Genomic DNA, 57102 nt, shown 5'->3' on the forward strand with positions numbered 1-57102 from the left:
AGCGTGCACGGCTGCTCAATGCCGTGCTGGCCGATCTCTATGGCCCGCAGCGCCTGATCAAGGAAGGCTTGCTGCCGGCCGAACTGGTGTTTGGGCACAACAACTTCCTGTGGCCGTGCCAGGGCATCCAGCCGCCGGACGGTGCTTTCCTGCACCTGTACGCCGTGGACCTGGCGCGCACCCCGGATGGCCGCTGGTGGGTCACCGCCGACCGCACACAGGCGCCGTCGGGTGCTGGTTACGCGCTGGAGAACCGCACCATCGTGTCCCGCGCGTTCCCGGAGCTGTACCGTGATCTGCAGGTGCAGCACCTCACGGGGTTCTTCCGTACGCTCCAGGAAACATTGGTCCGACAGGCGCCCGGGAATGATCAACAGCCACTGATCGTTCTGCTCACGCCGGGCCGATTCAACGAAAGTTACTTTGAACACCTCTACCTCGCCCGCCAACTCGGCTACCCGCTGGTGGAAGGCGGCGACCTCACCGTGCGTGACAGCACGGTGTTCCTGAAAACCCTCAGCGGCCTGCGCCGGGTGCACGCAATCATGCGTCGTCTCGACGACGACTTTTGCGACCCACTGGAGCTGCGCACCGATTCAGCCCTCGGCGTCCCCGGCCTGCTCGATGCGGTGCGCCAAGGCAATGTGTTGGTGGCCAATGCCTTGGGCAGCGGTGTGCTGGAGTCGCCCGGCTTGCTCGGCTTTCTGCCGAAGATCAACGAGTTTCTGTTCGGTGAAGCACTGATCCTGCCGTCCATTGCCACGTGGTGGTGCGGTGAAGCGCCGGTGCTGGCCGAAGCTCTGGAAAAGTTGCCGGAGCTGCTGATAAAGCCGGCTTTCCCGTCGCAAAGTTTCTCGCCGGTGTTCGGCCGTGACCTGAGCGACGAAGAGCGCCAAGCCCTGGCCGAACGCATGCGCGCGCGGCCGTACGCCTACGTCGCCCAGGAACTGGCGCAATTGTCCCAGGCACCGGTGTGGCACACCGTGGATGACCACCTGCAACATCGCGCCATCGGCATGCGTGTTTATGCCGTGGCCAGCGCCGACGGTTATCGTGTGCTTCCCGGCGGCCTGACCCGCGTGGCCGCCGAGGCCGATGCCGAAGTGGTGTCGATGCAACGCGGAGGCGCCAGCAAAGACACCTGGGTGCTCGGCGAACGCGCAGCCGGTAGCGAACACTGGCGTGCGCAACGCGCCATTGGTGCCCATGATCTAGTGCGCCGCGATCCATATCTGCCGTCGCGGGTAGTGGAAAACCTGTTCTGGTTTGGTCGTTACTGCGAGCGCTGTGATGACAGCGCTCGCTGGTTGCGCGTTGTGCTGGCGCGGTATGTCGATGGCGATGACGCGCTGGCCTTGCAGGCGGCCGTCGAGTTGGGCGAAAACCTGCGCCTTCTGCCAGAAGAGGGCGAATTGCCGGAGCGCCTGCTCGCGGCCTTGCTCGGTGATGACTGGCCCTCGAGCCTGCGCGCCAACCTGCAACGCTTGCAGTGGGCGGCGTCCCAGGTGCGCGGCAAGCTATCCCGGGAAAACTGGCAGGCCCTGGTGGAGCTGCAGCGCGAAGCCCTGGAACTGGAAAGCGAGACGCCGGACTTTGGCGAATTGCTGGATTTCCTCAACCGCCTGGTGATGTCCCTGGCGGCGCTGTCCGGGTTTGCCCTGGACGACATGACACGCGATGAAGGCTGGCGCTTTTTGATGATGGGCCGGCGCATCGAGCGCCTGCAATTTCTTAGCAGCAGCCTTGCCGCATTCCTGCGGGGTGTGGCGGTGTTCGATCAGGCCGGGCTGGAGTGGTTGTTGGAGCTGGGCAACAGCAGCATCACCTATCGCTCGCGCTACCTGGCGGTGCCGCAGTTGATCCCTGTGCTCGACCTGTTGCTGCTGGACGAGCAGAACCCGCATGCGGTGTTGTTCCAGCTCAAACTGGTGAGCCGTACCCTGCGGCGTCTCAACGACGATTTCGGCGTACCCCGGGAAACCGGTCTCGCGCCGTTGGTGGAGCGCCTGTCGCGTTTCGACCTGGGCTGCCTGGAGAACCCGCTGTTTGGCGAATCCAGCGTGCGTGCCGCGTTGGACGGCCTGGCCGACCTGCTGCAAGCGGTGGCCGATGAAAGTGGGCAAGTGTCGGATCGCCTGGCCTTGCGCCACTTTGCCCATGTGGATGATGTCAGCCAACAAACGGTGTCGGTGTGATGAGTGCGCGCTACCAGATTTTTCACGATACCCATTACCACTACGACAGCACGGTGTCCCTGGCCCAGCAGTTGGCGCACCTGTGGCCACGGCCGTGCGCCTGGCAGCGTTGCAGCTCGCAGCAGTTGGATATCAGCCCGGAACCAACGTCGCGCCGTGATGAGCTGGATGTGTTCGGCAACCCGATCACCCGTCTTGCGTTCGAACGTCCCCATGACGAATTGCTGGTGAATGCCGGGCTGACCGTGGAAGTGCTGGCGCGACCGGTGCTGGATTTCCAACAATCGCCGGCCTGGGACCAGACCCGCGACAGCCTGACCTACAGCAGCCATCCCATGTCACCTGAGCTGATCGAAGCCTGCCGCTACCGCTTCGAATCGCCCTACGTGCACTTGAAGCAGACCTTCGTCGAGTTCTCCGAAAGCTGTTTCCCGCCTGGCCAGCCGTTACTGCTGGGCGTGCAGGCGCTGATGGAAAAGATCTTCAGCGAATTCACCTTCGATGCCGAAGCCACCCAGGTCGCGACGCCGTTGGTGGAAGTGCTGGAGCGCCGGCGCGGTGTGTGCCAGGACTTTGCTCACCTGATGTTGGCGTGCCTGCGCTCACGGGGCCTGGCGGCGCGCTATATCAGCGGCTACCTGCTTACTCAGCCACCACCCGGCCAGCCACGGCTGATCGGCGCCGATGCATCCCACGCGTGGGTCTCGGTGTATTGCCCGGTATCAGGTTGGGTGGATTTTGATCCGACAAACAATGTGCAGCCGGCTCTGGAGCACATCACCCTGGCCTGGGGCCGGGATTTTTCCGATGTGTCGCCGTTGCGAGGGGTGATTCTGGGGGGAGGGAGCCATGACCCGGAGGTTCGGGTGACGGTGATGCCGCTGGAGTAGAGGTGGATTGTGCCGAGCCGGTCGGGCCAGCTCAGCACAAAGGAAATTATTCAGCCGGATCTTTCGGTGTTTCCGTTTCGTCTACTGCCACTTCACCTTCCGCATCCGGGTTCAGTGCGCCCGCTTCTTCGTCAGCAGCGGCTTTCTTGCGTTGCAGTTTTTCCTCTTTCTTCTGTTCCTTGGCCAAGTCTCTCTGACGTTTGGCGAAGGAGTAATTAGGTTTGGCCATGGGCGATCCTCTAGGGTCGAAGGTGAGGGTGGGCGGCGGGCAGCTGCCTTGGGTCGCTATGGTAGCAGCTTAGCAGCGCGCTTGGGCCTCACTTACCGCAGGCGTAGGCAGCCAGCAGGCCGTTGAACAGTTGGTTGAGGTGCATGGCGTAGGCTCCAGGGGGAATGAGCCGATCATAAGCAGGTGCCGGTACTTTGGCTGGTAGATTCTGTTGATAGGTCTGATAGCCTAAAGTTGTATACAATCTGTTGATTCAGATCATAAGCATCTCGGCCTGCTTCAGGCACCCTAGTCGCAATACGCGTTTTTAAACCCTGCCTTGGAGATTCACATGTTTGCCAAACTCGTTGCTGTTTCCCTGCTCACTCTGGCGAGCGGCCAGTTGCTTGCTGCAGAGTGCAAGGTCACCGTCGACTCCACTGACCAAATGTCCTTCAACACCAAAGCCATCGAAATCGACAAGAGCTGCAAGACCTTCACCGTCGAGCTGACTCACTCCGGCAACCTGCCGAAAAACGTCATGGGCCACAACTGGGTGCTGACCAGCGCCGCCAACATGCAGCCAGTCGCCACTGACGGCATGGCCGCCGGCATCGACAAAGACTACCTCAAGCCAGGCGATGACCGCATCATCGCCCACACCAAGATCATCGGTGCTGGCGAGAAAGACTCGGTAACCTTCGACGTGTCGAAGCTGGCCGCCGGTACTGATTACGCGTTCTTCTGCTCGTTCCCAGGCCACATCTCGATGATGAAAGGTACTGTGACCGTTAAGTAAGCCGACTCCGGTCGAAAAAAAAGCGCCCCGAAGGGCGCTTTTTTGTGGGCGGTCAGTTGAACCGAGTCATCGTTCATCGCAGGCAAGCCAGCTCCCACATTCAACCGCATTTTCATGCTGGAACCCGGTCAACTGTGGGAGCTGGCTTGCCTGCGATAGCGGTCTGACAGTCAACACAAGCCTATCTGGCTCACCTCACGGCGCAAACGGCATCACCCGTTTGTGCTCAGTCTTGCGATACGTCTCACAGATAATCCGAAATGCTTCCTCACGCACCGGCTCGCCGTGCAGGAACGCGTCGATCTCGGTGTAGGTCACGCCATGTGACGCCTCATCCGGCTTGCCCGGCGACAGGTCTTCCAGGTCCGCCGTCGGCACTTTCTCCACCAATGATTCCGGCGCACCAAAGTGCCGTGCAATTGCGCGCACCTGGTTCTTCACCAGCCCGCTCAATGGCGCCAGATCGCACGCGCCATCACCAAACTTGGTGAAAAAGCCCATCACCGCTTCTGCTGCATGGTCGGTGCCAATCACCAGCCCACCGGCCGCGCCGGCGATGGTGTACTGCGCCACCATGCGCATGCGCGCCTTGGTGTTGCCCAGCACGAAATCGCGGGATACGGCAGCCTTGCCTTCAAACGCCGCCACTTCATTGGCCAGGGCTTTCACTGCCGGGCCGATGTTCACGGTGTGGCGCTCGTCCGGTTCGATAAAGTCCACCGAGGCCTGGGCGTCGACTTCATCGAACTGGGTTTCGTAGGGCAGGCGCACGGCGATAAAACGGTAGGCGTCATCACCGGTGCTGGCGCGCAGTTCCTGCATCGCGCGTTGGGCCAACAGGCCGGCTGTCAGGGAGTCGACGCCACCGCTGATGCCCAGCACCAACGCTTTGAGCCCGGCATTGCGCAGGCAGTCCTGGATAAAGGTCACGCGCCGGGAGATTTCGGCCTCGAGGGCGGCCTGGTCTTTGAACGGCGCTTGGACCTTGAGCTGTTCAGCAATCTCACGCTGTACGGCTTGCATGATTCACTCCTTGCTAGAGATGGCAGGTACTTTGAAAACATGACGCAAGTAGGCGACAAAATTCGGGTCGGTGCAGTGGGTCTTGCCCGCTTCATCGGAGATCTTCGCGACGGGCTGGCCATTGCAGGCGGTCATTTTAAGCACGATGCTCATCGGCTCCACACCTGGAATATCGCAGGTCAGGTTGGTACCAATGCCAAAGCTCACATTGATCCGACCCCGCAGTGCGCGGAATATCTCCAGGGCCTTGGGCAGCGACAGGCTGTCGGAGAACACCAGTGTCTTGCTCATCGGCTCGATGCCCAGCTTATGGTAATGGGCGATGGCTTTTTCCGCCCATTGCACCGGGTCGCCGGAGTCATGGCGCAGGCCGTCGAACAACTTGGCGAAGTACAAATCGAAGTCGCCGAGGAACGCGTCGGTGGTGATGCAATCGGTCAGGGCAATGCCCAGCAGCCCACGGTATTCGCGGACCCAGCAATCCAGTGCGGCGATCTGGCTGTCGATCAGGCGTGGGCCGAGTTGCTGGTGCGCCATGATCCATTCGTGCGCCATGGTGCCCAGCGGCTTCATATCGAATTCGCGGGCCAGGTGCACGTTGCTGGTGCCGACAAAACGCCCGGGGAAATCGTGCTTGAGCACACTGACCACTTCCTCCTGCACGCGGTACGAGAAGCGCCGGCGCGTGCCGAAGTCGGCCACTTGCAGCTCCGACAGCTCATCGCTGCTGGCATTCGCCGTCAGCCAGTCGAATTTGCGATACAACTGCTCGCGGGCCTGTTCGATGATCACGGTCTGGTAGCGGTAGCGGTTACGCACTTCGCTGACGATGGCCAGCATTGGCACCTCAAACAGGATCACATGCAGCCACGGCCCGCGCAGGCGGATGAACAACTCGCCGTTCTCGATGCCGGTTTGCACGTAGCGCAGGTTGAAGCGGAACAGGCCGAGGAAGCGCAAAAAATCCGGCTTCATGAAGCTGATGCGTTCCAGGAAACCCAGCTGGTCCGGGCTCAGGCTCAGTTCGGCGAGGCGTTCGATCTGGTAGCGGATCTCCGCCAGGTACGGGCGCAGGTCTTCGCTGTTTCGGCAACGAAACTCCCATTCAACTTCCACGTTGGGGTAGTTGTGCAGCACCGCCTGCATCATGGTCAGCTTGTAGAAGTCGGTGTCGAGCAAGTTCTGCACGATGCGATCGGCAAACACACTCTCGCTCATAGCGGGAATCTCCAGACGGGTCGGCAATGGGCGCCGACCTTTACGCACAATTAGGGAAGAGGGCTAGTGGCGCATAGACCTGTGTTGTTTTGCCAGTGATTTTTTCGGTAAGGCCACTGGCGCCATCGCAGGCGCTACAGCACCTGCTCCATCATCCACTTCACAAACTCACGCACCTTGGGCACTTCCGCCGAATGTTCGGGGTAGGCCAAGTAATACGCATCCTGGCTCGGCAGCGCATGCTGCCAGGGGATCACCAGCTTGCCTTCGGCCAACTCTTCTTCCACCAGAAAGCGCGGCAACAACGCCACGCCACAGCCCACCTGCGCTGCACGAATACACATATAGAACGTGTCGAATCGTGGCCCGTGGTAACTGTGCTCTGTCTGATAGCCCTGGCTGGCGAACCAGTCATGCCAGCCCTGCGGCCGTGAGGCGTTTTGCAGCAGGACCAGATCGCTGAGTTGCGTGGGATCGGTGAACGGCTGCGCGGGCAGGCTTTCCGGTGCACAGACAGGTACAAGCTCTTCGCTGAACAGCTTCAGGCTCTCGGTGCCGGGGCGTGAGCCCTGGCCAAAGTAGAAGGCCATGTCGGCCTTGCCTTGCAAAAGCTCGTCCGGCGCCTGCTCATTACACAGGTCCAGATGGATCTGCGGGTGACGCAGCCGCCATCCCTTGAGGCGCGGTACCAGCCAGCGCGCGCCGAAGGTGTAGGGCGTAGACACCCGCAACACTTCGGTCTCGCCGCCGTAGGAACGCAGGTAGTGAGTGGACATCTCCACCTGCGTGAGGATCTTGCGCACTTCCACCAGGTACAGGTCGCCCGCTGGCGTCATCTGCAAGCGGCGGCGCACCCGGCGAAACAGCAGGTGTTGTAACAACTCTTCCAACTGCGCCACCTGCTTGCTCACCGCGCTCTGCGTGAGGTTCAGTTCCTCGGCGGCGCGGGTGAAACTCAGGTGGCGGGTGGCGGCTTCGAAGCACTGCAAGGCAGTGATCGAGGGCAAATGTCTTTTATTGAGCACGGCACGCCTCTTTTTATTCTTTGCATGAATAAACGGAATGATATCTCGCCTAATCGTCGTTTGTTGGCACGTCTTGGGCCAGCTACAAATAAGCTCTGGATCGCCGTGTCTGTCGGCGGCGCTATTTTCTGTTTTGAACATTGAAGGAGTGACCCATGGTTGCCGCATTGCTTGATCGTCTCGGGGTAAACCCGGCGCTGTACCAGTCGGGGAAACAACCCGTGCATTCGCCGATCGATGGCAGCCGTATCGGCAGCGTGAACTGGGAAGGCGCCGCCGAGGTAGAGCAACAGGTCAGTCGCGCTGAGCATGCATTCCAGGCCTGGCGCAACGTGCCCGCACCGCGCCGCGGCGAACTGGTGCGTCAGTTCGGTGATGTGTTGCGCGAGTACAAGGCCGATCTCGGCGAGCTGGTGTCCTGGGAAGCCGGCAAGATCACCCAGGAAGGCCTGGGCGAAGTGCAGGAAATGATCGACATCTGTGACTTCGCCGTCGGCCTGTCGCGCCAGCTGTACGGTTTGACGATCGCCTCCGAACGCCCGGGCCACCATATGCGTGAAACCTGGCACCCACTGGGCGTGGTCGGCGTGATCAGCGCCTTCAACTTCCCGGTCGCCGTGTGGGCGTGGAACACCACCCTGGCGCTGGTGTGCGGCAACGCGGTGATCTGGAAACCCTCGGAAAAGACCCCGCTTACCGCCTTGGCCTGCCAGGCGCTGTTCGAGCGCGTGCTGAAGAAATTCGACGGCGCTCCCGAGTACCTCAGCCAAGTGATCATCGGCGGCCGCGACGCCGGCGCCGCACTGGTGGATGACCCGCGCGTCGGGTTGATCAGCGCCACCGGCAGCACCCGCATGGGCCGCGAAGTGGCACCGAAAGTCGCCGCACGTTTTGCCCGTAGCATCCTGGAGCTGGGCGGCAACAACGCAATGATCCTCGGCCCAAGCGCCGACCTGGACATGGCCGTGCGCGCGATCCTGTTCAGCGCCGTCGGCACCGCCGGTCAGCGTTGCACCACGCTGCGCCGACTGATCGCTCACGAATCGGTGAAGCAGGAAATCGTCACCCGCCTCAAGGCCGCCTATTCCAAGGTGCGCATCGGCCACCCGCTGGAAGGCAACCTGATCGGCCCACTGATCGACAAACACGGCTTCGAGAACATGCAGGACGCCCTGGAGCAAGCCTTGAGCGAAGGCGGCAAGGTGTTCGGCGGCAAGCGCCAACTGCAAGACACATTCCCTAACGCCTACTACGTGTCGCCGGCCATCGTGGAAATGCCCGAGCAAAGCGACGTGGTGTGCACTGAAACGTTTGCGCCGATTCTTTACGTGATTGGCTACACCGATTTCGCCGAAGCCCTGCGTCTGAACAACGCCGTGCCGCAAGGTTTGTCGTCATGCATCTTCACTACCGATGTGCGCGAAGCCGAGCAGTTCATGTCGGCCGTGGGCAGTGACTGCGGCATCGCCAACGTCAACATCGGCCCGAGCGGCGCGGAAATCGGCGGTGCGTTTGGCGGTGAGAAAGAGACGGGCGGTGGGCGTGAATCGGGCTCGGATGCGTGGCGCGGGTATATGCGTCGGCAGACCAATACGGTGAATTACTCGCTGGAGCTGCCATTGGCCCAGGGTATTACCTTCGACTGATCTCTCAGTCGGAGTGAGGTCAAAATGTGGGAGGCCGGCTTGCCTGCTCCCACAGTTGATTGGGTTTACAAACCTGAAATGGTTGTTTGTTAGGTCTCATCGGAGTCTGGCAATGGCACTGCGCGAAACATGTTTGTGGGAACACCTCACCCCTGGCAGGCCGGATCGCGTCGCGCTCAAGGGCGAGGTCAACGTGGATGTGTGCGTGATCGGCGCCGGGATCACCGGGCTGTCGGCGGCCGTTCACTTGCTGGAGCAGGGTAAAAGCGTTGCCGTGCTGGAAGCCCATCGCACCGGCCATGGCGGCTCGGGGCGTAACGTCGGGCTGGTCAACGCCGGCCTGTGGATCCCGCCGGACGAGATCGAAGCCGGTTTCGGCGAGGCGGTGGGCAGCCAGCTTAACCGCATGCTGGGCGCGGCGCCGTCGCTGGTGTTCAGCCTGATCGACACATACAACATCGATTGCCAATTGCGCCGCGAGGGCACGTTGCACATGGCGCACAACGCCCGTGGCGAAGCGGATTTGCGCAGTCGTGAAGAACAATGGAAGCGCCGGGGCGCGCCTGTGGAATTGCTCACCGGCCAGGCATGCGAGCAAGCCACTGGCACTCAGAAAATCGCGGCAGCCTTGCTGGATCGGCGCGCCGGCACCTTGAATCCAATGGCTTACACCAGTGGTTTGGCGAATGCGGCTGTCGGCCTAGGCGGACAGTTGTTCGACCATTCCCCGGTCACCCAACTCGAGCGCCAAGGTGCGCGCTGGTCGGTGCAGACGGCCCAAGGCTCAGTGCAGGCTGGACAGGTGGTCATCGCCTCAAATGCCTATACCGAAGGCGAATGGACCGAACTGCGGCGCAATTTCTTCCCCGGTTACTACTACCAGGTCGCGTCGGCCCCGCTGACGGGGGACGCCGCCCAGCAAATCCTTCCCGGCGGCCAAGGCTCGTGGGATACGCGCCAAGTGCTGAGCAGCATTCGCCGCGATGCCGATGGCCGTCTGTTACTCGGTAGCCTGGGCAACGGAAACCAGAAACCGGCTTGGTTCCTCGAGGCGTGGGCCGATCGGGTGCAGCAGCATTACTTCCCGTACCTCAAATCGGTGCAGTGGGACTATACCTGGACCGGCTGCATTGCCTTCACCCCGGACCACTTGATGCGCCTATTCGAACCCGCCCCTGGCCTGGTGGCAGTAACGGGCTATAACGGACGCGGCGTGACCACCGCCAGCGTGGTCGGCAAGGCGTTCGCCGACTACTTGTGTCACCAGAATCCACAGGCATTGCCGATTCCCTTCGCGCCCATGCAACCGCTGGCCGGGGTCGGTCTGCGCAGCTGTCTTTATGAGGCCGGTTTTTCGCTGTATCACGCAGGCCAATGTCTGAGGATCGTGATCTGATCAGCGAAGTACCGCTCAAAAGCCTGCATTTTCTTAGTCGGCTACTAATCTGTATTGGTGCAAGTCGTAGCAGTCACGCACTGTAAATGTGCAGTTCCGTTACGTCGTTTGTTACAGCTGCAGGAACTGTCGTTTATGGGGTTGGTTGCAGGTGCGACCTGCCGAGGTTGTACTTTTTCGATCCGCTGGTTGCACCTTCTGATGCTAGACGGTTGCACGTCCTTGCGAATGGCGCTGAAACACCTGCAATAACAATGACACCGTGTCTTTTTGAAGAATAAAAACGTAGTGGCACGCGCCTTGCTCTGAGCTTTCAGTGAAAAGTTTGAACGCAAGTTGTCGTGCCAAAAATCAAAAATATCGGAGCACTACTCATGTCCCAGACGTTTTACAAGAAAGGTTTCCTGGCCCTCGCCGTTGCAGCGGCGCTGGGTGTTTCTGCGTTTGTTCAAGCTGATGTGAAGATTGGCGTTGCGGGGCCGATGACTGGCGCCAACGCCTCATTCGGTGAGCAGTACATGAAGGGTGCCCAAGCGGCAGCCGATGCGATCAACAAGGCCGGCGGCATTAACGGTGAACAGATCAAGCTGGTTGCCGGCGACGATGCCTGCGAACCCAAGCAGGCCGTAGCCGTCGCCAACCGGCTGGTCGACCAGGACAAAGTGATCGGCGTGGTCGGGCACTTCTGCTCGTCGAACACCATCCCGGCGTCCGAGGTGTATAACGACGCGGGCGTGATCGCCATCACCCCAGGTTCCACCAACCCACAAGTGACCGAGCGCGGCATGAGCGCAATGTTCCGTATGTGCGGGCGTGACGACCAGCAAGGCATCGTCGCCGGCGATTACATCGTCGACGTGCTCAAGGGCAAGAAAATTGCCGTGATCAATGACAAGGACACCTACGGCAAAGGCCTGGCTGACGCCACTGCTGCCCAGTTGACCAAGCGCGGCGTCAAGCCGGTGCTGGAAGAAGGCCTGACCCGTGGCGAGAAAGACTTCAGTGCGCTGGTCACCAAAATCCGCTCTACCGGCGCAGATGTCGTGTACTTCGGCGGCCTGCACCCGGAAGCCGGTCCGCTGGTTCGCCAACTGCGTGAAGCCGGCCTGAAAGATGTGAAGTTCATGTCCGATGACGGCGTAGTGACCGACGAATTGGTCACCACCGCAGGCGGCAAGCAATACGTGGACGGCGTCTACATGACCTTTGGCGCCGACCCGCGCCTGTTGCCCGAAAGCAAGGCCGTGGTGGAAGAGTTCCGCAAAGCCGGCTACGAGCCTGAAGGCTACACCCTGTACGCCTACGCTTCGCTCCAGGCCCTGGCCGCCGGCTTCAACGGCGCCAAGTCCGACAAAGGCGAAGACGCCGCCAAGTGGCTCAAGGCCAACCCTGTGAAAACCGTGATGGGCGAGAAGACCTGGGACGCCAAGGGCGACCTGAAAGTCTCCGACTATGTGGTTTACCAGTGGGACAAGGAAGGTAAATACCACCAGTTGGAAAAGCAGAAGTAAGGCTAGTCAGCACCTAACCGATGTGGGAGCGGGCTCGCTCGCGAAAGCGGTCTGTCAGGTAGCAAATGTGTTGACTGATACACCGCATTCGCGAGCAAGTCGAAGCGTCGAACCGCCGCTTCCACAGGGGAGTGGTGTCGTGATCGATATCTGTCTTTTCCTCCAGAAGCGCCGCACACCCACCGGTGTGCAGGTGCTCACCGCGTGAGATTGCGTTATGGATGGTATTTTCCTGCAGCAACTGGTCAATGGCCTGACCCTCGGGTCGGTCTATGGCCTGATCGCCATCGGCTACACAATGGTCTACGGCATCATTGGCATGATCAACTTCGCCCACGGCGAGGTTTATATGATTTCCGCTTACCTCGCGGCGATCAGTCTGGCACTGCTGGCTTACTTCGGCATCGAATCCTTTCCGCTGCTCATTCTTGGCACCTTGGTCTTCACCGTCGTCGTCACCGGCGTTTACGGTTGGGTCATCGAGCGTGTCGCCTACAAACCGCTGCGTAACTCCACCCGCCTGGCACCGCTGATCAGCGCCATCGGGATCTCCCTGATCCTGCAGAACTACGCGCAGATCGCCCAGGGCGCCAAGCAACAAGGTATTCCAACCTTGCTGGCAGGCGCCTGGCGTGTCGACATCGGCACCGGGTTCGTGCAGCTCACGTACACCAAGGTGTTCATTCTCGTGGCGGCGTTTGCCGGGATGGCGTTGCTGACCTACATCATCAAGTACACCAAGCTCGGCCGCATGTGCCGCGCGACCCAGCAAGACCGCAAGATGGCCTCGATCCTCGGCATCAACACCGACCGGGTGATCTCCTATGTGTTCGTCATCGGTGCCGCCATGGCGGCCCTGGCCGGCGTGCTGATCACCCTCAACTACGGCACCTTCGATTTCTATGCCGGCTTCATCATCGGCATCAAGGCGTTTACCGCAGCGGTACTCGGCGGCATCGGCTCCCTGCCAGGGGCGATGTTGGGCGGGATTATCCTGGGTATCTCCGAGTCGCTGTTCTCGGGGTTGATCAACTCTGACTACAAAGACGTGTTCAGTTTCTCGCTGCTGGTGGTGATTCTGATTTTCCGTCCTCAGGGCCTGCTTGGTCGCCCACTCGTGGCTAAGGTGTAAACATGTCTGCTGCCAAACCAATCGATATCAAGAAAAGTGTGGTCGATGCAGTCCTTGCCGGGCTGATTTCGCTGATCATCTTCGGGCCCATCGTCGGTGTTGTCCTCGATGGCTACAGCTTCAACCTGGAACCGGCCCGCGTCGGCGTGATGGTCGCGATTGTAATGCTCGGCCGGTTCGCCATGAGCCTGTTCCTGCAAACGCCCAAGGGTATAAGAATCCTGCAGGGATTAGAGAGCAGCGGCTCCGGCGTGCACGTGCAGAAACCGGACTATAAATCGCGGCTGCGCTGGATCATTCCGGCACTGATCGTGATCGCTATCGTGTTCCCGATCTTCGCCAACAAGTACCTGCTGACCGTGGTGATCCTCGGGCTGATCTACGTGTTGCTCGGGTTGGGCTTGAACATCGTGGTAGGCCTGGCTGGCTTGCTCGACTTGGGCTACGTGGCGTTCTACGCCATCGGTGCCTACGGCCTGGCGCTGGGTTATCAATACCTGGGCCTGGGTTTCTGGACGGTGCTGCCACTGGCGGCCATCGCGGCGGCGCTGGCGGGGTGCATCCTCGGGTTTCCGGTATTACGAATGCACGGTGACTACCTGGCTATCGTGACCCTGGGCTTCGGTGAGATCATCCGCTTGGTGCTTAACAACTGGCTGTCGTTTACCGGCGGTCCGAATGGCATGCCCGTGCCGTCACCGACCTTCATGGGGTTGGAGTTCGTGCGCAAGGCCAAGGATGGCGGGGTGCCCTTTCATGAGTTTTTCGGCATCGATTACAGCCCTAATTTCAAGTTCATTTTTATCTACATCGTGTTGTTCCTCGTGGTGATGCTGGTGCTGTACATCAAGCATCGTCTGACCCGCATGCCGGTCGGCCGTGCCTGGGAAGCGCTGCGCGAAGATGAAATCGCCTGCCGTTCCATGGGCCTGAACCACGTACTGGTCAAGCTCTCGGCGTTCACCATCGGCGCGTCTACCGCGGGCCTGGCCGGGGTGTTCTTTGCCAGCTACCAGGGCTTCGTCAACCCGTCGTCATTTACCTTCTTTGAGTCGGCGCTGATTTTGGCCATCGTGGTCTTGGGTGGCATGGGTTCGACGGTCGGCGTGGTGATTGCGGCCTTCGTATTGACCGTCGCGCCTGAACTGCTGCGCAGCTTCTCCGAATACCGCGTGCTGCTGTTTGGCGTGTTGATGGTGGTGATGATGATCTGGCGACCACGCGGCCTGATGCGGATCAGCCGTTCCGGTGTGACGCCACGTAAGGGGGTAGCGCCATGAGCAAGGAAGTCGTCCTCCAGGTGGAGCACCTGATGATGCACTTCGGTGGCATCAAGGCTTTGAGCGATGTGAGCCTCAAGGTCGAACGCAACTCGATCTTCGCCCTGATCGGCCCCAACGGCGCAGGCAAGACCACGGTGTTCAACTGCCTCACCGGCTTCTACAAAGCCAGCGGCGGCAAGATTGAACTCAATGTGCGTGGCAAGCAGACAAACGTGATCCAACTGCTCGGCGAGCGCTTCAAAGCCGTCGACTTTGTCTCGCCGAAGAGCTTCCTCAGTCGGGTCTACTACAAGATGTTCGGCGGCACCCACCTGGTGAACCGTGCTGGCCTGGCGCGAACCTTCCAGAACATTCGCCTTTTCAAGGAAATGTCGGTGGTGGAAAATCTGCTGGTCGCCCAGCACATGTGGGTCAACCGCAGCATGCTCGCCGGCATTCTCAACACCAAGGGCTACCGCAAAGCCGAAAGCGATGCCCTTGACCACGCCTTCTACTGGCTGGAGGTGGTGGACCTGGTGGACTGTGCCAATCGCCTGGCCGGCGAACTCTCCTACGGCCAGCAGCGCCGCCTGGAGATCGCACGTGCCATGTGCACGCGGCCGCAGATCATCTGCCTCGACGAACCGGCAGCTGGCCTCAACCCCCAGGAAACCGAAGCCCTCAGTGCGATGATTCGCCTGCTGCGCGACGAACACGACCTCACGGTAGTGCTGATCGAACACGACATGGGCATGGTGATGAGTATTTCCGACCACATCGTGGTGCTGGACCACGGCAACGTGATCGCCGAAGGCGGGCCGGAAGCGATCCGAAACGACCCGAAAGTGATTGCCGCCTACCTGGGCGCCGACGAAGAGGAGCTGGTATGAGCGGACCTATCCTCGAAATGAAGGACCTGGACGTGTACTACGGTCCGATCCAGGCCCTCAAAAAAGTCTCGCTGCATATCAACGAAGGCGAAACCGTCAGCCTGATCGGCTCCAACGGCGCGGGCAAGTCCACGCTGCTGATGTCGATCTTTGGCCAGCCACGGGCCGAGTCGGGGCAGATCCTCTACAACGGCGTCGACATTACCCACAAGTCATCGCACTACATCGCCTCCAACGGCATTGCGCAGTCGCCGGAAGGGCGGCGGGTGTTCCCCGACATGACCGTCGAGGAAAACCTGCTGATGGGCACCATCCCGATTGGCGACAAGTTCGCTCAGGAAGACATGCAGCGCATGTTCGAGCTGTTCCCACGTCTCAAGGAGCGGCGCAACCAGCGGGCTATGACCATGTCGGGTGGCGAACAGCAAATGCTCGCCATCGCCCGCGCGTTGATGAGCCGCCCAAAGTTGTTGCTGCTGGACGAGCCCAGCCTGGGGCTGGCGCCGATTGTGGTGAAGCAGATCTTCTCGACCCTGCGCGAGTTGGCGGCGACCGGGATGACTATTTTCCTGGTGGAGCAGAACGCCAACCATGCGCTGCGTCTGTCGGATCGGGCGTATGTGATGGTTAACGGTGAGATTCGCCTGACGGGTACTGGTAAGGAATTGTTGGAAAACGAGGAAGTGCGCAACGCCTACCTCGGCGGGCACTAATCTAAATAACGACGCAGCACCCACTGTGGGAGCCCACATAAAAGCGGCTCCCGCAGTCTTTTTAGTGCTATCCACAGACCGTTCTGGAAATTGTGGAAAACAAATCCAGCCGCCCTCTAAAGCGCGACATATAGCCGCCACAAATCCCTGTTTTGTCACACTTTTGACTTGTCCCCATCCACTGTGGAACCGGCTGTGGGTAACGTGGTAGTAGCTGGCTGAAAGCCTTTAAAACCGTGACTTGCAGCGAGTCGCTTGTTTTTTGATCAGCGGCTTTTTCGCAACCGCCCGAGGGCTTTGTCAACCTGTTTATAGACACAGGTATATGACCGAAATATGTCCCGCCAGCCTGTGGATAAGTCTGTGACTAAACTCTGGAAAGACGGCCGCAGAGGCCGGAATGACTGGCCTGGAGCCATCGTTCTACTTTCCGGCCTGTCGGTGGGTCTACATACGCCCCGTCTAAGGTCAAGCAAAAAACTTTCTAAACACCCTTGTAACCCTTGTGTATAGAGGCCTGGGGCTTTTTGCACTTGCCCCCAAAGACTGTGGGCCCAGTTGTGGATAACCTGCGCGTATATGGCTGCAAGCCACGGTTCATGAGGCTTTGCGCGCGATGGTTAAAAAATGATCAGTCGCGCATGAAGTTATGCGCTTAGCGGTTGCCGCCACTGCGGCGTCAGGGCATTCTGCTGGCTGATTTTTTCCCGATGCCCGCAAGGAGAACACCATGTCCGACACGCTGTTTATTACTGGCGCAACCTCAGGTTTCGGCGAAGCCTGTGCTCGTCGTTTTGCTGACGCCGGCTGGAAACTGGTGCTGACTGGCCGGCGTGCCGACCGCCTGAATGCGCTGGTCGAAGAGCTTTCAAAGCAGACCGAAGTGCATGGCCTGGTTGTGGACGTGCGTGATCGCAAGGGCATGGAAGACGCCATCGCCAACCTGCCGCCGTCGTTCGCCAAGCTGCGCGGGCTGATCAACAACGCCGGCCTGGCCGTGGGCACTGACCCGGCGCCCAAGTGCAGCCTCGACGATTGGGAAACCATGGTCGACACCAACATCAAGGGCTTATTGACCACCACCAGCCTGCTGCTGCCGCGCCTGATCGCGCATGGCCGTGGCGCCGGGATCATCAACCTGGGCTCCATCGCCGGCAGCTACCCGTACCCAGGCAGCCATGTGTATGGCGGCTCCAAGGCGTTTGTTAAGCAGTTCTCGTTGAACCTGCGTTGCGACCTGCAAGGTACCGGCGTGCGCGTGACCAACATCGAGCCCGGCCTGTGCGAGAGCGAGTTTTCGTTGGTGCGCTTTGGTGGTGACCAGGCGCGGTATGACGCGACTTATGCCGGTGCCGAGCCGATTCAGCCGCAGGATATTGCTGACACGATTTTTTGGGTCATGAATACGCCGGCGCATGTGAATATCAACCGGTTGGAGTTGATGCCGGTGAGCCAGACTTGGGCTGGGTTTGCGATTGAGCGCGGGGCCAAGTAAAGCTCTAGACCGCGCCGCCTGCTTCGCGAGCAAGCCCGCTCTCACATTCGCCTGCATTCCAAAGGTAGGACGCGGTCAAATGTCGGAGCGGGCTTGCTCGCGAAGAGGCCCTGAAAGTCAGGCCAGATACCGGGTCAGACCCTGATAGCACGTTGCCAAATGATAAGGCGTAGTCGACGGCATATCCCGTCGACTCACGACGCCCTCGGCATCCAGGCATTCATTCCAACCCTTCTCATGCAGAAAATGCTGTTGCAGCGCCAGCAATTGGCGCTGTAGCACCGCTTCGCTGTCCGGCCGCAAGGTCAGTGCCCGCAGGTATTCGGCCTGGGCCCAGATACGTTGGGTGCCGTCACGCATCGTGCCGTCCAGCGCCAGCATGCCGCTGACTGCGCCGCTGACGTTATCCACACCCTGTTGCTCGGCGTAGGCAAAAGCCCGGGTCAGCGACGCATGCAGCGGCGTACCGCGCAGTACATCTGAAGATTCCAGCAAGAAAAACCACTCGAACTGGTGTCCCGGTTCGAACCAGTTATCCACAGCGCCCAGCGGTTTTTCCATCATCACGCCGTGCTGGCGGTCGATGAAACGCTGTTGCATGGCTGTCGCCAGTGCCAGCAGGGCTGCCTGCACGTGGGCATCTTCACGCACCGCGAGGGTGGCGAGGAAACCTTCGGCCAAGTGCATCAACGGGTTTTGCAGCGGGCCGGATTTAAGCGATGACCAGTTGCGCTCCAGCACGGCTTCATACAGGCCGTCGCCTGTGGAAAACCGCTCGGCGACCACTTCCAGTGCCGCATTGAGCACCGATTCCACCAGCGGCGCACGCACCTTGGCCCAGTAATGGGCGCAGGCGAAGATGATGAAGGCGTGGGTGTACAGGTCTTTGCGCTTGTCGAGCGGCTGGCCGGTGGGATCGATGCTGTAGAACCAGCCACCGTGCTCGGCGTCGTGGAAGTGCTGTTGCAGCGAACGGAACAGAACAGCTGCGCGCTCCTCGGCGAAGGCTGCGCCAGGCTCGTCGATCAGGCTGGCAAACAGGTACAGCTGCCGCGCGCAGGCCATGGCGCGGTAGCGTTGTGGGGGCAGCGGCCGGTGATCGGCATCCAGCGCCTCATAGGGCAGCGCCAGCTCGGCGTTCCAGCCCGGGCCTTGCCAGAGCGGCACGATCAGGCTGTGGAAGTGCGTGAGCACGGTGTTCAAGGAGGGTTGGGAAGCGCTGGGCATTGGCGGGCGTCGTCACGGCAGGGGTGTAGGCGCGCATGGTAGCAGAGGGGCAGTTGTAAGTTGTGAGCTACAAGCTGCAAGTTGGCGCAAATCGGCGTCTACTTGCAGGCTTGTAGCTTGCGGCTTTTAACTGGCAAGCAACCAAACCCCAGTCGCCGCCGATGCCGCCCCCGCAACCCGTACCAACGGCGCCGCAGCCGCCGGCAGGAAACGCACTACTGCATAACCCGTCGCGTGCAACACTGCCGTTGCGCCCACAAACCCAGCCGCATACGCCCAAGGGTTGGACATGTCCGGCAGCTCCAATCCGTGCGCTACGCCGTGGAACAGCGCGAACAATGCTGTCGCCCCCACCGCCACAGACAACGGCAGCCGCACCGCCAGCGCCACCGCCAGGCCCAGGGCCAGCACCGATGCAGCAATCCCGCTTTCCAGCGCTGGCAGTGCCAAGCCTTCAAAACCCAGCACGCCGCCAATCAGCATGGTGCCCACGAAGGTGCACGGCAATGCCCAGCGGGCGGCGCCTTTTTGTTGGGCGGCCCACAAACCGACGGCCACCATGGCCAACAAGTGGTCAATGCCACCCAAGGGATGGCTGATGCCGGCCACCAGGCCGTTGTCGCCGTGGCCCGGGTGAGCGAAGGCGAGGGCAGGGGCCAGCAGCAGGGCGGCGGCGGTGAAGAGTTTCTTGAGGCTCATAAACAGGCTCCTTGAGGGTTGGTCAGGCGGCGGTCAGCAGGCCTTGGCGTTCGATAAAGGCGACGATGTCATCCAGGCCGACACCGGTTTTCTGGTTGCTGAACACAAAGGGTTTACCGTTGCGCATGCGCTGGGTGTCGCTGTTCATCAGCTCCAGCGAGGCGCCCACCAGCGGTGCCAGGTCGATCTTGTTGATCACCAGCAGGTCGGATTTGCAAATACCAGGCCCGCCCTTGCGTGGCAGCTTGTCGCCGGCAGACACATCGATCACATAGATGGTCAGGTCCGACAGCTCCGGGCTGAAGGTGGCCGAAAGGTTGTCGCCGCCGGACTCCACCAGGATCAGGTCCAGGCCGGGGAAACGGCGGTTGAGCTGATCCACGGCTTCGAGGTTGATCGAGGCGTCTTCACGGATCGCCGTGTGCGGGCAGCCGCCGGTTTCCACGCCGATGATGCGCTCCGGCGCCAGGGCTTGGTTACGCACCAGGAAATCGGCGTCTTCGCGGGTATAGATGTCGTTGGTGACCACTGCCAGGTTGTAGCGATCACGCAGCGCAAGGCACAGCGCCAGGGTCAGGGCCGTCTTGCCGGAGCCCACCGGGCCGCCGATGCCAACACGCAAAGGTTGTGAGTTCATGTCTGTGTTCTCCTAGGAACGGAACAGGCGGCTGTACTGGCGCTCGTGGGCCATGCACGCCAGGGACAGACCGAAAGCGGCGCTGCCGAAATGGGTAGGGTCGATGCGGCTGGCGTCCTGCTGGGCTTGTTGCAGCAGCGGCAGCAGTTCGCTGGTCAGGCGCTGGGCGGCTTGCTGGCCGAGGGGCAGGGTTTTCATCAGCACGGCCAATTGGTTTTCCAGCCAGCTCCACAACCACGCCGCCAGGGCATCAGCGGGGCTGATGCTCCAGGCGCGAGCGGCGAGGGCCCAGCCCAGGGCCAGATGCGGCTCGGCGCACCGCTCAAGAAATGCGCGGGCGGCGTCGTCCAGTTCCGGCAAGCCGCTGAGTAATTGCTGCAGCGAGTAGCCCATCTGCCGGCTCTCCTGATACAGCTCGCGGGTCTCGCGGCTGGCGCGATGCTCATCACACCATTGCGCCAGGCGCGGCCAATCCTCATCAAAGGCCGCTTGGCAATGTGCGAGCAGCAACGGTGCTTCGAAACGCGCAAGGTTGAGCAGCAACTGATCGCTGATCCAGCGTCGTGCAGTGGCCGCATCATTGACACGACCGTTCTCCACCGCCATTTCCAGGCCCTGGGAATAGCTGTAGCCGCCAATCGGCAATTGCGGACTGGCCAGACGCAACAGCGCCCAGGCTGGGTTCATAGACGCACGCCGAACTGATGCAGCTTGGGTGGGTAGTTGAAATCTTCATCGCCATGGCGCGAGTGATGGTGGCCGCCGCCGTAAGCGCCGTGCTCCGGCTGAAAGGGCGCTTCAATGGTTTCGGTCTGCGCACCCAGCTGTTCGAGCATGGCCTTGAGCACGTAGTCGTCTAGCAGGCGCAACCAGCCGTCCCCTACCTGCAGCGCCACATGGCGGTTACCCAGGTGATACGCCGCGCGAGTCAGTTCAAATGCGCTGCTGCAGGTGACGTGCAGCAGATGTTCAGGTCGGGCGCATACGCGTACGACGCGTCCGTCCTCAGCCTGTAGGAATTCGCCATCGTGCAGCGGCGGCTGGCCGCGCTCCAGGAAAAGGCCGACGTCTTCACCGTCGGCACTGAAACAGCGCAGGCGACTTTTGCTGCGTGCTTCGAAATTCAGCAGCAACTCGGCGGCCCAGAGGGCTTGAGGGGCGATTCGGCGGTGGATCACCAGCATCAGGAAGCTTCCAGCTATGAGCGATAGCACAGCTAGAGCAAGGGCCTTGCCAATGTCGATAGAGAGTAGGAATTGCCTGTAGGCAAGGGCGGTAGCGCCACTAAATGGAGCGAGGAAGGATTCTCTGCGTGCGCCAAAGTGGTGCGCGATTTTACTGATTGCACGCGCGATGGGCGTTTTCAGATTTTCCCTACAGGGCATGAGGATTCGGCATTCATCCGGTTACCTGCGAGATCATTAGTCTGTGCGCCGTGTTTACTCCACTGCGACGTTCATCATGTTCAAGTCATTTTGTTGCCTGGTTATTGTCAGTCTGTCTTTCGCCCTTTCATCGGCTTCGGCCAATCTGAAAGGCCATCCCCCTTTCAGCGCTTCACACAAAAAAGCGACTATCGACGATGTGGTCGACCGCGCCCACGAACTGCTGGGTACGCCTTACAAATGGGGTGGCACCTCGGCAGAGCAGGGCTTCGATTGCAGCAGCCTGCTGGTGTATCTGTTCAAGACTCAAGCCAACATCCGAATACCGCGCACCACGACGGCAATGCAACGTTCGACGGCTGCGACGGTCAAGCGCAACGCGCTCCAGCCCGGCGACGCGGTGTTTTTCAGAGGAAACGGAAGCGGCCAGGTCAGCCATGTGGGCCTTTATATAGGCGAGGGTAAATTTATCCATTCACCGCGCAGCGGCAAAAACATCCGTATCGATTCACTGAGCAACCGCTATTGGAACAAGCACTACACCATGGCCAAGCGTTTCCATTCGGCAGGCTGATTGCGTTATTCGGTGCTGCCCAGGCCTTGCCAGTGCTTCAAGCCGATAAAGATAAAGCGCAATTGTTGTGTGATTTTTGCCTGCGGCGTGAGGTGGGCGGGCAGGGCTTGGGCTGGCGGGTCGATGATGTCGGGAAGGGTGGCGAACACACTTTTGACGATCAGGTCGGCCATCACGTGCAAGCCATCGGCGTCCAGATGCTGCAGTTTGGGCATGAAGGTGAGGTCAGCCGCCAGGTCGCGAGTGATGTCTTCGCGCAACGCCGCGATGGCTTGGCGCACGGCCAGGCAGCCGCCGTATTGCTCGCGGGCCAGGAACAGGAATTGCGAACGGTTGGCCGAAACCACATCGAGAAAGATCCGCACGGAGGCATCGATAATGCCGCCCATCACGAATTCGTTGTGGCGCACCAGGCGGATCGTAGCGCGAAAGGTCTGGCCGACTTCACTCACCAATACAAGCCCAAGCTGGTCCATATCGGCAAAGTGGCGATAAAAACCGGTAGGCACGATGCCAGCTGTCTTCGCCACTTCGCGCAGGCTCAGGCTGCCAAACCCACGGCCACATTCCATCAGATGGCGGGCTGCGTCCATCAAGGCGAGGCGGGTCTGTTGCTTCTGTTCGGCGCGGGGCAGCATGGGCGGGCAGACTTTGTTGGCAAGTACAGCGACGCACTCTAGCAAAACAGCTTTGTCGGCGTCGAACTTGGCGCGGGAAGTTCGTGACGCGATCTACAGGAAAGCAAAAGCCCGATCGACAGATCGGGCTTTTTTCTGGGCCACCACGGGGTTAGCTCTGTGCTTGATGCAGTTCTTGCAAACGGTCAGCACCGCCTTCAACCAGGCCTTTCTGTTCCAGGCGATCACGGCCACCTTCGGCGACAGCGTTACGTTCCAGCAGGCGATCAGCACCACCTTCAACCAGGCCTTTCTCTTCCAGGCGGTCGCGGCCGTTTTCGGTCAGGCCTTCGGTGTAAGCGCGTTTGTTGGCTTGCTCCGAACCATTTTCAGCAACAGCGCCTTTGGCGTAGTCACGGTTCTCTTCTTCTTGCGAGCCGCTGCGAGCGACGGTCTGGCTGAAATGAACGGCATCGGCTTTGACTTGTGGGGTGGCCTGTTCAGCGGCTGGCAAGGCAAAGGCGCTGGAAGCCAGGATGGATAACAGGACGGTAGCGAGTACTTGGCGTTTCATGATGGGTTGCTCCTTGGGAGGGCGATAAAGTGGGTACAGGGCTAATGCTACTCTCGATAAGTCGATATAAAAGTTCATAAACGCAATGGTAATAATCAACAGAATTGATTGTTCTGAGCGGAGGCTCTAGGCCGGGCCTCTCAAGCCCGCGGTTTTGCACCGGTGTGGGTATTTTCGACACGCCCGTGGGTAACAATGGTGCGCTGTCGTAGGTGGATTCTGTCGAAGTGGTCAGAAATTGATGTTTTTCCCGGCAAGTGACCGATTGGGTTAAACCCCCAGACGGTTTGCCAGTCGTAGTCGTATAAGCTGTCCATAAAGGCTGTGACCCAGCCAGTCGTATTCAGGAGTCCCGTGCAATGACGCGCACTCGTAAAATCGTCGCTTGGAGCTGCGCCAGCGTCGTTCTGTTAATTGCCGGGGTGGTATTGGTTCTGGTGTTCTTTGACTGGAACCGCATCAAGCCGCCCCTCAATGCCAAGGTTTCCGAAGAGCTGCATCGACCGTTTGCCATCAACGGCAACCTCTCGGTGGTGTGGGCACGTGAGCCCGATGAAGGCGGTTGGCGCGCCTGGGTGCCGTGGCCCCATGTGATTGCCGAAGACCTGACCCTGGGCAACCCCGACTGGTCGAAAACCCCGCAGATGGTCACGCTTAAAAAGGTCGAACTGCGCATTTCGCCGCTGGCGTTGCTGGTGCAGCGCGTGGTGATCCCGCGCATTGACCTCACTGAGCCGAGTGCGCAATTGCAGCGCCTGGCCGACGGCCGCGCCAACTGGACCTTCAAGTTCGACCCTAAGGACCCGAACGCCGAACCCTCCAACTGGGTGGTGGACATTGGCGCCATCGGCTTCGACAAGGGCCACGTGACCCTCGACGACCAGACCCTCAAGACCCAGCTTGATGTCATCATCGACCCGCTGGGCAAACCCGTGCCCTTTGGTGAAATCGTCGGCGACGCCGATGCCAAGAAGGCTTTGGAAAAAGGCTCGGCGCCGCAGGACTATGCGTTCGGCCTCAAGGTCAAAGGCCAGTACCACGGCCAGAAACTCGACGGCACCGGAAAGATCGGCGGCCTGCTGGCGTTGCAAGACGCGGCCAAGCCGTTTCCTTTGCAGGCTCAAGTCAAGATTGCCGACACCAGCATCGCCCTGGCCGGCACCCTCACGGATCCGCTGAATCTGGGGGCCCTGGACCTGCGCCTGAAACTCGCAGGTTCCAGCCTGGGCAACCTCTACCCACTGACCGGCGTGACCTTGCCGGATTCGCCGGCCTATTCCACCGATGGCCATCTGATCGCCAAGCTGCACGAAGCCAACGGCGCGTCGTTCCGCTACGAAAACTTCAACGGCAAGATCGGTAACAGCGATATTCACGGCAGCCTTGGCTACGTTGCCAGCCAGCCGCGCCCCAAACTCAGCGGCGCGTTGGTGTCCAACCAACTGCTGATGACCGACCTCGCCCCCCTGATCGGCGCCGACTCGAATGCCAAGCAAAAAGCCCGTGGCGGCGGCAGCAAACAACCCGCGACCAAAGTGCTGCCGGTGGAAGAGTTCCGCACGGAGCGCTGGCGTGTCATGGATGCCGATGTGGCGTTCACCGGCAAGCGCATCGTGCACAGTGCCGATCTACCCTTCACCGACCTCTACACCCATTTGGTGCTCAATGACGGCGAACTGAGCCTGGAGCCCCTGCGTTTCGGCGTGGCCGGCGGCAAGCTGGATGCACAGATTCGCCTGAACGGGCGCACCGCACCGATGGAAGGTCGTGCCAAACTGACTGCGCGTAACTTCAAGCTCAAGCAGCTGTTCCCGACATTCGAACCGATGAAAACCAGCTTTGGTGAACTCAACGGCGACGCCGACATTTCCGGTCGCGGTAACTCCGTGGCGGCATTGCTGGGCACCTCCAACGGTGACCTGAAGATGCTGATCAACGACGGCGCCATCAGCCGTGGCCTGATGGAAATCGCCGGGCTCAACGTGGGCAACTACGTGGTGGGCCGATTGTTTGGCGACAAGGAAGTGAAGATCAATTGCGCCGCGGCGGACTTCGGCATCAAGACTGGCCTGGCGACGACGCGGTTGTTTGTGTTTGATACCGAGAACGCCATTATCTATATCGATGGCACGGCGAACATGGCCACGGAGCAACTGGACTTGACCATCAACCCCGAATCGAAAGGTTTTCGACTGTTCTCGCTGCGTTCACCGCTGTACGTCAACGGGCCGTTTATCAAGCCGAATGCCGGTGTGAAAGCCATTCCTCTGGCGCTGCGTGGCGCGGGCATGGTGGCGCTGGGTGTGATCGCGGGGCCTGCGGCCGGTTTGCTGGCACTGATCGCACCCAGCGCCGACGCGCCTAACCAGTGCGCACCTTTGCTGCAACAGATGCGCGAAGGCAAAGCACCGAAAACAGTCAAAGGGTGATTGCTGAAAATCACCCGCTTGCCCATTAATCAAACGATGTGTCGCAACAGCGCTAGCGAACATTCTGCGCCAGCGGTGTTGCGACCCTAGGCAACCTGGGTCGCAAACCTGCCCACCGCATCGACCACTCGTTTGGCGCCATCCTGAATCTCAACAATGACGTGGCCCGCCTGGGTGGCGAGTTCAAGGCCTTGCTCTGCCTGGGATTTGCTGTTTGCCATCTCGGCGACGGTTTCATCCACCAGCTTCTGGTTCTGCAAGACAACCGATGCAATTTCTTCGGTAGCCGTGCTGGTGCGCCCAGCCAATTGCCGAACTTCATCCGCCACGACCGCAAAACCGCGCCCCTGCTCACCTGCGCGCGCAGCTTCAATCGCAGCGTTCAATGCCAGCAAGTTGGTTTGCTGGGCAATACTACTGATCGTCTGAATGATCGAGCTGATCAACAATGACTGCTTGCCGAGCGCTTCAACGCCGCCAGAGGCCGCCTGCATATCAACAGCGACTTTGCGCATGGTGTGCATCGTGTCGTTCACCACGACGGCGCCGCGCTGAGCCGTCACGTCAGTCTGCTGGGAGATTTCAAATGCAGTTTGGGCGGCTTCACTGACGGCTTGTTCACGGGCCACTTGGTCGGTGACAACCGTCGCAAACTTAACGACCTTGCAGAGTGTGCCTTCGGTGTCGTACACCGGGTTATAAGTCGCCTCTAGCCATACGGTCTGACCGCGACTGTCAATTCGTTCGAAGCGGCCAGCAACAAATTCACCCTTGTTCAACGTTGACCAAAAATCCTTGTAGTTCTGCGACGAGGTTTCTTCTGGCTTGCAGAAAATACGGTGGTGACTGCCTTTCGCTTGGCTCAAGTTGTAGCCCATGGCTTTTAAGAACTGATCATTCGCGGTGAGCACATGCCCGGATAGATCGAACTCGATCACCGCCGTCGAACGCAGCAGCGCCTCAATGAACGAGGCGTTTTCCGAGGCTTTTTCTACGCGGGACGTAATGTTGGTCGCATAGCAAGCGATATGACTTAACAGGCCAGTCGCATCGGTTATGGGCTGCCAATGAGCATGAATCCACACTAACGAACCGTCAGCATGCAGGTAACGGTATTCGTCAGAGATCGATTTACCTGCGGCGATGGCGGCTCGAAAGTTGTGAAAGCACGGCAGCTTGGAGACGTACTGGGGGACGATATCGGCCATGGCACGGCCCAGAAGCTGATTCTGGGTATAGCCCAAGGCCTGTGCGAAGTTGTCGTTGCAGGCGGTAATTTTAAATGTCGAATCGATACTCAACGTCAGCATTTCATGGCTGAGTCCATCACGCAGTTGTCGCAGCTGCGCCAGCTCGGCTGTCTGAGATTGAAGCTGGTTCTTGATTTTGGTATTGAACATGGGGGAAACCGCCTGTTGGGTCTTAATAAGGCTATCGGCAAAGTCAGCCGCTTGTTGAGTCCTTTGTGACGCCTAAGCAGCGTTGAAAAACGCAACTTTCGCAGTAAGGCGATCCGCCAACTGCGCGAGTTCCATGCTCGCCGTTGCCACTTGGCGTGAGCCGGTGGCGGACTGCACGGTGGAACCGTGAATACGGTTGATGTTTTGCGCCACGTCTTCGGCCACGCTGTTCTGCTGCGAGGAGGCACTGGCGATTTGGGCGTTCATGTCGCTGATCGCACCCACCTGCTCGCTAATCTTGGCTAACGCACTCTGCGCCCTGCGGGTTTGCGCCACGCTTTGGCTTGCCAGCTCGCAGCTGTCACGCATGGTTTGCGAGGCGGTTTCAGTGCCCACTTGCAGCGTGCTGATCATCTTCCGAATTTCCTCGGTCGACCGCTGAGTCCGGTTGGCCAGCGAGCGCACCTCATCGGCGACTACCGCAAACCCGCGCCCATGTTCTCCAGCCCGCGCAGCCTCAATGGCGGCGTTCAGGGCCAGCAAGTTGGTTTGCGCAGCGATGGCGTTGATAACATCGATCACTGACTCGATCTTTTCGCTGTGTTTGGACACCTGGTTCACGGTGCCTGTGGTCTGCTCCAGCGTGACGGCCAGTTGTTCGATGGCCAGTGTGGTGCTAGCCACCAATCGATTGCCGCTTTCCACTTCTATATCAGCCAACCGGGACGCCTCAGCTGCCTGCGCGGCATACCCTGAGACTTCATTCACCGTTGCCGCCATTTGCGTGATGGCGGTGGCCACCTGCTCGGCTTCACGGGTTTGCAGGCTAATCTGGTCATTGTTGGCCGATGAGGTGGCAGACAATTGAGTCGACGAGTGATTGACCTCTTGGGCCGCCCTGCGCACTTGCTGGATAGTCTCTGCCAGGTGGCTAAGTGCGTCTTTTAATACGCCCATCACGCTATTGGGGTACTTCGTGGCAATCGTCTGATTCAGATCACCCGCAGCCAACCGCGCGATGGCTAATGCAACTTCCGTAGGCTCTGCGCCCAGCGTGGAGTTGACGAAGCGAATAATCACCGCCGACAACATAATGCTCAACAACAGGGCAATGCCGGTCGCGATGATCATCAGCGTACTGAACTGGCTGGCAGTGGCTTGCACCGCACCAAGCTTCGCCTTGATTGACGCCTCTTCATAGTCGATCAGCGCATTCACGCGCTTGAGCCACTCGCTGTATTCCAAAGACGTTTGACGCATCAGCAGCGCTTGGGCTCCCGGAATATCGCCCGCTTGGCGCAGGGAGATTATCGCCTGGGTAGATGTCAGGGTTTGTTGTTCAATGGCCTTGATCGCGCTCAGTAATCGAACCTCTTCGGCGGTCACGCTGGTGCCCTTGAACAGCTGGTCCATAGGGGCCGCCGAGTCGGAGTAGGCCTTTTCCAGGGCTCGAATCTCATCCAAGTGTTTTTCCAGGTCCGCTTTGTTCGCCACCAGCACCGCATCCCGGATCGCAATGGCACGGTTATGCACGCTGCCACGGAAATTGATTGCGTAGCGCTGTACCTTCGCAGCGTTTTCGCTGACGTCGCCCAAGGTGGAATCAATAAACGCCACGCGCTGAATGCTGATGGCAGTGATCACTACGAGAAGCGCCAGTATGGCTGCGAAGCTCAGCCCTATACGTGTGGCCAACGAAAGCGTGTTTTTCATGGCTAGCTCGGAAATTCGCCCTGCACTGGGCTGAGTTGGTGCGGATGACGCGAACGGTGCTATTAGCCGCTCACGTTGAGTTCATTGACGATAAGTCGGCGTAATAGGGTCCATCCAGTTAGCAATACTCACTGCGTTGATAGCTATGTGCTATCAGGTGAGGTCGCCGAGCAGGCTCGATCAAAAAACTAAATTCACAGCGGCGTGGGTGCCCGTTGTCAGCGATGGATTTTGAGCATATCGTGGCATAAAACTTATACAGAGTGCATGTAATTGTACAAGAATTCGCGGTGGCCACTGACGCTTTATTTTGAGGGTGAGTGCCCACTTTGCGCTCGAGAAATCAAGCTTCTGAGTGCGCGCGCTATACCCGATCGCCTTCTGTTTGTGGATATCAGCGATGCTGCCTTCGACGCCAACGCGCTGGGGTTCACGCGTGCACAAATGGAGGCATCACTGCGCGCCAGGTTTGACGATGGAACCTGGGTCACTGGGCTGGACGCTACGCTCTGGAGCTGGCGAGCAGCGGGGCTCGGTATCTGGGCAGCACCGTTATCGTGGCGGTTAACCCGGCCATTTCTTAACGTGGGCTATCGTCTTTTTTGCCGCTGGCGTCCGCATTTGGCCTGGCTGCCTCATCCGGATGGCAGCGTTCGCTGTCGCGGTGGGCGCTGTGCAGTGCCAGCCCCCCAAACCACTCCTGGCAGCCGGACGTCGCCGGTCAGAGTTATTGATGAAGAACGCTAACCGTTTGTGCCTGATCCTCGGTGATCAGCTATCGTTCGATCTCGCCTCATTGCAGGGCTTGGATGCCCAAAGCGATACCGTGCTGCTTGTCGAGGTGATGGAGGAAGCCAGCCATGTCCCTCATCATCCGCAAAAAATCACCCTGATCTTCAGCGCCATGCGCCATTTCGCCGAGACGCTGCAGCAGCGGGGCGTTCGAGTGCAGTACGTTGCGCTCGATGATCCAGACAACACGGGGTCAGTGCCGAGCGAGTTACACCGGTGGCAGGCGCTGATGCAAGCAGACGAAATACACATCACCGAATGCGGCGACTGGCGCTTGGAGCAATCGCTCAGGGACTGTGGCTTAGGCATAACGTGGCATTGCGACAGCCGTTTCCTCTGCACACGCACCGAGTTCTCCAATTGGGCACACGGCAAAAAGCAGCTGCGCATGGAATTCTTCTACAGAGAGATGCGGCGCAAGAGTGGATTGTTGCTCAATGGTGATGGCAGCCCGGTCGGAGGTGCCTGGAACTTTGATGCAGAAAACCGCAAGGCGCTACCGAAGGGGGTTAGGCCTCCCTCACCCGCCCGATTTGCGCCCGACCCGATCACCCAGGAAGTGATGGCGTTGGTGGCCAAACATTTCGCCAGTCACTACGGCTCACTCGACGCATTCGACTACCCGGTCACCCACGCCGACGCCCAGGCCCTGTGGGAATACTTTCTCGACTGGGGCTTGGCAGCCTTCGGCGACTATCAAGACGCCATGGCCAGCGACGAGCCTTTCCTGTTTCATGCCCGTATCAGCGCTGCGCTGAATATTGGCCTGCTCGATCTGCGTCAGTTGTGCGGCGATGTGGCGTCAGCCTACGAGTCGGGCAGCATTGCACTTAACGCTGCCGAAGGCTTTATTCGACAACTGATCGGCTGGCGAGAATATGTCCGAGGCGTCTACTGGCTGAAGATGCCTGACTATGCCGATGGCAATGTGTTCGGCAACACACGCTCGCTTCCAGCGTTCTACTGGACAGGCGAGACACAGATGAACTGCATGCGCCAAGCAATCAGCCAAAGCCTTGAGCATGCCTACGCTCACCATATCCAGCGGCTGATGGTCACCGGCAATTTTGCTCTGCTCGCCGGCATCGCACCGAGTCAGATTTGCGAATGGTACTTGGCCATCTACATGGACGCCTTCGACTGGGTGGAATTGCCCAATACCTTAGGCATGGTGATGCACGCCGATGGCGGTTACCTGGGCTCCAAACCCTATTGCGCAAGTGGCCAGTACATCAAGCGGATGTCCGACTATTGCCGTGGCTGCGCTTACAAGGTGAGCGAAAGCACCACCGACGATGCTTGCCCTTTCAACGCGCTGTATTGGCACTTTCTGATGCGTCACGGTGACCGCTTACGCGGCAATCAACGCATGAGCATGATTTATAAAAATCTCGACCGTATGGCTGAATCCAAACAGCAGGCACTTTGGCAGCGTGGCCAGTGGTTGCTAGACACATTGGACGCCGGTGAGTCATTTTGAAAAAAACCAACGCTGACTCACCGCCGCCCACACAGACAAAAAGGGCGCGCTGGTTATCCAGCGCGCCCTTTTTGGTATTCCGGTTTTTTGGTATTACAGGCTTTCGAGAATATCCGCCATGTCGTCGGCGTGCTCTTCTTCCTGGGCCAGGATTTCCTCGAAGAGACGGCGCGTGGTCGGATCTTTGTCACCGATGTACTGGATGATTTCACGGTAGCTGTCCACCGCGATCCGTTCGGCCACCAGGTCTTCGTAGACCATTTCCTTCAAGCTGTTACCTGCCACGTATTGAGCGTGGGAGTTTTTCGACAGCAGATCCGGGTTGAACTCCGGTTCGCCGCCCAACTGCACGATGCGCTCGGCGAGTTTGTCGGCGTGCTCGGCTTCCTGGGTGGCGTGCTCGAGGAATTCTTCTGCGGCTACATGGGCTTTTACGCCGCTGGCCATGAAGTAATGGCGCTTGTAGCGCAGTACGCAGACCAGTTCAGTGGCGAGCGAGCCGTTGAGCAAGCGGATGATTTCTTCGCGGTCGGCGTCGTAGCCTTCGGTCACGGCACCGTTTTCGACGTTCTGGCGGGCGCGTTGGCGCAGGGTTGCTACGTCAGTCAAGTTTGCTTCAGTCATCTCAATCTCCTGGTGCTAATCCGGTTTTACGCCACGCTCTAACGGCGTGATCGCTCCACATTGTGAGTGTTGGCTGAAGCAAAAAGTTTTATCGAATTTACCCTGGGCTTCATCTACATGACTTGAGGTTGGCCTACGCTGCAGGGCAACTGCTCATTTTCGAGGACGTTCGCACCATGCCGAAGTCGTTAGCCACGTGTTACCCGTTGGTGCTAGTTCCCGGCATGCTCGGTTTTGTGCGCCTGGGACTGTTTCCCTATTGGTACGGCATTGTTCCTGCACTACGCGCGGGGGGCGCCCAAGTGTATCCAGTGCAGGTGGCGCCGCTCGATTCCAGCGAAGTGCGCGGCGAGCAATTGCTGGTGCAGATCGAGCGCATCCGCCGCGACACCGGAGCCGCCAAGGTCAACCTGATCGGCCACAGCCAGGGCTCGCTCACCGCGCGATATGCGGCGGCCAAGCGACCGGAGTGGGTGGCGTCGGTGACGTCGGTGGCTGGGCCTAATCATGGTTCGGAGCTGGCCGACCATATCCACACCCATTATCCCGTCGACGGCGCCAAGGGCCGGATCATGAGCGCGCTGTTTCACCTGGTTGCCTGGGTGATGGGCGTGCTGGAAACCGGCTATCGCGGTCCGCGCTTCAAGGCGGATCTGCAGGCGTCCCATAGGTCCCTGACCAGCGCGGGTGTGGCGCTGTTCAATCAGCAATATCCACAAGGATTGCCCGAGACCTGGGGCGGGCAGGGCGCCGAAGAGGTCAATGGAGTGCGCTATTACTCGTGGTCCGGCACATTGCAGCCAGGCATCACTGACCGTGGTCGTAACCTGTTCGACGGTACGCATCGCAGTTGCCGTTTGTTCGCCCGCAGCTTTGTGCGGGAAAAGGGCCAGTGCGATGGCATGGTCGGGCGCTATAGCTCACACCTGGGGTTGGTGATCGGTGATGACTACCCCTTGGACCATTTCGATATCGTCAACCAATCGCTGGGCCTGGTGGGTAAGGGTGCCGAGCCTATTCGGTTGTTTGTCGAGCATGCACAAAGGCTCAAGGCTGCTGGGGTGTAGCTGTGAGAGCAGGCTGTGTTCAGGCATTACTGACTGGGGTAGTCCATCGCTCCGACAAAATCACCCCGCCCAACGTCAGCAAACCGCCCACCAGGTGGTACAGCGCCAACTTTTCCTTCAACACCACCGCCGCAATCAGCGCGGTGATCAACGGCAGCAAGTTGAAAAACAGCGTGGTGCGGCTCGGGCCCAAGGTCTTCACCGAATGCATCCAGGCCAGCGGCGCCAGCATCGAGGCCAGCAGGCACGCATACAGCACCAGTGGAATATTCGCCCAGCCAAGGCCGGCTTTTGCCGAGAACAGGAACAGCGGAAACAGCACCACCACGGCCACCAGCACCTGCAAATACAGCAACACCAGCGGTGGCAGGCGCAGTTGCCATTTTTTCAGCAGGGTGCTGTAGACCGCGTAGGCCAGGGTGGCGACCAGCATCATGCCGTCACCCAGGTTGACCCCGTGTTGCAGCAGTGCGCCCAGGCTGCCCGCCGACACCACCACGACTACGCCGGCAAACGACAGCACGGCACCGGTCAGTGCGCCGTAGGTCAGGCGCTGGCCAAGGCTGATGATGGCCGCCGTCAGTGCCATCAACGGCATCAGCGACAGGATAATGCCCATGTTGGTGGCGCTGGTCAGCGTAGCGGCGTAATACGCCAGGCTCTGGTACACCGCCATGCCCAGCACGCCGAGGATGAAGATCTTGCCCAGATTCGGGCGGATCAACGGCCAGTTGGCAATCACCGGCTTGAGCATGAACGGCGTAAACAGCAGCGCGGCCAGCAACCAGCGGTAAAAACCGATTTCAGCGGGAAAGATCGAGCCCACCGCCAGTTTGTTGACCACGGTGTTGCCGGCCCAGATAAAAATGGCCAGCAGGGGATAAGCGTATTGCATCGAAAGAAACCAGGCGTGTTGATGAGGCAGGATTATGCCTTGTCTGGATTGAGGCTTATACTTCGATCCAGACAAGTGACCGCTGTATCCAGACAAAATGGCCAAGCACAACGTACGCCTTCAGGATTTCCCCCAACTGCCGAGCCCGGTGTACTTGCGCTATTCGGATTTCGCCCCGGACACCGAATGCACCCCGCACCAGCATTTCTGGGGCTCGCTGGATTACTCCGCCAGCGGCGTGATGCGCATGGAAGTGGCCGGCAGCCGCTTCATGTCACCGCCGCAATACGCGGTGTGGGTGCCGCCGCACACCGAACACAGCTCCTACAACGCCGAGGCGATTGTCTACCACTCGGTGGGCCTTGCCCCGGAACTCTGCGAGGCACTGCCGCAACAGCCTTGCACCCTGGCCATCAGCGATATCCTCAAGGCCATCCTTCGCGACTTCGCACAGCGCGACGTGCATATGCCGCAGACCGCATCCGATATCCGCCTGGCCCAAGTGCTGGTGGACCAGCTCAAACAGGCGCCGATCCACGAGTGCTTTCTGCCCTACGCCCGCCACCCCGGGTTGCTCGGAGTATTGGAAGGCATGCAGACCGACCCCGCAGACAACCGCCCCCTAGCACATTGGGCCGAGCAGGTACACGTGAGCGAACGCACCCTGGCGCGTCAGTTTGTGCGCGAACTCGGCATGAGCTTTGGTGAATGGCGCCAGCGCCTGCGCTACCTGGCGGCCATCGAAGCCCTCGACAGCGAGCGCAGCGTGCAACATGTGGCATTCGACCTGGGCTACAGCACCGCCTCGGCTTTTATCGCCATGTTCCAACGCCAGGCGGGTTGTACCCCGGAGCAGTATCGGCGGACGCACATACGCAGTCGGTGAAGATGTAACAGGTTTTGACTACACTGCTGGAAGGCCGTGCTCTCCGGCACGGTAACAGGGAGAAAACTCCATGAAGATGCTGCGAATTCCGCTGTTGATGATGGGCCTGCTGTTGTGTTCCCAGGGCTTTGCCGCCACCGCCCAGCAAAACAAAATGACCACCTGCAACGCTGAAGCCTCCACCAAGACGCTCAAGGGCGACGAGCGCAAGGCCTTCATGAAAACCTGCCTGTCGGCCCCGGCGGCCAACGACGCCAAGACCCTGACCCCGCAGCAGCAGAAGATGAAGGATTGCAATGCATCGGCGAAAACCAAGACGCTGACGGGCGATGCGCGCAAAACCTTTATGAGTACTTGCCTGAAAGGCAGCTGAGTACGCGAATCCCCTGTGGGAGCGGGCTTGCTCTCGAAAGCCGTTTTTCGTTCAACACGTCAGTGACTGAACCACCGCATTCGCGAGCAAGCCCGCTCCCACACTGACCGTGTTCACAACACTAAGACCTCTCGCTTGATTTCCCCAAGGCTGGCAGACTGCCCATCCTTTAACGCCGTTCGTTTTGAGGCTGTATGCCAACGTTTTCTCAGCGTCATGTGTTGTTGCAGGCCAGCTACATCATCATTTTCGGCGGATTGCTGCTGGTACTGCCGCTCAAATTGCTGCCCAGCCTGCTGGCCGGCCTGCTGGTCTATGAGCTGGTCAACATGCTCACCCCCCAACTGCAACGGCTGATCGAAGGCCGGCGCGCGCGTTGGCTGGCGGTGGCTCTGCTTGGCACCCTGATCGTCAGCGTACTGACGCTGATCTTTGCCGGCGCCATCAGCTTCCTGCTCCACGAAGCGGAAAATCCCGGAGCATCCCTCGACAAATTCATGGGCGTGGTCGACCGCGCGCGCGGCCAACTGCCGCCGTTTCTCGATGCTTACCTGCCCGCGAGCGCTGCCGAATTCCGCGTGGCCATCGGCGATTGGCTGAGTAAACACCTGAGCGAACTGCAGCTTGTTGGTAAGGATGCCGCGCATATGTTCGTCACCCTGCTGATCGGCATGGTGCTCGGCGCGATCATCGCCTTGCAGCGCGTGCCCGACCTGACCAAACGCAAGCCCTTGGCCGCCGCCCTGTTTGATCGCCTGCACTTGCTGGTCCAGGCCTTTCGCAACATTGTTTTCGCCCAGATCAAAATCGCCGCACTCAACACCGCATTCACCGCTGTATTCCTAGCCGTGGTGCTGCCGCTGTGCGGGATTCACCTGCCGCTGACCAAAACCCTGATCGTGCTCACCTTCCTGCTCGGCTTGCTGCCGGTGATCGGCAACCTGATGTCCAACACCCTGATCACCATCGTCGCGCTGTCGCTGTCGATCTGGGTGGCGGTGGCGGCGTTGGGGTATCTGATTGTTATCCACAAGGTCGAGTACTTCCTCAACGCGCGGATCGTGGGTGGGCAGATCAGTGCCAAATCGTGGGAATTATTGCTGGCGATGCTGGTGTTTGAAGCCGCGTTTGGTTTGCCGGGGGTGGTGGCGGGGCCGATTTACTATGCGTATCTCAAGAGTGAGTTGAAGTTGGGGGGGATGGTTTAGGGGCAGTTGCGAGTGGCGAGCTGCAAGCTGCAAGTAAAAGCGGGTTTGCGTTTGCTTGGGGCCAATCGCACCCATCCCGCAACAGTTGTGCGAAGTCGTGGAGCGCTACGGCGTCACTACTGAGTAGGGGGGAAGATGTACGCAGGTCAAAATGTGCGGGCTTGCTCGCGAATGCGGTGGATCAGTCAGAGCAGCTTTGACTGACACTTCCCTGTTCGCGAGCAAGCCCGCTTCACACATTTGAACCGCAGTGTTTCAGCAGCCGTATCGCTTGCTCGCCTCAATCGCCAACCCGCTGCCGATGCTGCCAAAGATATTCCCTTCCACATGCCGCGCATTTGGCAGCATGGCCGAGATGCTGTGACGCAGTGCCGGAATCCCGCTGGAACCGCCGGTAAAGAACACCGTGTCTACCTGCGCCACACTGACCGATGCATCGTTGAGCAACTGCGTCACACTGCCGCGCACGCGCTCCAGCAAGCCGTCGATGGCCGACTCGAACAGCGCCCGGCTCAGCTCCACGCTCAGCCCCGGCTCAACCCGGTCCAGCGCCACATGGCGGCTGTTTTCATGGGTCAGCTGGATCTTGGTTTCTTCCACTTCCATCGCCAACCAGTGCCCGGCGCGCTGTTCGATCAGCTTGAACAGGCGATCGATACCGCCGGTGTCCTCGATGTCATAGCGCATGCTGCCCAACGCCAGTTGGGATTTCTGCGAGTACACCGAGTTGATGGTGTGCCAGGTGGCGAGGTTCATGTGATGGCTGGTGGGCATGTAGGCGCCACTTTTCATGCGGCTGCCGTAGCCAAACAACGGCATCATGCCTTGCAGGCTCAGTTGTTTATCGAAGTCGGTACCGCCGATGTGCACGCCGCCGGTGGCGAGGATGTCGTCGTGGCGGTTGTCGTTGTGACGACGGTCCGGCGACAGGCGCACCAGCGAGAAGTCTGACGTACCCCCGCCGATGTCGACGATCAGTACCAGCTCTTCCTTCTCGATGGTGGACTCGTAGTCGAAGGCGGCGGCAATCGGTTCGTACTGGAACGAGATGTCCTTGAAGCCGATCTTGCGCGCAACGTCGACCAGGGTGTTTTCCGCTTCCTGGTCGGCCATCGGGTCGTCATCGACGAAAAACACCGGGCGGCCCAGCACCACTTCTTCGAACTCACGGCCGGCGTTTGCTTCGGCGCGGCTCTTGAGTTGGCCGATAAACAGCGCCAGCAAGTCGGTGAAGGGCATTGCGGTGCCGAGCACGCTGGTGTCGTGCTTGATCAACTTGGAACCCAGCAGGCTCTTGAGCGAGCGCATCAGCCGGCCTTCGTAGTTTTCCAGGTATTCGTGCAGCGCCAGGCGGCCGTAGACCGGACGACGCTCCTCGAAGTTGAAGAACACCACCGACGGCAGGGTGATTTTGTCGTCCTCCAGCGCGATAAGCGTTTCCATGCCGGGACGGATCCAGCCGACGGTGGAGTTGGACGTGCCAAAGTCGATACCGCAGGCACGGGCTGGGGATGGGTTTTTCATGTCTATCAGGTTCCGGTCGAAAAACGGCCGCGCAGTGTATGCGAGTCGAAGGCGGATGCGTAGGCCGACCATCCGTTTAATCAAGCTTGAATCCTGGGGATTTGCCCCAATATCTGCTGCATACGGCAAGTGCCGAAAACATTTTGACGTACCCCCAGGCCACAAGACTCTACAGGTGCAAGACAGCGCACGTTGTGCCCCGGGCTGTGCGATCTCGATTTAGGAGGGTGAACCGCCGATGGATTTCAAAGACTACTACAAGATTCTGGGTGTCGAGCCGACGGCCGATGACAAAGAGATCAAGGCCGCGTATCGCAAACTCGCGCGCAAATATCACCCGGATGTGAGCAAGGAGAAAGACGCCGAAGCCAAGTTCAAGGACGCGTCCGAAGCCTATGAAGCGCTTAAAAGCGCCGACAAGCGCGCCGAGTACGACGAGCTGCGCAAATACGGCCAGCATGGCCAGCCATTCCAGGGCCCGCCAGGCTGGCAGAGCCGTGGTGGCTATGGCGGTGGTGGCGGCGGTGAGGATTTTTCGGACTTCTTCAGCTCCATCTTCGGCTCCCGCGGCGATGCCTTTGGTGGCGGTCAGCGTCGCCCTGCGGGGCGCAAGGGCCAGGATGTGGAGATGCAGCTCACGGTGTCGCTTGAAGAGACGCTGTCGACCGAGTCCAAGCCGATCAGCTTCCAGGTGCCGCAATACGACGCCTCGGGCCGGCATGTGAGCAATACCACCAAGAGCCTGAACGTGAAGATCCCCGCCGGCGTGGCCGACGGTGAGCGCATCCGCCTCAAGGCGCAAGGCGCGCCGGGTATTGGCGGTGGGGCCAATGGCGACCTGTACCTGATCATCAAGTTTGCGCCGCACTCGAAGTTTGAAGTGGAAGGTGAAAACCTGATCATCAACTTGCCGCTGGCACCTTGGGAGCTGGCGCTGGGCACGGAAGTGGCAGTCCCGACCCTCACCGGCAAGATCAACCTCAAGGTTCCGGCCGGCAGCCAAAATGGTCAGCGCGTGCGCGCCAAGGGGCATGGCTTGTTGAACAAGGCCGGGGAGCGCGGCTTCCTGTACATACAGCTCAAGGCCGTGATGCCCAAGCAGGCGGATGACGAGACCATCGCCCTGTGGCAGGAATTGGCGAAAAAAGCTGCGTTCAATCCACGAGAACACTTCTAAACCTTCATCGCTACATTTATCTACCGTCGAACGCCCGAGTGGGCATGATGTGCTGACGCTCCATTTCACAGGAGCGACATCATGCCCGACCTCTCGGCGACGCAGCCGGCTACTACTCAGAGCCTGCACCGCACCTTTCTTGAGCAATCAAGCCCCGCCTGGTTGATCAACGCCACCCCCGAACGTCGCACTGCCCTAAAAGCAGCCCCGGCCGCACTGCCCGACTTCTATCGCCAGGCATCGGCGTCCCAGCGCAAGACCGTGCGCGCGTGTTTCACTCAGCGCTTTACTGCACAGACCGCGCTCGACAAAGCCATGTCGACCCTGCAAGACATCGACACCTTTGCCGCCCCCTTATTGGCCAAGGCCTTGAAAGACACCTACAAGGTCGAACTGGACCTCAACACCACCTTGTTGTGCCTCAATAAACCGATCGAGGTCGGCATACTCGCCATCGAGATCAGCCGTTTCGAGGTGTCGCGCCTGCCCTTGTTGCAGGCGGCACTGCACAGTTTCGAAGCCCGTGAATGCGAAGCGGGCGCCTTTCATCATTCGTCGGGGTTTCTGGTGCCGGGGGCGAAGCCGGGCCACTTCGAAACACTTGCCACCCCGCTGACGGTGACGCAGTTCATCTGTCTGTGCCGCACGTTGGACGTGGGTGCGAAATATCAGCGCTACCTGAAAAACTGCCTGCAACCTGCCGAACCGGGGGCGGAGCAAGCGTTGCGCGACACATTCATCAGCGCCCAAAAAGCGGCCCTGGCTGCCGCAGCCGAGCAGGCACTGCTGAACAACGATATCGAGCCTGCCGATTACCGCTTGATGCAGAGCGTGATCGAAGGCTCGCTCAACCCCAAGGTCAACGGCAAGCCCGTGTGGTTTCGCGACCTTGGTTTGATGAATAAGCGCATGACCGGCTGCCTCGCCTTTGTCATCTGCGAAAAATATCGCTACAGCGACGACGTCATTCTCTACATCCCCAACGACCCGCAGCACCCGCTCAAGCGCTTTACCTGGGCGCAACTGAGGGCCACCTTCAAGCAGCGCTTTACCGCGCGCGACGCCACAGCCCCAGATGACGGTAGCCCGACGGCCTACCAGCGGTTTTTCAGCCAGTTCGTGGCTTACGGCGACCGACCTGCGTATTTCAGCCAATTCACGGAAGACGCACCGGCCCGCTCTTTTGGCGAGGCCCTGTTACCTCATGTATCGTTGTTGAAGGAGTTGGCCCAGGGCTTCAACCCCTTTCGCGTATTCACCGATATCAAGGAACTGCCACCCGGCCCACCGCCTGTCAGGGAAGCCAACCCTGACCCCTTTCTCGCGCCCACCGCGTTGACGCGCGCGGGCCACGGCATTTGGGCGGCCAACGTCGACCTGTGGCAATACCTCTTCGAGCAACACCGCGACAAAATGATCGGCGACGCGCGCTGCCATGCCGTCCCCACGGCAGACGTGGACGCGCGGGTGCGCTCGGAGAAGCTGGCGCGCTTGCTCAACATCGGCATGCTGGTGTTGAACACGGTCTCGATGTTCGTCCCGGTGCTGGGTGAAGTGATGATGGGGGTGATGGCGGGCCAGTTGTTGTACGAAACGCTTGAAGGTTCGTTGGAATGGAGTGAGGGGGATCGCCAGGCTGCCAAGGTCCACCTGGTGGACGTGGCCGAAAACCTGGCACTGCTCGGGGCGATGGCGGCAGGCGGTAAAGTCGCGGGCAAACTGCTTGCGGCCAAACCCGAACCGGTGATCGAAGCGCTGGCACCGGTGACCTTGCCTGGGGGGCAGGGGCGGCTGTGGAAACCTGCATTCGACGGCTACGAAAGCCCTGACGTATTGCTCGCGGATGCCACGCCCAACGCGGCGGGCCAGTACCATCAGGCGGGCAAGACCTACATCCGTCAGTCGGGTAAGGTCTACGAAAAAACCTACGACGAAAGCCTGCAACGCTGGCGGATCAAGCACCCTGCCGACCCCGATGCCTATCAACCGCCACTCACGCACAATGGCGCCGGGGCTTGGCGCCTGACCCATGAACAGCCGTCGAGCTGGGACCGGGTCACGCTGTTGCGCCGCATGGGGCCGGTGACGGACGGTTTCACCGATGACCAATTGTTGACCATCGCCGACATCGCTGGGGCCGGCGATCACACGTTGCGCAAAATGCACTTGGACAACCAACCGCCGCCGCCTGAAGTGGCAGATGCCTTGCGCTTGTTCAGCGTGGAGCGGGATGTGGCACAAGTGATCGAGCAAGTGAGCAGCGGCCGGGCGGTCGATGGCCGTTATCTGTATGTATTGCCACTGGTCACCGAGTTGCCGCGCTGGCCTGCGGGCAGGACGCTGCGCGTGTTTGACGGGCCGGGCCTGAGCGGACGCTCGCAGACCTATGGTGTAGAGCGCATTGACAATGCCTTGAAGCAGCGACCGACGATTCGCATCAGCCGTGCCGATGTACTGAACGGTCAATTGCCGTCGCATATCCTGGCGGCGCTGGATGAGTCGGAAGTGGTCGGCCTGCTTGGCAGCGAGCCGGCCCGGGTGCGCGATAACCGCGCATTGGAGTTCAGCAAACAACTGGCTGACTACGCCCGCACCCGCCAACCGGCAATATTCGACAGCCTGTACAGCGGCACCCGGCGCACGCCGCCAATGGTGGCCAAACTGCAACGGCTTTACCCTGGCCTGAGCGAATCCGCCGCGCATACCCTGCTCGACGACACCGACACCGAACAATTGATCCGCCTGCACGACACCGGGCGCGTGCCATTGGAGATGCAGGAGCGCGCGCGCTGGTATGTGCGCCAGGGCCGGGTCGGTCACGCGTTTGCTGGCCTGCACATGGACAACCTGACCTCGGCCGACAGCAAGCGCTTGGCCTTGCACACCCTGGGACATTTGCCGGGTTGGTCGGGCCAACTGCGACTTGAGGTGCGCGAAGGCAGCATCGACGGCGCTTTGCTTGACAGCATCGGCAGCGAGACCGCCGCGCAACGCAAATACCTGGTCAAGAAGGGGCCGCGCTACCAAGCATTCAACGAGCGCGGCGAGGCCCTTAACAGCCTCACGCAGCACGGTGATAGTTTTTACGATTCGATCATGCACGCCTTGCCGGACGATGCGCGTCAGGCGCTGGGTATGCCGCAGGTCAGCCAAAGCCTGGCGTTACGTCGGGCAATCATCGACTACGCGGTGGAGCATCGCCAGGCGTCGGCGCAGATCGTCGAAGGCCATGTGCGGGGTCAACCCTGGTTCAAACCGCCGCAGCGAATTTCGCCGAGGCTGATCGGCTACCCCGCCAGCGGTCGCGGCGAGGGCATGATGGCGTCGCTGGCCAGCCGGGTGCGGGCGGTTTATCCACAACTCACGGAGGACGAAGCCAATGGATTCATCCTCAGGCGCATGACCGCAGGAGACGACGAATCGCAAATCTACAACCTGCTCAACAATCGTATGCGCGAATGGCAAACGCTGGAGAGTACCCTCGACCAATGGGCCGGCGCGCCTTCGGCCGAATTGATGCAGGGATTTTTCGCGGCAGTGGGCGGCAAGCAACAGGTGGTTCAGGCGATCAAAGCCTGCTGGCGGCGTTCGCCCCTGGCCGAGCGAGCGCGTTTTGCCGAACTGGATATATTTACCGACGAGCCCTTACCGGCGTTGACCGCAGACTTTTCCCATGTACGCACCTTGACCCTTAACGGTCGCGGGATCACCAACGCCACGGTTGAGCAGGTGCTCGGCTATTTTCCGCAGGTTGAAACCCTCAGGCTGGTGGTCAACACTCCCGATCTGAGTGCGGTGCCCGCGACGCTGGAGCACATGCCGCACCTGACGAGTTTGAGCATCGCCTCGAACTTTCCGTTGGAACAGATGCAGATAATGCGCCTGGGCAATCTCACCGGTTTGCGGGAACTCAGCCTGGAGTGTGCGTTGACGTCCGGGCAGGTGCTGGATGTCAGCCGTCTGAGCCAACTGCGCAGGTTAAAACTCGGCAGGGGCTTCCAGTGGAGGTTCCCGACCGGCGTATTTCAATTGCCCCTGCTGGAACGTCTGGACTTTTCCAGCTCATCGATCAGTACGCTGCCGCCCGAGATGTTCCAGTCTGGGCGTGAGCGGCTGTGGTCGGGGCTGACCATGAATTGGTCGCACATCAGCCGAGAGCAGTTCCTACCGGCGTTCGCCTACGTGACCCGTCACGCCGAACACCTGTTGGACCTGGAGCAAATGGTCGGCAGTTACTGCGAGGGCGAGCTGAGCCGGCTGCAATGGCAGGGCCAGAACGAGCTGAGCTTTACGGGTCTGATGGAGCAGCGTCAGGCATTGTTCGAAGCGTTCAAGGCACAGGTGAGCGGCTTTCAGGCGCGGTTTAATGCCATGGAAGCCTTGAGCAGCGAATACGCCGAATTGAACCGCACACTGGATGACTGGAGCCACACCCTCGACACTTCGGGCGAAGGCATGCGGCGCTCCAATTTGCGCTTCACCTTGCGGGCGTGCTGGTACAACGGCCTGCTCAAGCGCTTCGGTACCGCGCAACGGTCATCAAGATTGGTCGTGCGTGCGTTGGCCGTGAGCGAACTGCCCGAGTTGGCGACGGAGGGCTTTGCCCATGTCGAGACGTTGCAACTGATCGGTGCACGCGTGCCGCCTGCACAGTTGGCCCGGTTCATCCAGAATTTTGCCAACGTGCGCACACTGGACCTCAGCGATTGCGCCCTCGTCGAGTCGCCGCTGGCGCCCGGTGCGCTGCCGTCGCTTGTGCACCTCAACCTGGCAGATAACCCGATCATCGCGCTGGATGTGAGCGCCATGCCGGGTTTACAAGCGCTTAATCTTAGCCGCACAAAACTGCAGAGTTGGCCGATCGGGGCGCAAAACCTGACGCAACTGTCTTGGCTGGATTTGCGTGATAGCCAGCTCACCCACGTGCCGCAGCTCGCTCTGGACCGCGATGGATTGGTCATTGCCAGCAACCTGACCGGGGCGCCGCTGGACCCCGCCACCCAGTCGGCATTCGCAGCGGCGCAGCAGCGGGTTGAGGACGCTTACGGTCTGGCGCATGGCGCCCTGGGCCGGTTTGCCTTGGAGGACGTTCCGGACGCGTTTCCACCGATCGAGACCGGTATGACGGTTATCCAGCGGTTACTGCCTCTGACATCGGACGCCGCAGGCCGCGCGCTATCGGTTGAGCAGCGCCTGCAACGCCTTAACCCTGCGCTGCAACCTGACGCCTTGCACGCCTGGGCACAGCATCTGCAGGCCGATGGCGCCACCGAGCTGAGCATTCACCTGCGTGTTCTGGAGTGGGAGCGCGCGTCGCAGACGTTGACCCGTGAACTGAATGATTGGATGTTTATCCGCGAAGCCCACGGTCACGGCTGGCGGGTTTCGTCCCAGACACGCCGATGGGCGGCGCAACGCATTCTTGAGTCCTGGCGCAGCAGCCTGTTGCCGGGCGAGGCCGTTGAGCGCGCGCTGCTACTGGAGGGCGTCCAGGTCGGCGATTTGCCTGGATTGCCCACCGGCTTCACCCACGTTGAAAGCTTGAACCTGACGGGCGTCAGGCTGACCGAGGACGGCTCCAACGGTTTTCTGCACGCATTTCCTCAGCTGCGTACGTTGATGCTCAACGGCAACCTGCTGGTGGAGGTGCCCGAGGCTGTCAGCCGCATGGAACATCTGCAGCGCCTGGAACTGTCGAGCAACCCACTGATAGACCCCGCGCTCCTGTACCGCGCATTGGCCACGATGCAACAACTACGATGGCTGGATCTCAGCCAGTGCAACCTGGAAACGTTCGATATGCAGGCGTTCCCGCATCTGCAAACACTCGATATTGCCAGTAACCGACTGACAGAGTGGCCCGCAGGCGTCTTGCAGCATGCGGCTTTGAACCGACTGAATCTGAGCCTCAATGAAATCGATGTAATTCCGCCCCTTGCGCTTGAGGGTGGCCATGACGCATTGATGTTCGGTACCGATCTTTCCGGCAACATGCAATTGCCGCGCGAGGCGCTGGAGCGGCTGCAAGACTATGCCGAGCGCACCGAGCGCACTCATGCGCTGGGCTTTTCCAGGCGCGAGTTGCGGCAAATGCTTGAGGAACTCGACAGCCCGACGGGCAGCGAAGACGAGGACGCGCAGGCCGAACCCGACGAAGTGCTTGAACCCGTGCAAACCACGCCAGCAGAGCGCGATCCGTGGTTTGAAACACTGGAACCTGAAACGCTGCAAGAACATCGCGGGCTTTGGGATCAGTTAGAGGCGGAGCCGGACAGCGCGGCGTTTTTTAATCTGCTGAAGATGTTGCAGCACACCAAGGAGTTCAGTGTGGCTCGCGCCGACCTGACACGACGCGTATGGCGGGTACTCAAGGCCGCGGGCGCTGACACTGAGCTGCGGCAAACCCTGTTCGGCATCTCTAATACTCATGGCACCTGCGTCGACGGACGTATTCTTACCTTCAGCGGCCTGGAGGTGAAGGTTTACGAGCACGACACTCTGCTTGGGATCGACCCGTCGCGGCTGGATCTCAAGGGGCCGGCACTGTTGAAACTGTCCCGGCAATTGTTTCGGCTAGGGCAGGTTGAAGCGTTGGCGTCCGCAGAAATTGCACGGCGTGCCCACCCGGACGAGGCCGAGATTCGCCTGGAATACCGTGTGGGATTGCAGTCCAGACTGGACCTGCCGGGCCAGCCCGCGCATATGAACTATGGCATGCCGCTCCCGAGGCAGCGGCTGGATGCTGCGGTCCAGAGCGTATTGGCCGCGGAGAGCACCCAGGCGTTTTTCCACGAACTGGTCGCGCGCGGCTACTGGGTTGATTACTTACAGCAGAAATACCCCGAGACGTTCGCGCAGTGGCAGCGCAGCCGTGACTCGAGGCTGGATGCACTGGAAAGCGCCCATCCACAGTTCGATCAGGATTACACGAATGCCTTGAACGCGCTCTACAGGCAGGTGGAGCAGGAGCGTTATCAAACCCTGCTCGACTTGTCGCAACGTGAGGTGGTGGCCCAGGCCGGGGACCAGCCTGGGCCATCGCGGGCTGAAGTGCAGCCGCTGGGCTGACATTCAAAACAGGAAATACCGCTGGGCCATCGGCAGCACATCTGCTGGCTCACACCACAGCAACACACCGTCGGCCTTGACCTGATAAGTTTGCGGGTCGACTTCAATATCCGGTAGGTAATCGTTGTGGATCAAGTCGGTTTTCTGCACGTCGCGGCAGCCCTTGACCACGGCGATCTGCTTTTTCAAACCCAGGGCTTCGGGCAAGCCTGCGTCCTGTGCGGCCTGGCTGATAAAGGTCAGGCTAGTGGCGTGCAGCGAGCTGCCAAAGCTGGCGAACATCGGGCGGTAGTGCACCGGCTGCGGCGTGGGGATCGAGGCGTTGGCGTCGCCCATCAGGCTTGAGGCAATCGCGCCGCCCTTGAGGATCAGGGTCGGCTTGATGCCAAAGAATGCCGGGCGCCACAGCACCAGATCGGCCCATTTGCCGACTTCGATGGAACCGACGATATGGCTGACGCCGTGGGTGATCGCCGGGTTGATGGTGTACTTGGCGATGTAGCGCTTGGCGCGGAAGTTGTCGTTGCCGGGGCCGTCGCCGGGCAGGGCGCCGCGCTGTTTTTTCATTTTGTCGGCGGTCTGCCAGGTGCGCGTGATCACCTCGCCCACGCGGCCCATGGCCTGGCTGTCGGAGCTGATCATCGAGAATGCGCCGAGGTCGTGCAGGATGTCTTCGGCGGCGATGGTCTCGCGGCGGATGCGGCTTTCGGCGAAGGCCACGTCTTCGGCAATGCTCGGGTCGAGGTGATGGCAGACCATCAGCATGTCCAGATGTTCGTCGATGGTATTGCGTGTGAACGGCCGCGTCGGGTTGGTGGAACTGGGGAGCACGTTGGGGAAGCCGCAGGCCTTGATGATATCCGGCGCGTGCCCCCCACCGGCACCCTCGGTGTGGTAGGTGTGGATGGTGCGGCCCTTGAGCGCGGCCAATGTGGTTTCGACAAAGCCGGACTCGTTGAGGGTGTCGCTGTGGATCGCCACCTGCACATCGTATTGGTCGGCGACGCTCAGGCAGTTGTCGATGCTCGCGGGCGTGGTGCCCCAGTCTTCGTGCAGCTTCAAACCGATAGCGCCGGCCTTGACCTGTTCGATCAACGGCTCCGGCAGGCTGGCGTTGCCCTTGCCGGTAAAGCCGATGTTCATCGCAAACGAATCGCTGGCCTGGAGCATGCGCGCCAGGTGCCAGGGCCCGGAGGTGCAGGTGGTCGCGTTGGTGCCGGTGGCCGGGCCGGTGCCGCCGCCGATCATGGTGGTGACGCCGCTGGTCAGTGCTTCTTCGATCTGCTGCGGGCAGATGAAATGCACATGGCTGTCGATGCCGCCGGCGGTGAGGATCATGCCCTCACCGGCGATCACTTCGGTACTGGCGCCGATGGCCATGGTCACGCCGGGCTGGATGTCCGGGTTGCCTGCCTTGCCGATGGCGTGGATGCGCCCGTTCTTCAGGCCGACATCGGCCTTGACGATGCCCCAGTGGTCGATGATCAACGCGTTGGTGATCAGTGTGTCGACGACTTCATGGGCGAGTAATTGGCTTTGACCCTGACCGTCGCGGATGACCTTGCCGCCGCCGAATTTGACTTCTTCGCCGTAGACGGTGAAGTCCTGTTCGACTTCCACGAACAGGTCAGTGTCGGCCAGGCGGACCTTGTCACCGACGGTGGGGCCGTACATGTCGGCATATGCCTGACGGGTGATTTTCATAGCCTCGGTCCTCGGATATGAGCTGCGAGCTTTAAGCTGCGAGCTTCAAGAAAAAGCAGGTGTGGCGCCACAAGCTGCTCTTTCTTGCAGCTTGCAGCTTGATGCTTGCAGTCGACCTAAAGCTCGCCCATGACTCTTCCCGCAAACCCATAAACTCGCCGCATTCCGCTCAGGTCGACGAGCTCGACAGTCCTCGCCTGCCCCGGCTCAAACCGCACCGCCGTTCCCGCCGGAATATTCAAGCGCATGCCACGGCTTGCCGCGCGGTCAAACGTCAGCGCGTCATTGGTCTCGAAAAAATGGTAGTGCGAACCCACCTGGATAGGCCGGTCGCCGCTGTTGGCCACACTGAGGGTGACGGTGCGCCGGCCCACGTTGAGTTCGATGTCGCCAGGCTGGATCTGATATTCGCCAGGAATCATGCAGGTTGCCCCAGGGTCTTGAAGTAGATAGCGGTCGGGCTGTAGCGCCCGTCCGGGCTTTGGCAGTAGTCGGGCAGTTCGCCGATCTTGGTGTAGCGCAGCGACTGGTAGAAGGCTTCGGCGCCGGAGCCAGCCTCGGTGTCCAGGTACAGCAGGCCACGTTTGTGCTGGCGGGCAGCGAGTTCCAGGGTGTTCATCAGTTGCTGGCCCAGGCCATGGCGCCGTGCGCGGCTGTGCACCAGCAGTTTTTGTACTTCGGCGCGGTTCAGGCCGTTGGCTTTCTGGCACAGCGCCAACTGCACGCTGGCGATGACCTGCTCGTCGCGCACCACCACCCACAGCAGCAGGCTGGCGTCTTCAATACTCGCCTGCACGCCGTTCAGATAAGCACGCGCTTGAGCCTCATCGAAATCGGCCATGAAACCCACTGAAGCACCATGCTTGACCGCGTCCAGCAACAGCTCGATCAAGCCCTGGCGGTAGTGGGCAAAACTTTCAGCATGGACTCGACGCAGTTGAGCCGCGTTCATCGATGTCACTCCTGGGGCGGTTCTGCGCCCGGATTCAAGGCAAGCTGCATAAAGGTGAGGTCGAGCCAGCGGCCAAACTTGATACCCACTTGCGGCATCTGCCCGGTGGTGATGAACCCCAGGCGTTCATGCAGGCGGATCGAGGCCTGGTTGCTGCTTTCGATGGCGGCGACCATCACGTGTTTGCCGCAGGTGCGCGCGCGTTCGATCAAGCCTTCCATCAGGCGCGGGCCCAGGCCCTTGCCGCGTTGGTCGCTGCGCACATACACCGAGTGTTCGACGCTGTAGCGGAAGCCCTCGAACGGGCGCCAGTCGCCAAACGCGGCGTAGCCCGTGACTTCGCCGTTTTCCACCGCCACCAGGACCGGATATCCCAGAGCCTGGCGCGCGCTGAACCAGGCTTTACGGTTGGCCAGGTCCACCGGTTGTTCGTTCCAGATCGCCGTCGTATTCAGCACCGCATCGTTGTAGATGTCGCGAATCGCAGGCAGGTCCTGCTCGGTTGCATCACGAATCATGGCCGGCCTCTTACGCAATGGGTTGGTGGACGGTGACCAGCTTGGTGCCGTCGGGGAAGGTGGCTTCGACCTGGACATCCGGGATCATTTCCGGGATGCCTTCCATCACCTGCTCGCGGCTGAGCAGGGTGGTACCGTAGTGCATCAGCTCGGCCACGGTGCGGCCGTCGCGGGCGCCTTCCATCAAGGCGGCGCAGATGTAGGCGATGGTTTCCGGGTAGTTGAGCTTCACCCCGCGCGCCAGGCGGCGCTCGGCTACCAGGCCGGCGGTGAAAATCAGCAGTTTGTCTTTTTCCCGTGGGGTCAGGTCCATGGTTCAAGGTCTCTCTTAGGCAGCATTCTTATCAACAATGGAGATCCCGTGTGGGGGCGAGCAAGCCCGCTCCCACATGTTTGATCTTCATGTGCTCCAGATTCTCGGTGATACCGCTTCCCTGCCTAATACGGCCGGGCGCAACACGCGCCATAAATCGATCAGCCACCCCCGTGCCAGCAGCGCTTCGCTGGCCAAACAACGGGCCACCAGCAAGCCGGGCAATTGGGTGAGGTCGCCGCGTACCGCGTTGGGCAGGGTGCGGCAGGTTTCCAGTAATTGAGGGTCAATATCGGCGGTCAGCAACAGCGTGGCAAACACCGGTTGCCCGTCCAGGCCGATAGGTGAATCGAGCAAACCGTCGGCGCCCACAATGCGCTGGCGCTCATGCCAGAGCAACTGGCCGTCGCGGCGTATATCCAGGTGCGACTGGAAGTGGCCCAGGTCAAAACGCTCGCCACTGGCCGGGCGACCGAGGGCGACCACGTCCCAGTAGAACAGCCGCGCATCGCCTTGCAGCTCAATGCGCGTGGTGAGTTCGGCCTGGGCGGCGCTGAATACAATGGTTTCCTGGGGCAGCCACTCCAGCGTCGCGCCGGCTTCGACCCTGAGGTCGAGCTGCTGAAACGCCGGCCCGTTGGCGCGGTACCACTTGGCCGCGCCGGGGCTGGTCAGCTGCGCCCAGGCACCGGCACCGACGTGGGCGCTGATGTCCAGACGATCGCCACCGGCAATCCCGCCCGGCGGGTGCACGATGATGTGCTGGCACACCTCGGGGCCTTCGGCGTACAGGTGTTTTTGCACGCGCAGCGGGCCGAGGTGGCGACGCATCACCGGGCGCGTGGTGTCGCCGAAACGCGCGTAGCCGAGTTCCAGCTCGGCGTGCCAGCTGGGGGTGAACAGGGCGCAAGTAAGGGGCAGGTTCATGTTGTGTGCTTATCGTCAGGACGCTACAGGTTAGATCGTAACCAGGCCGCGTACACCCTCGTTTTCCATATTTTCACCACGGCCCTGCTGCACGATTTCACCCCGGGACATCACCAGATACTGGTCGGCCAGTTCCGCGGCAAAGTCGTAGAACTGCTCGACCAGCAGGATTGCCATATCGCCACGCTCAGCGAGTTTCTTGATCACCGCGCCGATCTCCTTGATCACCGACGGCTGGATGCCTTCGGTGGGCTCATCGAGGATCAACAGGCGCGGACGGCTGGCCAGCGCCCGGCCGATGGCCAGCTGTTGTTGCTGGCCGCCGGACAGGTCACCGCCACGGCGATGCTTCATTTGCAGCAACACCGGGAACAATTCGTAGATGAAGGCGGGCACTTCCTTGGCTTCTGAGCCCGGAAAACGCGAGAGCCCCATCAGCAGGTTTTCTTCCACTGTCAGCCGGCCAAAAATCTCCCGGCCCTGGGGCACGTAGGCAATCCCGGCATGCACACGCTGATGCGGCTTGACCCCGGTGATGACCTTGCCTTCCCAATTCACCACGCCTTCCTTGGAGGGCAGCAGACCCATCAGGCATTTGAGCAGAGTGGTCTTGCCTACGCCGTTACGGCCCAGCAGGCAGGTGACTTCGCCGATCTTCACGTCAAAAGACAGCCCGCGCAGGATGTGGCTACCGCCGTAGTATTGGTGCAGGTGTTGTACTTGTAGCATTGGAACTCCGTTAGTTAGGCTTCAAGCGGCTTGCGACTCAAAGCTGGCCGATTTATCTGCCCAAATACACCTCAATAACCCGCTCATCGGCCTGCACCTGCTCCAGCGACCCTTCGGCCAGCACGCTGCCTTGGTGCAACACGGTCACGTGGTCGGCAATCGAACCGACAAAGCCCATGTCATGTTCCACCACCATCAGCGAGTGCTTACCCGCCAGGCGCTTGAACAGTTCGGCGGTGAATTCGGTTTCGGCGTCGGTCATGCCCGCTACCGGCTCGTCCAGCAGCAACAGTTGCGGGTCTTGCATCAGCAGCATGCCGATCTCCAGGAACTGCTTCTGGCCGTGGGACAGCAAGCCGGCCGGGCGCTGTGCCGACGCGGTGAGACGGATGGTGTCGAGCACTTCATCGATACGGTCCTTCTGCTCGCCGCTCAGGCGTGCGCGCAGGCTGGCCCACACCGATTTATCGGTCTTCTGCGCCAGCTCCAGGTTTTCAAACACGCTCAGGGCTTCGAATACCGTGGGCTTCTGGAACTTGCGCCCAATGCCTGCCTGGGCGATCTGCACTTCGCTCATACCGGTGAGATCGAGGTTTTCGCCAAACCAGGCGGTGCCATGGCTGGGGCGGGTCTTGCCGGTGATCACGTCCATCAGCGTGGTCTTGCCCGCGCCGTTGGGGCCGATGATGCAGCGCAATTCGCCGACGCCGATGTACAGGTTCAAATCGTTGAGTGCCTTGAAGCCATCGAAGCTGACGCTGATGTCTTCCAGGGTCAGGATGGTGCCGTGGCGGGTGTTCAGGCCCTTGCCGGCGGCCTGGCCAATGCCGATGGCATCGCGGCCGCTGCCTGCGTCGAAAATAGGTTCAAGCATGACGTTCCTCATTTCTTCAGCAGACCGATAACGCCCTTGGGCAGGTACAGGGTGACGATGATGAACAGCGCCCCGAGGAAGAACAGCCAATATTCCGGGAAGGCCACGGTGAACCAACTCTTCATGCCATTCACCACCCCTGCGCCCAGCAGCGGGCCGATCAACGTCCCGCGCCCGCCCAAGGCCACCCACACCGCCGCTTCGATCGAGTTGGTCGGCGACATTTCACTGGGGTTGATGATGCCCACTTGCGGCACATACAACGCCCCGGCCAACCCACACAACACCGCGCTCAACACCCACACGAACAGCTTGAAGCCACGTGGGTCGTAGCCGCAGAACATCAGGCGGTTCTCGGCGTCGCGCAGGGCGGTCAGCACCCGACCGAACTTGCTCTTGGCCAGGCGCCAGCCGATGTACAGGCTCGCCACCAGCAGCAGCACCGTTGCCACAAACAACACCGCCCGCGTGCCCGGCTCTGTAATCCCAAAGCCGAGAATGCTGCGGAAATTGGTGAAGCCGTTGTTGCCGCCAAAACCGGTCTCGTTGCGGAAAAACAGCAGCATCCCGGCGAAGGTCAGGGCCTGGGTCATGATCGAGAAATACACGCCCTTGATCCGCGAGCGGAAGGCGAAGAAACCAAAGACCAGTGCCAGCAGACCAGGCGCCAGCACCACCAGGCACATGGCCCAGAGGAAGTGCTCGGTGCCGACCCAGTACCAGGGCAATTCGGTCCACGAGAGGAAGGTCATGAACGCCGGCAACTCATCGCCGGACGCCTGGCGCATCAAGTACATGCCCATCGCATAGCCGCCCAGGGCAAAGAACAAACCGTGGCCGAGAGACAACATACCGGCATAGCCCCACACCAGGTCCAGCGCGAGGGCGACGATGGCGTAGCAGAGAATCTTGCCCACCAGCGTCAGGATGTAGGCCGACACATGCAGCGGGTTTTCCGGCGACAGCAAGGAACACAACGGCAGCGCCAGCAGCAGGATCAGCATCACTGCGCCGACGGCAATCGTCGCCTTGGGGCCGGCCTTTTGCGCGGCCGTAAGCATCAATGGCTGGTTCATCAGTCGATCACCCGTCCTTTCAGTGCGAAGAGTCCCTGCGGGCGTTTCTGGATAAACAGAATGATCAGCGCGAGGATCAGGATTTTGCCGAGCACGGCACCGATCTGGGGTTCCAGGATCTTGTTGGCGATGCCCAGCCCGAAGGCGGCCATGACACTCCCGGCCAACTGGCCGACGCCGCCGAGCACCACGACGAGGAACGAGTCGATGATGTAGCTCTGGCCCAGGTCCGGGCCGACGTTGCCGATCTGACTCAGCGCCACACCGCCCAACCCGGCAATGCCGGAACCCAGGCCAAACGCGAGCATGTCCACGCGGCCTGTCGGTACGCCGCAGCACGCGGCCATGCTGCGGTTCTGGGTCACGGCGCGCACGTTGAGGCCCAGGCGGGTTTTGTTCAGCAGCAGCCAGGTCAGCAGCACCACGCACAAGGCGAAAGCGATGATTACAATGCGGTTGTACGGCAGCACGAGGTTGGGCAGCACTTGAATCCCGCCCGACAGCCATTCGGGGTTGGACACTTCGACGTTCTGCGCGCCGAACACCAGGCGCACCAACTGGATCAGCATCAGGCTGATGCCCCAGGTGGCCAGCAGGGTTTCCAGCGGCCGACCGTACAGGTGACGAATCACCGTGCGCTCCAGCGCCATGCCGATGGCAGCGGTGACAAAAAACGCCACCGGCAGCGCGATCAGCGGGTAGAACTCGATGGCTTGCGGCACGTAGCGCTGCATCAGCATTTGCACAACGTAAGTGGAGTAGGCGCCGAGCATCAGCATCTCGCCGTGGGCCATATTGATCACGCCGAGCAGGCCGAAGGTGATCGCCAGGCCCAGGGCCGCCAGCAACAGAATCGAGCCCAGGGACATGCCGCTGAAGGCCTGGCCGAGGAGCTCGCCGACCATCAACTTGCGTTTGACCTGGGCCAGGCTGGTTTCGGCGGCGGTGTGCACGGCGGCATCGGTTTCGACGCCTGGGGCCAGCAGCGCCTCGAGGCGGGTGCGGGCCAGCGGGTCGCCGGTGTTGCCGAGTAAGCGCACGGCGGCAAGGCGCACCACGGGATCGGGGTCGACCAGTTGCAGATTGGCCAACGCCAGGCTGAGTGCCGTGTGCACGTCCTCGTCTGTTTCGGCGGCGACCTGCTGGTCGAGGAATTTCAGCTGCGCAGGTTGCGCGCTTTTTTGCAGGGTTTGCGCGGCGGCGAGGCGCACCTTGGGGTCGGCGGCGAGCAGTTGCTGGCTGGCCCGTACGTTGTCGATCAAGCCGCGCAGACGGTTGTTCAGGCGGACGGTTTTGGTCTCGCCGTTGACGGTGAGTTGGCCTTGTTGCAAGGCGTCCACCAACTCGATACGCGCCGGGTCAGGCTGCGCAGCCCAGTCCTTCAGGAGCTTGGCTTGTTGGGTCGGGTTGGCAGACAGGAAGTCTTCGGCATCGCTGGCGTGTGCGGCCAAGGGCAGCAACAGCAGCGCGGCGAGAATGAAGCGGTAGAGGGCAGTGGGCATAACAAAGTGTCCTGATCATGCGCGGCCTAACTGTGGGAGCGGGCTCGCTCGCTCCCACAGTTAGGCCGAGTCGGGCTTAGTTACTTTTCACCGCATAATCCGGCTTCTTGTCATTGCCAGGGATATACGGGCTCCACGGCTGCGCCCGGATCGGTTCCTGGGTCTGCCACACCACCGAGAACTGCCCGTCAGCCTGGATCTCGCCGATCATCACTGGCTTGTGCAGGTGATGGTTAGTCTTGTCCATGGTGAGCGTGAAGCCGGACGGCGCTGCAAAGGTCTGCCCGGCCAGTGCTTCACGCACTTTGTCGACGTCGGTGGACTTGGCTTTTTCAGCCGCCTGCGCCCACATGTGGATGCCCACGTAAGTGGCTTCCATCGGGTCGTTGGTCACGGCTTTGTCGGCGCCCGGCAGGTTGTGTTTCTTCGCGTAGGCTTTCCAGTCGGCGACGAATTTCTTGTTGACCGGGTTCTCCACCGACTGGAAGTAGTTCCAGGCAGCGAGGTTGCCCACCAGCGGCTTGGTGTCGATGCCGCGCAGTTCTTCTTCACCCACGGAGAACGCCACCACCGGTACGTCGGTCGCTTTCAAACCCTGGTTGGCCAGCTCCTTATAGAACGGCACGTTGGAGTCGCCGTTTACGGTGGAGATCACCGCGGTCTTGCCGCCCGCCGAGAATTTTTTGATGTTGGCCACGATGGTTTGGTAATCGGCATGGCCGAACGGGGTGTAGACCTCTTCGATATCTTTATCCGCTACGCCTTTGGAATGCAGGAACGAGCGCAGGATTTTATTGGTGGTGCGTGGGTACACGTAGTCGGTGCCCAGCAGAAAGAAGCGTTTGGCGCTGCCGCCTTCTTCGCTCATCAGGTATTCCACTGCCGGAATCGCCTGCTGGTTCGGCGCCGCACCGGTATAGAACACGTTTGGCGACATCTCTTCGCCTTCGTATTGAACCGGGTAGAACAGCAGGCCATTGAGTTCTTCGAACACCGGCAATACCGATTTACGCGACACCGACGTCCAGCAACCGAACACCACGGCGACCTTGTCCTGGGTCAGCAACTGTCGGCCTTTCTCGGCGAACAGCGGCCAGTTCGACGCCGGGTCGACGACCACAGGTTCGAGCATCTTGCCGTTTACCCCGCCCTTGGCGTTGATCTCGTCGATGGTCATCAACGCCATGTCTTTGAGCGACGTTTCGGAGATCGCCATGGTGCCGGACAGCGAATGCAGGATGCCGACCTTGATGGTCTCGGCAGCCTGGATCGTCCAGGTCATGCCCATGGCGGCGATGGATGCCGAAAGAGTGAAAGCCTTGATCAAGCTGCGACGCTTCATGGTGCGATCTCCGTGACCGATATTTTTATGGGTGGCAGATGAGGGACGTTGCAGAGGTGATAGCAAGGGGTGTGCCGAAGTCGCCAAAGCCTTGAACAGATGGCGTGGCGGGGGTAGCGCAAGGGTGCGTGGCGCACCAATGTGGCTCCCGGTTGCAGCGGGTGGGCACGCGTCTGTGCCGTAATGGTGCGTGCTGCCAACGCCCGGACAGCGGTAAGCGCTGATCCCGCAGGCTACTTATCTACCGATTGAAAGACGCGCCGCGCCCTAAGAATGAGGGGCCGGGCGCTATGCCCAGGCATTCTTTCAAGGAGTTGAAATGGCTATCAGATTGTCACGTGAAGAGCGCGCTGCGAGTTCGAACCGGGGGGCGGCCAAGCTGCCGCCGCTGAGCCCGGCGTTTGTGAATGAGGCGGACGCCGCCTACTGGGCACACCAGGCAATCGGCAACCGGCGCGACGTCGAATACGGCGGGGTGATTGTGCGCAGCCGCGCCGGTGACTATTTCGCGACTCAGCCGGTGGCGGGGGCGGGTATGCAGTTTGATCTGCGCGCGGTTTTGGGCATTGGCAGCGATGGCTACTATCTTCAGCCAGCGGGCTATACCTGTGTCGCCAGCTACCATTCGCACCCCGCGCAGCACGCTGCGATTCTGCAGAAAAACCCCAGTTTTGATGAGCGCATGGCCAAGGCTTTCCTGGGGTTCTTGTCTGGAGTGGACTTTTACCGGGATGTGCATGACCGCGATTTTTTCCCGTCATCCTACTTGTCCGGCCCGGATGGTTCATTGATTCGCCATACCCCCGCTGGTTCGCCGGCGGAGTTCAGCTTTGCGTTGTGGGTGCAGGCTGGAAAACCGCCCAACAACCCGGTTGGGGTGTATGGCAGCTTTGATCAGTTCGTCAAAAAAGTTTCCAGCTTTGGTTCGTTAAGCCTGGTTGTGCCTACCGCATTGTGGGGGGGCTCCGTGGGCCGAGTGCCGGCCGATTGGGTGGTTTTCGAACCCTTTACGTCATCAGCGCTGACCGAGCAGCCGTTGTTCACTGCCGTCTTCGACCAGGTGCCGTTGGCGCTGGCGGCGGCGCTCTCTACACGGTCGGCACAGCCTGCGGAGCCGCGCGTTGGCGTTGTGCTCAAGCACATCAGCGAGGACCGTTATATCGCGACCCTCGCGTCGCCCAAGCGTGAGCCTTTGTTTGCGCTGGATGCATTGTTTCCAAAGGGGCCTGGCGGAGCGTTGGTGTTGCCTGTCCAGTATCGTCTGGAGGCCATTTACTTCAACGACTGGTACGAGAAGGATGCCGTGGCGGCGAAAGAGCGCTGGCTGGCCAGTGCGTTCTTTTCTCCTGCACAAGTGGTGGCCGCTATTCGTCAGGGGCACAGTACGCTGGCCCAGCAAAACCCCAGCCGCGG

49 protein-coding genes and 1 pseudogene (2 of these 50 cut by a window edge) are annotated in these 57102 nt (G+C 60.4%); 22 read left to right on the forward strand and 28 right to left on the reverse strand.

Translation table 11 applies throughout. The features are described from left to right. A protein-coding gene (locus tag AACY30_RS14010; protein WP_339540502.1) for a circularly permuted type 2 ATP-grasp protein crosses the window boundary here: on the forward strand, positions 1-2195 show its 3' portion. It extends 292 nt beyond the left edge of the window; only the last 2195 of its 2487 coding nucleotides appear in the window; its start codon lies off the left edge, out of view; it ends in the stop codon at positions 2193-2195. Beyond that, positions 2195-3085: a transglutaminase family protein gene (locus tag AACY30_RS14015; RefSeq protein ID WP_339540503.1), complete on the forward strand. Its 891-nt coding sequence runs from the start codon at positions 2195-2197 to the stop codon at positions 3083-3085. The genes AACY30_RS14010 and AACY30_RS14015 overlap by 1 nt, the downstream gene beginning before the upstream one ends. A 46-nt stretch (positions 3086-3131) precedes the next feature. Here the strand turns inward: AACY30_RS14015 and AACY30_RS14020 are convergent, their stop codons facing one another. Continuing rightward, complete coding sequence (locus AACY30_RS14020; protein WP_065874346.1) at positions 3132-3314, reverse strand: hypothetical protein; 183 nt, start codon at positions 3312-3314, stop codon at positions 3132-3134. A 331-nt stretch (positions 3315-3645) separates the two neighbouring features. On the opposite strand from AACY30_RS14020, the gene azu reads away from it, so the two are divergent. Then, positions 3646-4092, forward strand: a complete 447-nt coding sequence (gene azu / locus AACY30_RS14025; protein ID WP_010213586.1) for an azurin — start codon at positions 3646-3648, stop codon at positions 4090-4092. A gap of 195 nt (positions 4093-4287) precedes the next feature. Here the strand turns inward: azu and nadE are convergent, their stop codons facing one another. From nadE to AACY30_RS14040, 3 genes are all read right to left on the reverse strand, one after another. Beyond that, a complete protein-coding gene (gene nadE / locus AACY30_RS14030) occupies positions 4288-5115 on the reverse strand; it encodes an ammonia-dependent NAD(+) synthetase (RefSeq protein WP_339471490.1) in 828 nt (275 codons plus the stop codon). Positions 5116-5118: 3 nt separating this feature from the next. Further along, positions 5119-6333 (reverse strand): nicotinate phosphoribosyltransferase, encoded by a 1215-nt coding sequence (gene pncB, locus AACY30_RS14035; protein WP_339427243.1) that lies wholly within the window; start codon positions 6331-6333, stop codon positions 5119-5121. A gap of 134 nt (positions 6334-6467) precedes the next feature. Next, positions 6468-7358: a LysR family transcriptional regulator gene (locus AACY30_RS14040; protein ID WP_339415677.1), complete on the reverse strand. Its 891-nt coding sequence runs from the start codon at positions 7356-7358 to the stop codon at positions 6468-6470. 155 nt (positions 7359-7513) lie between these two features. Here AACY30_RS14040 and amaB point away from each other — a divergent pair, with 155 nt between their 5' ends. The 8 genes from amaB to AACY30_RS14080 all read left to right on the forward strand — a co-directional run bounded on the left by amaB (position 7514) and on the right by AACY30_RS14080 (position 17403). Then, on the forward strand, positions 7514-9004 hold the full coding sequence (gene amaB / locus AACY30_RS14045) for an L-piperidine-6-carboxylate dehydrogenase (protein ID WP_339415678.1): 1491 nt from the start codon (positions 7514-7516) through the stop codon (positions 9002-9004). Positions 9005-9116: 112 nt separating this feature from the next. After that, positions 9117-10400, forward strand: a complete 1284-nt coding sequence (gene amaA / locus AACY30_RS14050; RefSeq protein ID WP_339540504.1) for an L-pipecolate oxidase — start codon at positions 9117-9119, stop codon at positions 10398-10400. A 374-nt stretch (positions 10401-10774) separates the two neighbouring features. Beyond that, on the forward strand, positions 10775-11911 hold the full coding sequence (locus AACY30_RS14055) for a branched-chain amino acid ABC transporter substrate-binding protein (protein WP_065874340.1): 1137 nt from the start codon (positions 10775-10777) through the stop codon (positions 11909-11911). A 217-nt stretch (positions 11912-12128) separates the two neighbouring features. After that, entirely contained in the window at positions 12129-13043 is a 915-nt protein-coding gene (locus tag AACY30_RS14060) for an ABC transporter permease subunit (protein WP_048727385.1), read from the forward strand. Positions 13044-13045: 2 nt separating this feature from the next. Beyond that, on the forward strand, positions 13046-14323 hold the full coding sequence (livM, locus tag AACY30_RS14065; protein ID WP_339471494.1) for a high-affinity branched-chain amino acid ABC transporter permease LivM: 1278 nt from the start codon (positions 13046-13048) through the stop codon (positions 14321-14323). After that, complete coding sequence (locus tag AACY30_RS14070; RefSeq protein WP_339415684.1) at positions 14320-15195, forward strand: ABC transporter ATP-binding protein; 876 nt, start codon at positions 14320-14322, stop codon at positions 15193-15195. Before livM ends, AACY30_RS14070 begins: the two co-directional genes overlap by 4 nt. Beyond that, positions 15192-15908: an ABC transporter ATP-binding protein gene (locus AACY30_RS14075; RefSeq protein WP_339415685.1), complete on the forward strand. Its 717-nt coding sequence runs from the start codon at positions 15192-15194 to the stop codon at positions 15906-15908. The genes AACY30_RS14070 and AACY30_RS14075 overlap by 4 nt, the downstream gene beginning before the upstream one ends. A 730-nt stretch (positions 15909-16638) precedes the next feature. Then, positions 16639-17403 carry an SDR family oxidoreductase gene (locus AACY30_RS14080; protein WP_339415687.1) on the forward strand — a complete coding sequence of 255 codons (765 nt, stop codon included), beginning with the start codon at positions 16639-16641 and terminating at the stop codon, positions 17401-17403. 117 nt (positions 17404-17520) lie between these two features. On the opposite strand, the gene AACY30_RS14085 is transcribed toward AACY30_RS14080, so the two are convergent. The 5 genes from AACY30_RS14085 to ureE form a co-directional block, all read right to left on the reverse strand. Then, the gene (locus AACY30_RS14085) at positions 17521-18630 is read right to left on the reverse strand and encodes an AGE family epimerase/isomerase (RefSeq protein WP_339415689.1); all 1110 of its coding nucleotides are present in this window, start codon (positions 18628-18630) and stop codon (positions 17521-17523) included. 126 nt (positions 18631-18756) lie between these two features. Beyond that, positions 18757-19329 (reverse strand): HupE/UreJ family protein, encoded by a 573-nt coding sequence (locus tag AACY30_RS14090; protein WP_339540505.1) that lies wholly within the window; start codon positions 19327-19329, stop codon positions 18757-18759. A gap of 22 nt (positions 19330-19351) precedes the next feature. Further along, on the reverse strand, positions 19352-19966 hold the full coding sequence (gene ureG / locus AACY30_RS14095) for an urease accessory protein UreG (protein WP_065874333.1): 615 nt from the start codon (positions 19964-19966) through the stop codon (positions 19352-19354). 12 nt (positions 19967-19978) lie between these two features. After that, the gene (locus tag AACY30_RS14100; RefSeq protein WP_339415692.1) at positions 19979-20653 is read right to left on the reverse strand and encodes an urease accessory protein UreF; all 675 of its coding nucleotides are present in this window, start codon (positions 20651-20653) and stop codon (positions 19979-19981) included. Next, the gene (gene ureE, locus AACY30_RS14105; RefSeq protein WP_049710268.1) at positions 20650-21150 is read right to left on the reverse strand and encodes an urease accessory protein UreE; all 501 of its coding nucleotides are present in this window, start codon (positions 21148-21150) and stop codon (positions 20650-20652) included. The genes AACY30_RS14100 and ureE overlap by 4 nt, the downstream gene beginning before the upstream one ends. A gap of 277 nt (positions 21151-21427) precedes the next feature. On the opposite strand from ureE, the gene AACY30_RS14110 reads away from it, so the two are divergent. Next, on the forward strand, positions 21428-21925 hold the full coding sequence (locus AACY30_RS14110) for a C40 family peptidase (protein WP_339415693.1): 498 nt from the start codon (positions 21428-21430) through the stop codon (positions 21923-21925). A gap of 5 nt (positions 21926-21930) precedes the next feature. Here the strand turns inward: AACY30_RS14110 and AACY30_RS14115 are convergent, their stop codons facing one another. Next, complete coding sequence (locus AACY30_RS14115; RefSeq protein ID WP_339471501.1) at positions 21931-22563, reverse strand: TetR family transcriptional regulator; 633 nt, start codon at positions 22561-22563, stop codon at positions 21931-21933. 151 nt (positions 22564-22714) lie between these two features. After that, positions 22715-23116 (reverse strand): hypothetical protein, encoded by a 402-nt coding sequence (locus AACY30_RS14120; protein ID WP_339471502.1) that lies wholly within the window; start codon positions 23114-23116, stop codon positions 22715-22717. Positions 23117-23475: 359 nt separating this feature from the next. Here AACY30_RS14120 and AACY30_RS14125 point away from each other — a divergent pair, with 359 nt between their 5' ends. Next, on the forward strand, positions 23476-25545 hold the full coding sequence (locus AACY30_RS14125) for an AsmA family protein (RefSeq protein WP_339471503.1): 2070 nt from the start codon (positions 23476-23478) through the stop codon (positions 25543-25545). Positions 25546-25631: 86 nt separating this feature from the next. On the opposite strand, the gene AACY30_RS27475 is transcribed toward AACY30_RS14125, so the two are convergent. The 3 genes and pseudogenes from AACY30_RS27475 to AACY30_RS14135 all read right to left on the reverse strand — a co-directional run bounded on the left by AACY30_RS27475 (position 25632) and on the right by AACY30_RS14135 (position 28658). Continuing rightward, positions 25632-26069 (reverse strand): methyl-accepting chemotaxis protein, encoded by a 438-nt coding sequence (locus AACY30_RS27475; RefSeq protein ID WP_370467830.1) that lies wholly within the window; start codon positions 26067-26069, stop codon positions 25632-25634. Between the two features lie 99 nt (positions 26070-26168). Further along, a pseudogene (locus AACY30_RS27480) lies at positions 26169-26945 on the reverse strand (PAS domain-containing protein); the annotation flags it as partial. Positions 26946-27017: 72 nt separating this feature from the next. Further along, the gene (locus AACY30_RS14135) at positions 27018-28658 is read right to left on the reverse strand and encodes a methyl-accepting chemotaxis protein (protein ID WP_339540507.1); all 1641 of its coding nucleotides are present in this window, start codon (positions 28656-28658) and stop codon (positions 27018-27020) included. Between the two features lie 273 nt (positions 28659-28931). Between AACY30_RS14135 and AACY30_RS14140 the strand changes: the two genes are divergently transcribed. Both AACY30_RS14140 and AACY30_RS14145 read left to right on the forward strand, forming a co-directional pair. After that, on the forward strand, positions 28932-29405 hold the full coding sequence (locus tag AACY30_RS14140) for a thiol-disulfide oxidoreductase DCC family protein (protein WP_339540508.1): 474 nt from the start codon (positions 28932-28934) through the stop codon (positions 29403-29405). Continuing rightward, complete coding sequence (locus tag AACY30_RS14145) at positions 29392-30930, forward strand: cryptochrome/photolyase family protein (RefSeq protein ID WP_339471508.1); 1539 nt, start codon at positions 29392-29394, stop codon at positions 30928-30930. The genes AACY30_RS14140 and AACY30_RS14145 overlap by 14 nt, the downstream gene beginning before the upstream one ends. Positions 30931-31023: 93 nt before the next feature. On the opposite strand, the gene AACY30_RS14150 is transcribed toward AACY30_RS14145, so the two are convergent. Continuing rightward, the gene (locus AACY30_RS14150) at positions 31024-31554 is read right to left on the reverse strand and encodes a ferritin-like domain-containing protein (RefSeq protein WP_065874325.1); all 531 of its coding nucleotides are present in this window, start codon (positions 31552-31554) and stop codon (positions 31024-31026) included. A 176-nt stretch (positions 31555-31730) separates the two neighbouring features. Here AACY30_RS14150 and AACY30_RS14155 point away from each other — a divergent pair, with 176 nt between their 5' ends. Beyond that, positions 31731-32621: an esterase/lipase family protein gene (locus tag AACY30_RS14155; protein WP_339540509.1), complete on the forward strand. Its 891-nt coding sequence runs from the start codon at positions 31731-31733 to the stop codon at positions 32619-32621. Between the two features lie 19 nt (positions 32622-32640). On the opposite strand, the gene AACY30_RS14160 is transcribed toward AACY30_RS14155, so the two are convergent. Then, positions 32641-33516: a DMT family transporter gene (locus AACY30_RS14160; RefSeq protein ID WP_339471510.1), complete on the reverse strand. Its 876-nt coding sequence runs from the start codon at positions 33514-33516 to the stop codon at positions 32641-32643. A 97-nt stretch (positions 33517-33613) separates the two neighbouring features. Here AACY30_RS14160 and AACY30_RS14165 point away from each other — a divergent pair, with 97 nt between their 5' ends. From AACY30_RS14165 to AACY30_RS14175, 3 genes are all read left to right on the forward strand, one after another. After that, positions 33614-34402: an AraC family transcriptional regulator gene (locus AACY30_RS14165; protein ID WP_339471511.1), complete on the forward strand. Its 789-nt coding sequence runs from the start codon at positions 33614-33616 to the stop codon at positions 34400-34402. 70 nt (positions 34403-34472) lie between these two features. Beyond that, complete coding sequence (locus AACY30_RS14170; protein WP_339415711.1) at positions 34473-34775, forward strand: PsiF family protein; 303 nt, start codon at positions 34473-34475, stop codon at positions 34773-34775. 194 nt (positions 34776-34969) lie between these two features. Then, positions 34970-35983, forward strand: a complete 1014-nt coding sequence (locus AACY30_RS14175; RefSeq protein WP_339415712.1) for an AI-2E family transporter — start codon at positions 34970-34972, stop codon at positions 35981-35983. Positions 35984-36238: 255 nt separating this feature from the next. Here AACY30_RS14175 and AACY30_RS14180 read toward each other — a convergent pair whose 3' ends face one another. Continuing rightward, positions 36239-37507, reverse strand: coding sequence for an Hsp70 family protein (locus AACY30_RS14180; protein ID WP_339471512.1), 1269 nt, complete (start codon positions 37505-37507; stop codon positions 36239-36241). A 238-nt stretch (positions 37508-37745) separates the two neighbouring features. Here AACY30_RS14180 and AACY30_RS14185 point away from each other — a divergent pair, with 238 nt between their 5' ends. After that, positions 37746-38684, forward strand: a complete 939-nt coding sequence (locus AACY30_RS14185; protein WP_339471513.1) for a DnaJ C-terminal domain-containing protein — start codon at positions 37746-37748, stop codon at positions 38682-38684. Positions 38685-38765: 81 nt separating this feature from the next. Continuing rightward, positions 38766-45752 carry an NEL-type E3 ubiquitin ligase domain-containing protein gene (locus AACY30_RS14190; RefSeq protein WP_339540510.1) on the forward strand — a complete coding sequence of 2329 codons (6987 nt, stop codon included), beginning with the start codon at positions 38766-38768 and terminating at the stop codon, positions 45750-45752. A gap of 3 nt (positions 45753-45755) precedes the next feature. Here AACY30_RS14190 and ureC read toward each other — a convergent pair whose 3' ends face one another. The 11 genes from ureC to urtA form a co-directional block, all read right to left on the reverse strand. Continuing rightward, positions 45756-47456 carry an urease subunit alpha gene (ureC, locus tag AACY30_RS14195; protein ID WP_339471517.1) on the reverse strand — a complete coding sequence of 567 codons (1701 nt, stop codon included), beginning with the start codon at positions 47454-47456 and terminating at the stop codon, positions 45756-45758. A gap of 116 nt (positions 47457-47572) precedes the next feature. Beyond that, positions 47573-47878 (reverse strand): urease subunit beta, encoded by a 306-nt coding sequence (locus AACY30_RS14200; protein WP_339415718.1) that lies wholly within the window; start codon positions 47876-47878, stop codon positions 47573-47575. Further along, a complete protein-coding gene (locus AACY30_RS14205) occupies positions 47875-48408 on the reverse strand; it encodes a GNAT family N-acetyltransferase (RefSeq protein WP_339471518.1) in 534 nt (177 codons plus the stop codon). Before AACY30_RS14205 ends, AACY30_RS14200 begins: the two co-directional genes overlap by 4 nt. 5 nt (positions 48409-48413) lie before the next feature. After that, positions 48414-48926 (reverse strand): GNAT family N-acetyltransferase, encoded by a 513-nt coding sequence (locus AACY30_RS14210; protein ID WP_339427233.1) that lies wholly within the window; start codon positions 48924-48926, stop codon positions 48414-48416. A gap of 10 nt (positions 48927-48936) precedes the next feature. Continuing rightward, a complete protein-coding gene (ureA, locus tag AACY30_RS14215) occupies positions 48937-49239 on the reverse strand; it encodes an urease subunit gamma (RefSeq protein ID WP_339415724.1) in 303 nt (100 codons plus the stop codon). Between the two features lie 87 nt (positions 49240-49326). Further along, positions 49327-50166: an urease accessory protein UreD gene (locus AACY30_RS14220; protein ID WP_339540511.1), complete on the reverse strand. Its 840-nt coding sequence runs from the start codon at positions 50164-50166 to the stop codon at positions 49327-49329. Positions 50167-50196: 30 nt separating this feature from the next. Beyond that, positions 50197-50895, reverse strand: coding sequence for an urea ABC transporter ATP-binding subunit UrtE (urtE, locus tag AACY30_RS14225; RefSeq protein WP_339427231.1), 699 nt, complete (start codon positions 50893-50895; stop codon positions 50197-50199). Between the two features lie 52 nt (positions 50896-50947). Beyond that, complete coding sequence (gene urtD / locus AACY30_RS14230; RefSeq protein WP_339415728.1) at positions 50948-51781, reverse strand: urea ABC transporter ATP-binding protein UrtD; 834 nt, start codon at positions 51779-51781, stop codon at positions 50948-50950. Beyond that, positions 51778-52845, reverse strand: a complete 1068-nt coding sequence (urtC, locus tag AACY30_RS14235) for an urea ABC transporter permease subunit UrtC (RefSeq protein WP_339471522.1) — start codon at positions 52843-52845, stop codon at positions 51778-51780. Before urtC ends, urtD begins: the two co-directional genes overlap by 4 nt. Continuing rightward, positions 52845-54347 carry an urea ABC transporter permease subunit UrtB gene (urtB, locus tag AACY30_RS14240; RefSeq protein WP_339471523.1) on the reverse strand — a complete coding sequence of 501 codons (1503 nt, stop codon included), beginning with the start codon at positions 54345-54347 and terminating at the stop codon, positions 52845-52847. Before urtB ends, urtC begins: the two co-directional genes overlap by 1 nt. 76 nt (positions 54348-54423) lie before the next feature. After that, positions 54424-55689, reverse strand: coding sequence for an urea ABC transporter substrate-binding protein (gene urtA, locus AACY30_RS14245; RefSeq protein WP_065874307.1), 1266 nt, complete (start codon positions 55687-55689; stop codon positions 54424-54426). Positions 55690-56008: 319 nt separating this feature from the next. Between urtA and AACY30_RS14250 the strand changes: the two genes are divergently transcribed. Further along, positions 56009-57102 carry the 5' end (the start) of a DUF4329 domain-containing protein gene (locus tag AACY30_RS14250; RefSeq protein WP_339540512.1) on the forward strand. Its footprint extends 3514 nt past the window's final position, so only the first 1094 of its 4608 coding nucleotides appear in the window; the start codon lies at positions 56009-56011; its stop codon lies beyond the right edge, outside the window.

Origin of the sequence: Pseudomonas sp. RA_5y_Pfl1_P24, from assembly GCF_963970945.1 — a bacterium.
GTDB lineage: Bacteria > Pseudomonadota > Gammaproteobacteria > Pseudomonadales > Pseudomonadaceae > Aquipseudomonas > Aquipseudomonas tritici.

Excerpts from the sequence above, each read along its gene's own strand:
- AACY30_RS14015 (WP_339540503.1), top strand. The coding sequence starts at position 2,195 with ATGAGTGCGCGCTACCAGATTTTTCACGATACCCATTACCACTACGAC.
- AACY30_RS14020 (WP_065874346.1), bottom strand. The coding sequence starts at position 3,314 with ATGGCCAAACCTAATTACTCCTTCGCCAAACGTCAGAGAGACTTGGCC.
- AACY30_RS14200 (WP_339415718.1), bottom strand. The coding sequence starts at position 47,878 with ATGATTCCTGGCGAATATCAGATCCAGCCTGGCGACATCGAACTCAAC.
- AACY30_RS14090 (WP_339540505.1), bottom strand. The coding sequence starts at position 19,329 with ATGAGCCTCAAGAAACTCTTCACCGCCGCCGCCCTGCTGCTGGCCCCT.
- AACY30_RS14160 (WP_339471510.1), bottom strand. The coding sequence starts at position 33,516 with ATGCAATACGCTTATCCCCTGCTGGCCATTTTTATCTGGGCCGGCAAC.
- nadE (WP_339471490.1), bottom strand. The coding sequence starts at position 5,115 with ATGCAAGCCGTACAGCGTGAGATTGCTGAACAGCTCAAGGTCCAAGCG.
- urtB (WP_339471523.1), bottom strand. The coding sequence starts at position 54,347 with ATGCCCACTGCCCTCTACCGCTTCATTCTCGCCGCGCTGCTGTTGCTG.
- AACY30_RS14135 (WP_339540507.1), bottom strand. The coding sequence starts at position 28,658 with ATGAAAAACACGCTTTCGTTGGCCACACGTATAGGGCTGAGCTTCGCA.
- AACY30_RS14080 (WP_339415687.1), top strand. The coding sequence starts at position 16,639 with ATGTCCGACACGCTGTTTATTACTGGCGCAACCTCAGGTTTCGGCGAA.
- AACY30_RS14210 (WP_339427233.1), bottom strand. The coding sequence starts at position 48,926 with ATGATTCGTGATGCAACCGAGCAGGACCTGCCTGCGATTCGCGACATC.
- AACY30_RS14165 (WP_339471511.1), top strand. The coding sequence starts at position 33,614 with ATGGCCAAGCACAACGTACGCCTTCAGGATTTCCCCCAACTGCCGAGC.
- urtE (WP_339427231.1), bottom strand. The coding sequence starts at position 50,895 with ATGCTACAAGTACAACACCTGCACCAATACTACGGCGGTAGCCACATC.
- azu (WP_010213586.1), top strand. The coding sequence starts at position 3,646 with ATGTTTGCCAAACTCGTTGCTGTTTCCCTGCTCACTCTGGCGAGCGGC.
- AACY30_RS14220 (WP_339540511.1), bottom strand. The coding sequence starts at position 50,166 with ATGAACCTGCCCCTTACTTGCGCCCTGTTCACCCCCAGCTGGCACGCC.
- AACY30_RS14110 (WP_339415693.1), top strand. The coding sequence starts at position 21,428 with ATGTTCAAGTCATTTTGTTGCCTGGTTATTGTCAGTCTGTCTTTCGCC.
- AACY30_RS14185 (WP_339471513.1), top strand. The coding sequence starts at position 37,746 with ATGGATTTCAAAGACTACTACAAGATTCTGGGTGTCGAGCCGACGGCC.
- AACY30_RS14075 (WP_339415685.1), top strand. The coding sequence starts at position 15,192 with ATGAGCGGACCTATCCTCGAAATGAAGGACCTGGACGTGTACTACGGT.
- amaA (WP_339540504.1), top strand. The coding sequence starts at position 9,117 with ATGGCACTGCGCGAAACATGTTTGTGGGAACACCTCACCCCTGGCAGG.
- ureA (WP_339415724.1), bottom strand. The coding sequence starts at position 49,239 with ATGGACCTGACCCCACGGGAAAAAGACAAACTGCTGATTTTCACCGCC.
- pncB (WP_339427243.1), bottom strand. The coding sequence starts at position 6,333 with ATGAGCGAGAGTGTGTTTGCCGATCGCATCGTGCAGAACTTGCTCGAC.
- AACY30_RS27475 (WP_370467830.1), bottom strand. The coding sequence starts at position 26,069 with ATGCACACCATGCGCAAAGTCGCTGTTGATATGCAGGCGGCCTCTGGC.
- ureC (WP_339471517.1), bottom strand. The coding sequence starts at position 47,456 with ATGAAAATCACCCGTCAGGCATATGCCGACATGTACGGCCCCACCGTC.
- AACY30_RS14120 (WP_339471502.1), bottom strand. The coding sequence starts at position 23,116 with ATGAAACGCCAAGTACTCGCTACCGTCCTGTTATCCATCCTGGCTTCC.
- urtC (WP_339471522.1), bottom strand. The coding sequence starts at position 52,845 with ATGAACCAGCCATTGATGCTTACGGCCGCGCAAAAGGCCGGCCCCAAG.
- AACY30_RS14170 (WP_339415711.1), top strand. The coding sequence starts at position 34,473 with ATGAAGATGCTGCGAATTCCGCTGTTGATGATGGGCCTGCTGTTGTGT.
- AACY30_RS14190 (WP_339540510.1), top strand. The coding sequence starts at position 38,766 with ATGCCCGACCTCTCGGCGACGCAGCCGGCTACTACTCAGAGCCTGCAC.
- urtD (WP_339415728.1), bottom strand. The coding sequence starts at position 51,781 with ATGAGGAACGTCATGCTTGAACCTATTTTCGACGCAGGCAGCGGCCGC.
- AACY30_RS14070 (WP_339415684.1), top strand. The coding sequence starts at position 14,320 with ATGAGCAAGGAAGTCGTCCTCCAGGTGGAGCACCTGATGATGCACTTC.
- AACY30_RS14150 (WP_065874325.1), bottom strand. The coding sequence starts at position 31,554 with ATGACTGAAGCAAACTTGACTGACGTAGCAACCCTGCGCCAACGCGCC.
- amaB (WP_339415678.1), top strand. The coding sequence starts at position 7,514 with ATGGTTGCCGCATTGCTTGATCGTCTCGGGGTAAACCCGGCGCTGTAC.
- AACY30_RS14085 (WP_339415689.1), bottom strand. The coding sequence starts at position 18,630 with ATGCCCAGCGCTTCCCAACCCTCCTTGAACACCGTGCTCACGCACTTC.
- AACY30_RS14155 (WP_339540509.1), top strand. The coding sequence starts at position 31,731 with ATGCCGAAGTCGTTAGCCACGTGTTACCCGTTGGTGCTAGTTCCCGGC.
- livM (WP_339471494.1), top strand. The coding sequence starts at position 13,046 with ATGTCTGCTGCCAAACCAATCGATATCAAGAAAAGTGTGGTCGATGCA.
- AACY30_RS14180 (WP_339471512.1), bottom strand. The coding sequence starts at position 37,507 with ATGAAAAACCCATCCCCAGCCCGTGCCTGCGGTATCGACTTTGGCACG.
- AACY30_RS14205 (WP_339471518.1), bottom strand. The coding sequence starts at position 48,408 with ATGAACGCGGCTCAACTGCGTCGAGTCCATGCTGAAAGTTTTGCCCAC.
- AACY30_RS14115 (WP_339471501.1), bottom strand. The coding sequence starts at position 22,563 with ATGCTGCCCCGCGCCGAACAGAAGCAACAGACCCGCCTCGCCTTGATG.
- AACY30_RS14060 (WP_048727385.1), top strand. The coding sequence starts at position 12,129 with ATGGATGGTATTTTCCTGCAGCAACTGGTCAATGGCCTGACCCTCGGG.
- AACY30_RS14175 (WP_339415712.1), top strand. The coding sequence starts at position 34,970 with ATGCCAACGTTTTCTCAGCGTCATGTGTTGTTGCAGGCCAGCTACATC.
- AACY30_RS14100 (WP_339415692.1), bottom strand. The coding sequence starts at position 20,653 with ATGAACCCAGCCTGGGCGCTGTTGCGTCTGGCCAGTCCGCAATTGCCG.
- AACY30_RS14145 (WP_339471508.1), top strand. The coding sequence starts at position 29,392 with ATGAAGAACGCTAACCGTTTGTGCCTGATCCTCGGTGATCAGCTATCG.
- AACY30_RS14055 (WP_065874340.1), top strand. The coding sequence starts at position 10,775 with ATGTCCCAGACGTTTTACAAGAAAGGTTTCCTGGCCCTCGCCGTTGCA.
- urtA (WP_065874307.1), bottom strand. The coding sequence starts at position 55,689 with ATGAAGCGTCGCAGCTTGATCAAGGCTTTCACTCTTTCGGCATCCATC.
- AACY30_RS14125 (WP_339471503.1), top strand. The coding sequence starts at position 23,476 with ATGACGCGCACTCGTAAAATCGTCGCTTGGAGCTGCGCCAGCGTCGTT.
- ureG (WP_065874333.1), bottom strand. The coding sequence starts at position 19,966 with ATGAACTCACAACCTTTGCGTGTTGGCATCGGCGGCCCGGTGGGCTCC.
- ureE (WP_049710268.1), bottom strand. The coding sequence starts at position 21,150 with ATGCTGGTGATCCACCGCCGAATCGCCCCTCAAGCCCTCTGGGCCGCC.